This window comes from Brevibacillus sp. FSL L8-0520, assembly GCF_037963895.1.
GTDB lineage: Bacteria > Bacillota > Bacilli > Brevibacillales > Brevibacillaceae > Brevibacillus > Brevibacillus borstelensis.
This window is the reverse complement of the sequence record NZ_CP150171.1, coordinates 622,844-679,827: the sequence shown is the minus strand read 5'-3', so window position 1 is coordinate 679,827 and position 56,984 is coordinate 622,844. Positions and strand designations below refer to the sequence as shown.

Below are 56,984 nucleotides of genomic sequence, written 5' to 3'. Positions count from 1 at the left end.
GTGACGCCTTCCCCAAAAAAATAATCGTCCAGCCCGAGCGAGTCCACGTTCTCTCCCACCCGGTAGACGTCCATATGATACAGCGGCAAACGCCCTTCATATTCCTTGATAATCGTAAAGGTGGGGCTGTTGACTGTTCCTTTCACCTCAAGGCCGCGAGCCAGTCCCTGGGTGAAGGTCGTCTTGCCCGCCCCCAAATCCCCCTCCAGGGCGAGAAAGTCGCCGGGGAGCAAGCGGACACCCAATTTTTCCGCAAAGCGCAAGGTCTCTTCTACGCCTGACGCATTCCATTCGTACTTCATCCTGTCACCCTTTCCTGGCATCGGCCTTGCCAAAATGGTTAAATCCCGCTTTCGCAACCGGCTCCCAGCGCGAATTGCGGTTCATCACTACCGATGGTCCGCCCGCTTCCACCCGCCCGATCACGGTAAACGGGATCCCCTGCTGCGCAAACAGCGCTCCGATCCTTTCTTCTTCCACCGCTTCAATCGTTCCTGCAAGCTGATAGTCTTCTCCTCCGTACAATGCCCAATGGAGAGGATCTTTTCCCTTGTGAGACGCATACATGCGGGTTGTTTCCGCTACCGGGATCAACTCCGCTTCGATCCGCAGACAAACACCGCTGGCTTCGGAAATCTCCCACAATTCAGAAGCAAGTCCGTCACTGACGTCGTTTAGCGCTCCTGGATTCGCAGAGGCTGCCAAAATGCGTCCTGCGGCAACCTGGGCCACCGGTCTCTGGTGAAAAGCAACCAACGGCTGCCACATCTCCTCTACAGCTTCTCCCGTTTTTGCCGTTTGCAACAACAGATCCAGGCCGGCTGCCGACCCGCCTACATGCCCTGTCACAAATACAAGCTGACCAGGCTTCGCTGCTGACCGGAGCAACGCCCGTCCCTTTTCCACCTCACCCATCACCGTAACAGACAGTGAAAGAGCGGCGGGGCTGGACACCGTATCGCCGCCAATCACACGTACGCCGTAGGCCTCGCACGCAGCGTAAATGCCGTCGTAAATCTGCTGACACTCTTTTGCTGTCCAATTTGGCGAGACGGCAATGCTGATCAACGCGTATTTGGGAATGCCCCCCATGGCGGCCACGTCGCTGATGTTGCTAATGACGGCTTTGTAGCCGATGTCGCTCGGGTTCATCGTCTCTTTGAGGAAATGGACAGTCTCTACCATGGCGTCGCAGCAGGCTACCACTTCCCTGTCTGCTGGCAGCGAAAACACCGCCGCGTCATCTCCGATCCCTACGCTAAGCCCGTCGCCTGTTTGGCCGGCGGAGCGGCTCGTCCACCGCCTGATGAGGGAAAACTCGTCGTACGTCACTACTACCGCTCCTTTAGTTTACAGTGCCTTCATTATACCGCCCTGCTTTCAAAGCACGCAAGGAAACGGGCGCACAGCCCGGACAGGCTTTTCCGTGCTGCCGCTGCTCTCCGGCTGCCATCAGCCCTGCTGCTTTGCCGCTGTTTCCAGCTCATACAGCCGCAGCTTTCCTGAACAACGGCCGCAGCGGTAACGGGCCGGATTGATTTTTCGCTTTCGTTTGTACCGCATCTGGCAGGCTTCACACACAAGCTCATAGCGATACGGAAGCCGGGTTCTTCCGCCGCCGACCTCCTGGCAGTAGCGACTTCCCCCCACTTGCTTGAGCAGCTCCTGAAAGTCGCGATCTTTATGCTGGTACCCTTTCTTTTCCAGGTGAAGATGATAGTGGCACAGCTCATGCTTTACGATCCCGATCAGCTCTTCCTCTCCGTGCTGCTCCAGATGGCGAGGGTTGATCTCGATGTCGTGGGAACGAAGCAGGTAACGTCCCCCTGTCGTCCGCAGCCTGCTGTTGAACCTGGCCTGGTGACGGAACGGCCTGGCAAAATACTGTGCAGAGACCGCTTCGACCAGTGCTTGCAACTCCTGATCTGTCATTGTTTTTCCTCCCCAGCTGAAGCTTGTACCTCGACGATAGCAGTTTTGGTTGAAAAGTGCCAGAGCAATACAGTACACTTATTTGATGAGATCATGAGATTGGTGGGGAAACTGATGCGCTATTTAATCTTGCAGGAACAAACTGGGCTGCGCTTTGTCGCCATGCCGGAATCCCATATGTATCAACTGGTCGCTCTTCTGAAACGGCTTCAAAAGGAGATCGACAAGCTGACCATTGCAGAGCGTCCGCAGCTTCCGACGGTCATCGCGGAATGCGCCGAGCTAGAGCTTCTCTCCGATGCGTTTCAAACAGAAGATGGTCTGGCGTACGTCAGCCGGCTGGAGAGCCATTTCTCCTCTTTGCAGGAAACGGTTTATCCGCTGATCTCGTTGTTGACGGAGATTCGCGCTTTGCAGGCACAGCTTGAATTCCTGCTGGAAGATGAGTAATCTCTTTTCGGAGGCTTTGCGAAGCCTCTAGTACCCAAAGGCCGAAAGTCTCGCTTTCTTACGTGCTTTCACAGTTCTGCTTTGTTGCTATATACGAACAACTGCAAATTACTCGTTTACGAGTCGTGCAAAGAAAAAAGGTACCTCCTGTGTGTTTGCCGCATACATTGCCAATATAGGAATGACACCAGGAGGTACCCTTCATGCCACAATGGATGCGCAGGCAATTGCAGCGTGCCTTCTTCGGGAAGGACGTCCGGCAAATTCGATTGCTCAACAGCTGTTGGTTTTTATACTGGGAAAAACACGGCGGCCGCCCTCAATAGGGTGGCCGCCTTTTATATGCTTACAACAGCTTGTTCTATAAATCCTGTGGCGGGATTAAAGTCAATCCGACCCGTTGCCGTTTTTCATCGATATCGACTACCCATACATCCACAATGTCTCCGACGGTCACCACGTCCAACGGGTGTTTGACAAACCCTTTCCGCAAGCGGGAAATGTGGGCCAGGCCGTCATTTTTCAAACCGATATCGATAAACGCCCCGAAATCGACCACGTTTCTTACCGTTCCCTGCAGCTTCATCCCCGGGCTGAGGTCAGAGAGCTGAAGCACGTCGCTGCGCAAAAGCGGCTTGGGCAGCTCGTCGCGCGGGTCACGGCCCGGGCGCAGCAGACTGTCGACGATATCTCGCAGCGTCGGTTCCCCGATTTCCAGCTGCCGGGCAACCGTCGGCACATCGAGTCCCTGCAGCCGTTCTCGGCAGGCTTCGCTGCCAATCTCTTCGGCAGACAGCCCGATCAGGTCCAGCAGCTTGTGTGTAGCCGGGTATGATTCCGGGTGAATCGGCGTTTTGTCCAGCGGATTTTCCCCGTCCATAATCCGCAAGAAGCCTACGCATTGCTCGTAGGTTTTCGCTCCCAGTCTGGGAACTTCCTTGAGTCCGGCCCGGCTCGTAAATTTTCCGGTCTCTTCCCGCTTTTTGACGATGTTCGCCGCCACCTGCTTGCTGATGCCGGACACGTATTGCAGAAGCTGCGGCGACGCCGTATTGACGTCTACGCCTACGTGGTTGACCGCCGACTCGACGACGAATTGCAGGCTTTCCGCCAGGCGCGACTGGGAAACGTCGTGCTGGTACTGTCCGACGCCGACCGACTTGGGATCGATTTTGACCAGTTCGGCCAGCGGGTCCTGCAGTCTGCGGGCGATGGAAATCGCGCTTCGTTCCGCGACGTCCAGATCGGGGAACTCCTCCTTGGCAAGGGCAGAAGCGGAGTACACGGAGGCCCCTGCCTCATTGACGATGATATAGGACAGATCGCCCTTCACTTCCTTCAACACGCCGGCGATAAACTGTTCCGTCTCGCGAGACGCCGTTCCATTTCCAATCGTAATGATCTGTACCCCGTACCGATTGATCAGTTCCTTTACCTTGGCAGAAGCTTCGGCTACCTTGTTTAACGGAGGAGTCGGATAAATGACGCCTACCTCCAAAAGCTTGCCTGTCTCATCGACGACAGCCAGCTTGCAGCCTGTTCGATAGGCCGGGTCTACCCCAAGCACAACCTTGCCCTTCACAGGCGGCTGCAGGAGCAGATTGCGCAGGTTTTCCGCAAAAATGTGGATCGCCCGCTCTTCGGCGACTTCTGTCAGCTCGTTTCTTACCTCCCGCTCGACAGAAGGCTGGATCAAGCGCTTGTAGGCATCCTCCGCCGCTGTCTCCAGCCACGGCCGCGCTACCGTCTCCCGCGGAATCAGCTTCCTTTTCAGATAGAGCAGAATCTCATCGACAGGAGCCTCAACTGATACCTTCAGGATACCTTCGTTTTCTCCGCGGTTAATTGCCAACACGCGATGAGGCGCGGCCTTTTTCAACGGTTCACTGTATGCGTAATACATCTGGTAAATGTTCTTCTCGTCTGCTTCGGCCGCCTTCTGCTCCGATATGATCGTCCCCTTTTGAAAGGTACGCTCACGGGTCCACTGGCGAATCTGGGGATCATCCGACACCTGCTCGGCGATGATGTCCATCGCTCCTTGCAGCGCCTGCTCCGCCGACTCCACCCCTTTTTCCGCGTTTATGTACGCTTCCGCTTCCGCCGCCGGATCTCCTGATTTCGGAAGGGTCAAAAGGTAGGCAGCCAATGGCTCCAACCCCTTCTCTTTGGCCATCGTCGCCCGCGTTCTGCGCTTTTGGCGATATGGCCGGTACAGGTCTTCCACTTCCTGCAGCTTTGCCGCCCGTTCGATCGAAGCCTTCAGCTCTTCGGTCAGCTTGCCCTGCTCCTCGATCAGCCGGATTACCTCTTCTTTTCGCACTGACAGGTTGCGCAAGTAGCGAACGCGCTCCTCAATCGCCCGTATCTGGGTCTCATCCAATTGTCCGGTCATTTCCTTGCGGTAACGGGCAATAAAGGGCACTGTATTTCCTTCGTCCAAAAGGGCGATGGTCCGCTCTACCTGATGCCTTTTGATTTCCGTCTCCTGAGCGATCGTCTGGATCATCAACGTTAGGTCCATATTCTACCTCCTGCGCTCATCTACGTGGTTATTGTACCACAACACCTGTCTCGCCACCGGCAAAAATCAGCCTGGAACCAAGCGAGAATCCCTGCTCTCTCCAGATCCTGGGAGGATACGTGCCCCTTTTACATACACCGGATATTCAGTGCAGCAGAATGCAAAAAATCGCGGCATGCGAAGCTGACAAAAAAAAAAAACGGAGGATGCACGCACCCCCGCTTGTCATTTACGTTGTATATTCCTGCTGATCGGTCCGAAGAACTTCCCGAAGCTTGCCCAGCGCTCTCCGCTGCAGCCTGGAGACGTGCATCTGGGACATCCCGAGCAGTTCTCCCGCCTGCTTTTGACTCAAATTTTGATAAAAAGTAAGATGTATGATTTCTTTTTCCCGATGGTCGAGTGCATGAAGCGCCCGGTCGAGCAGCATGTGCTGATCGATGCGATCATAGCCGCTGTCTTCCGAACCGATCAAATCAAACAGGGTAATGGTATTGCCGTCGCTATCCGCCTCCAGTTCGCTGTCCATGGAAAGGGAATGATAGCTCCGTCCCATCTCCAGCGTTTCCAGAACCTCTTCTTCGCTGACGCCCAAATACGCCGAAATATCTGCAATCTGCGGGGAGCGCTGGAGCTTGATGGTCAATTCGTCCACCACCCGCTTGATTTTCGGGCTCAGCTCTTTTACCCTGCGGGGAACATGGACACTCCAGGTCTTGTCCCGTATGAATCGTTTCATTTCTCCGACAATAGTCGGAACAGCAAAGCTCTCAAAGGAGCGGCCAAATGCGGGATCAAACCGCCTGAGAGAAGCTAAAAGTCCGATCATCCCTACCTGGACGAGATCTTCATAGGGGATCTGTCCCCGAACAAACTTTTTGGCAAGGGACTCTACCAAAGACGTATAGGCTTCGACCAATTCTCCTTGGAGGACACTGTCTCCCGTCTCTCGATATTCATTGACCAGCCTGACCAACTCATCTCGACTATGCTTAGGCTTTCGAGATTGCCCGGTCATCGCAAGACACCTCATCCCGCTGCAAGTACTTGGTCATTGTCACTGCCACTCCGTCATTGCTGCTCACTTGCACTTCGTCCATCACGGAGTGAATCAGATACAGTCCCAAGCCACCTTCCTTCACTTCGTCAATATCTACATCAGGACGGATCGGTGCCGGCGCTTCCTGTCTATCCTCCAACGGGAGGCCCTTTCCTTTATCCCTTACTTCCACCACAAGCCGATCAGCAAGGAGCCAGCATGAAAGGCGCAGTTGGTCATTTCCTTGCGGGCAATCGTAGGCGTGTTCGACTACATTGGTGCACGCTTCCGCCACCGCGAGCTTGATGTCTTCGATATCTTCATACGGGAATCCCATCCGGTTGGCAATCCCCGAAACAGTTAGGCGGGCAATGCTGACATACTCCGCTCGAGCTGGCAGCGTCAATGTAATCACATCTGCCTCCGGTCTCTGACCCATTATTCGCTCTCTCCTTTGTGAGGCACCATTCTTTCATACAAGCCGGTTATACGAAAAAGCCGTTCCACACGAGGCGACAGATTCTGCACAGCAAGCTCACAGCCTGTCTGCTTGCAGGCCTTCATTGCAGCAACAAAGGTACCGATTCCCGTGCTGTCGATATACTCTACCGCACTCAGATCAACAGCAACCCGCTTTACCTCTGGCCGATTTACCAAACAGAGCAGCAAGTCCCTCAGCTTCGATACGGTATACGCATCGATTTCCCCTTCCAGGTACAGCAAATGTTGGCCGTCCTGGCTGTTCTCTCTGATCATAAGCTCCATTCTGTTTCTCCTCCCTTGCTTGCCTTACGTTCTCCGAAGCACAATCATGGTGTAATCATCCGGCAGTTCAAATTGAGAGAGAAGCAACAGTCTGCGGTACAGATGGTTAGCCATCTCCTGTGCAGACGCACTCGTTTCCTCCTCCAGGAGAGAGACGAGTTCTTCTCTTTGTATGTAATATCGGCCAATCTTTCGTTCCGTTACACCATCTGTCAGAAGGATCAGAAAATCTCCGGGCTCCAAATAAATCTCACGTTCTTCGTATTCGCTGCCCGCCGCAATGCCTAAAGCCGTCCCGCAACCCTCCAGATCGAAAAATCGGTTCTCCCGAGCCCGATACAAAAATCCGGGCTCCTGGCCCGCTGTAGCGTAGCGAAACACGTGCTGAGCCGTGTTATAGCGGCCAAATTGCATGGTTACAAACATGCATGGGTCGATATTTCGTTCAACAACGCTGTTTAAATGTCTCAGCATGTTGCCCGGAGCAAGCTTCATCTCTCCCAGGCTGTCCATCGCGTACCTGAGCATCGACATACACATCGCAGCGGGGATGCCTTTTCCGGTGATATCCGCAATGGCAACAGTGAACTCACTTTTGCTTTCACAGAGGAAATGATAAAAATCTCCGCTCATTTCCTTGGCCGGAATACTGATCATGCCAATGTCTACATTCGGATATTGCGGAAGCGTTTCTGGCAGCAGCGTCTGCTGCATTGCGGTCGCGATGGCGATTTCAGCCTGCAGCTGTTGATGGCGGCTTCGCCAGCTGTCAAAGGAGCGGTAGGCATTGCCGTACTCGATCATGATTTCGGTGAGAATTTGAAAGGAATCTTGTATAAACTCCGGTACATCTCCCAAATGCTCCAGAACGTTTGCGTGCATATCGGTTACTTCCTCAGGAGAAATATTCCGTGAGAGCAGCCACTTTCCCAGTTGTTGAGCCAGGTATAGCTGGTCTTCTCGCTTTCCTTTCAGATAATCGCGCACGATCCGCGTGTATATGTCCTCATTTTCCTGACTCATGAACAGGCGTCATCTCCCCTCGTTCCCTTACCGCCATTTAATGACGACAACCTGTGTCCCCTCTCCCGGACTGCTCTCCAAAGAAAACTCGTCCATCATACGTTTCACGCCTGGCAATCCTGCTCCGAGCGCCCCGGAAGTGGAGTACCCGTCCTCCAGCGCTTTTCGCACGTCTTCTATGCCAGGTCCAGAGTCAGATGCGATGATCCTAAGTCCGACACGTTCGCCCTCCTCGAGAGGCTCTATCAATACGTTTCCGTGACCGGCATAAAGGAAAATGTTCCGTGCCAGCTCGGAAATCGTAGTGGCAATCCGCGATTGCATGATCGTCCCAAACCCCAGGCTTTTCGACAAGTTTCGACCTATTTGTCTAGCTGTGACTATATCTGCCTCTGAATATATCGTTATGTTATATGAATGAAGCCCTGTCACAACAAGAAACTCCTTCCATCGACGAGCTTTTCAGCAGTCGGTTAAACATGCAAAACGTGTCACTTTTTGTCTTTTTTCTTGTACACCATTCGATGCCAGGGCGCAAAATCCCTGCAATCACAGCAAAAAAACCACTGGCTATCCAAGTGGTTTTTCTTTCCTGCTCGTAATATTACCATTCCTTATTTAAAAGTCAATGATTCCCAGGCTAATTTGCAGCGATTCATTGACTCGATCCATCATCTCGTCGTCCAGATGAGTGATCTTATCGGTCAGTCTTTGCTTGTCAATGGTTCTAATCTGTTCTAACAAGATGACGGAGTCACGATCAAATCCATACATTTTTGCGTCAATCTCTACATGCGTCGGCAGTTTTGCTTTTTGAATCTGCGCTGTGATGGCAGCGACGATGACCGTCGGACTAAATCGATTGCCAATATCGTTTTGGATGACTAATACGGGTCGCACGCCTCCCTGCTCGGAGCCGACGACCGGTGACAGGTCAGCGAAAAATACATCGCCCCGTTTGACAATCACATGTCACACCCCGCTAACTAAGCGGACAAGAGTATGGTCAGCCTCTTCTTCAGCGCCGAATGCCTCCGATGCCATTTTCAAGTTGATTTTCGCCATTTCCATGTACCCTTTTTGCATGGTTTCGCGAATGACGCGCTTTTTGCGCTCCTTCAGATACAGGTGCATCGCTTGGCGAATAAACTCGCTGCGATTGGATTTTTCTTTTTGAATTACGCCGTCCACTTCCTGAAGCAAGTGTTGTGGCAGGCTGATCATGATGCGTTTCGTGTTTGACTTGGACAAGACAAATCCACCTCCAACCATGACCGTAACATCCGCAGTGCTTGTTACCACTTACCAGTATGGGTCACTACCATTATGTCGAACCATTTGCAAAAATATACCTGTCCGGTCGCTTCGGGAATAACCCGATTTTGCGCTTTACTAGTATTCGTGCTTTGCTCCGAAATTCCTGCCTGCTTTTTGCTGCTAGTTATTGACACTTTGTGCTGGCGCATGTGTCATCGTCAACGGATGAAACACCTCCGACACTTTCCCGTCTTTGCGATAAACACGCGGAAGCCGGTAATTCAGCATGCACGGAATCTCATAATTGATGGTCCCCACGAGCTCAGCTACTTCGTCCAATGAAATTTCTTCCGTTCCCAGGCGACCGTAGAGCACTACTTCGTCGCCTACCTTCGCGGAAGCGCCATTCAGCCTGACCATGATCTGGTCCATGCACACCCTGCCGACAATGGGAGAACGTCTGCCCTCGTGCAGAACAAAGCCGCGATTGGACAACGACCTGGAGAAGCCGTCTGCATAGCCGATCGGGAGCGTGGCGATTGTTTCACCTGGCTTGGCGGTGTACGTAGCTCCATAGCTTACCGTCATTGCTTCCGCTGCCGTTTTCACATGGGAAATGCGAGTTTTCAGGGACAACGCCGGCACCAGCTTCACCTGTTCCCGCTGCTTCAAAAACGGAGAAGGATATAACCCGTATAAACCTATGCCCAAACGGATCGTATCATACCCCCATTCAGGAAAGACAATCGCGGCGGCCGTATTGCAGCAGTGCACGCGCGGAAGCGTTTTTCCCGCCTCGCGAAGGGCGGCCAGCAGCTCCTGAAATTGCCGGTGCTGACGTCTGACATGTGTTGTATCTTCTTCATCCGCACAGGCGAAGTGGGTAAATATTCCTGTCCAATCAAGGAACGGACTTTGCTCCAAGGCTCTCACGACGTGAAGAAGCTCCTCGGCTGTACGCACTCCGAGTCTTCCCATGCCGGTATCCGTTTTGATATGGATGCCGATCGGCTTTGCACCGGCTTGCTCGATCCGCTCGTTCGCCTGTATGATCCAGTCGGCATGGTAAGCGGTCAGTTCAATTCCGAGCCGGCTGGCAGTTTCGACAGAGTCGACCGGGGTATAGCCGAGAACAAGGACAGGGGCAGTAATTCCCGCCTCGCGCAACACGACTGCCTCGTCCAGCATGGCTACCGCCAGTGAATCGGCGCCGCTCCGCAATGCCTCCTGGCCTACGTGCACGGCCCCGTGCCCGTATCCATCCGCTTTGACTACGGCCATAATCCCCGTTGTTTCAGGAATATGCCGACGAAAGCTTGCTACATTGGCCGAAATGGCGTCCAGATCTACCTCTACCCACGTGTCGCGACAAAACGGTTTCATTTGCTATCTCCTCTTTTTGCCCTTTTGGTATAGATACAAGCGTTCATTCAAGTGATTGAGAAACTGCCTGGAAACCATCAGCGACTGGCGCTTTCCGCCCACTCTGTACAGATGGCGCCCTTCAAAAATCGGTTCCACCTCGGAAAGCGGATAACTGGTTTCCTGTCCGCTCATCCGAATGATCAGGTGAGTCTTTGTCAGTGTATACGAGGGACGCAGCGTGAATTTGTACAGGAACGGGGCCAAGCCAACCACCGCAATCGCGATGGCAAAAGCAAAGATCTTGAATGCGTCCGTTCTGGAGTCAAAGAACTGCGACAACAAAAGCATTCCGATGACAAAGGCTAGCGTTTCCATAATCCGCATCTTCATGCTTTTCCGCAAAAGAAGGTCTTTATACCCCGATTCCTCTTGATACAAAATGTCGTTCGACTGTTTCTTCATGAATACCGCTTCACCTCATAGCATAGTTACTCTGACTTTATCTCTTTTGGACAGAAGGTGTCAATTCGTTAAGCACAAATGTATGGTTTTTTTCATATAATACGGACACTTTGCGATTTGGAAAGGGGCCCAATAACGTCAGGCGAAGAGGCCCCTGTCCCTTCCCCTGCCCCGCTGAAAATCCATAGAACTAGGCTGTGATCACAATCGGATACAGGGACTTTCCTAGGAAAACACTACCGTAAGAATTTAAACAAAAACACGCCTGATCCTGCATAGGACCGGGCGTGTTTGTTGCAACATCTTTGATTTGCGAGAAAGGAAAACGGAATCTCAGTGTGATGCGGACATTTCTCTTGCGCTCAAAGCTGAAACTGCGGCGGCTTGGATTCGTCCTTATTTTCCGCCCAAACCGTATGTGGATTGAGCTACCTGAACCATTTCAACCTCCGGCAGGTCTCCCGTCAGCGTAAACTCGACGCCGTCCAGCTCCCAGGTCAGATAACGCTGATTATCTGCCGTTTGGGTCAGCACCCCGATCGTAAATCCGAGGTCGACAGGCATTCCCTGTTCATATGAAACGGTGGCCTCGGTCGGACGGGACTCGATCAGCTTGTAGTTATACGCTCCGTTGTACTGCAGGACGATCGTCTTTTGACCATTCCGGGTAACCGGCTCAATGTCTCCCTGTTTCACACCTTCAGGCATGTACGTTGGAACGATGACCCCGAACTGGCTGTTCGGCTGCTGGCTTGGCTGAGATGCCTGTGCCATCGTCGGGATGACAGACATCGAGCTGGCTGTCATGTTGCGATCTTTGTCAAAGGCATCTTGATCAAATGTCGGATTAAACACAAATTCCGTGAAGTTGATCTTGACCAGCGTATCCAGATTGGAATCCATGATCTCTGCGCGTTTTGGTTTCAAGTCTTCTGTCAGCCAAATTTTTTGTTTCGTGAGCGAGCGGTTTCCACTGTAATTCGCTTTTACTTCAAACACGTAGTCTTTGTTGTCCATGTTCATTTTACGCTCGGTATCGTCGATAATGCTGCGGGCGAGCGTTTCGTAGAGATACAGCGGCCCATTGTTTTCCGGCCATCCGCTTTGGAAACGGAAGCTTTTTTTCAAATGGGGCGTAAGCACAAACACACCTTCGTTATTTCGCAGGATGATCTGTGTGATTCCCCGCTGCTTGGAGGTGAGGGCTACCCGGTAGTTGGTCGGCTTCTCGTACCAGACCTCCACATCGTACTCCATGGGAGTCGAGCTGGTTTGCATGGTCAAAACTGCTTGTGATTTGTAGCCCCCCATTTTGTCCAGCGTACTGCCTAGATCATCGACAATGTCCTCCGGTGTCTTTTGACCGAAGCAGCCGCCGAGCAGCAGAGAAAAGACCAACAAGAGCGCCAATGGAAGTGCTGCCCGTTTCATTCAAAGAACTCCTCCTTGTCTGCATTTTTCGACGAAGAAGGGCTCCCCTGTCTATTTCCTGGGAAATCTGTCATTCTTTCATCCGATCAGCGCATATCTTGTCATCCTCTGATGGGCCGCAGGTGTTAGTCTATCGCTGATTTTCAGCAAACTTCCCATTCTGGCTAGAGCAGGTAGTCCCTCCTAATCTACGCGATATAAATCTATGTCCCATCTCGTCCCAATATGCAGACAAGTTGCAGTTGTCCTCTATTCTTTCGATTCGATGACCACCTGCGCTACTGCGTACTCTTTGCTGTGGGAAATGCTTACATGGATTCGCAGCTTGGAGGGGTCATGTCCGATCCGGTTGCATGCCGCCTCGGTAATCGTCAGTTCCGGTTTTCCTGTCGTCCCTGGGGCGATCTGAAGGTCATGCAGACCTACAGCCCCACCGATGCCGGTCCCGAGCGCCTTGGCTCCTGCTTCTTTGGCTGCAAAGCGCCCTGCTACGTACTCAGCCAGCCTTCCCTCTGGTTTCCCCTCTAGCAGCTTCCTTTCCGCTTCCGAAAAAATCCGGTGAAGCAGCTGCGGCTGGCGCTTTAAAATCGCTTGAATGCGATGAATTTCAACGATGTCAATGCCGATGCCAACTATCATACCAATCATTTCTCCCCGACTTATTTTGCTGCCAACATAACACTTACGATCCATTATTGGCAAGCACACAAATAAAACACCCCCCGCAATCGCTGCGGGGGGAGAGGCGCTCTTAAAGGGTTTGTTATTCAGTCGGTTGTTGCTGCGCTTGTTGAGCCGCATTCGCAGCGGATTGCTGGTTTTGGCGGCGTACTTCCGACACGTTGGTTTCGCTCGCAAACTCAGTTGCGTTCGTAGCGGTTTGGTTGCGCATCGCTTGGTTCATACCTGCTTGCTTGTTTTGTTTCGGCATGGTCTTTTCACCTCCTCGACGTCACTGAATATAATGTGTGCTGAGCAATGCCCCCGTATCCCCGCCTGTTTTTTCCTCACCTCGACAACAGGGGGTTAAATCCCAGCCGCTAATCAAGCCGCGTTTGGTTATGCTATAACGAGAAGCAGGAAGAGCTGCCGCCTGCCGCGAATATGTACGTTCAATGTAAAAGCATGAGAGGAGCAAATGGACTATGGCTCAAACCGTTATTATTTATACACAAAAAACCTGCGGCCCTTGCCAGGAAGAAAAAATGTGGCTGTCGCAACAAAACGTTGCCTTTGAGGATCGCGACATACGTGAAAATGACGCTTATTTTCAGGAAGCGATTGGACTTGGGGCCAGCATGACACCGGTTACTCTGATCGAAAAAGATAGCGGCGACCGTATTGTCATCCACGGATTTGACAAGGAACAACTAAAAAAAGCGTTGGATCTTTCCTGATCCAACGCTTTTTTCCTATACGTCAACCTAGCGAATGCGCTGCTGTAGCCTTTTTGTCCTTTACGATTGGCGACATATCCGGCAAATGCTGCAAAATCTGCCGAATGGCGGGTGAACACTCCGTGTTAAGGGAATAAAACACCCAAGGTCCCTTGCGTTTTTCTTTAACCAAACCGTGTGTCTTCAGTTTGGCCAAGTGTTGAGAGACAGATGGTTGGGACGTTTGCAGAATCTCCACGAGATCTCGTACACAAAAGGATTGTACCTGCAAGAGAGCCATGATCGTCAAGCGTGTTTTGTCGCCGAGCAGTTTGTAAATCTCAGACAAATACAACACCTGCATCAAATCTGTGTCCATAAAAACCCACCCTTTGCCTTGCGTTTCTGATTACAAGTATACTACACGGACATAAGGCAGGGAAGATATGATGTCGACAGATCGGTGAACGCTTGTCTTTTTCCCGGTCAATTCGCTCCGGCCGTGATCGGAGCAAGCACTTGAAATCAGCGCCATTCGTGGATGTATCCGACTGTTTACCGCAGTGAAAAAGAAAAGCGCTCTCTTGGAAGCGGTTTTTGCAGTTTTTTCCATTGCCCGACGTCCATTTTTTCATCCAAATATCCGCAACGTCAAATACAGACCGGTCAATGTGATGAACAGCGTAGGGACAGTCAGGACGATGCCCGTCCGAAAATATTGCCCCCACGTAATCCTGACACCTTTGTTGTTCAATACGTGCAGCCACAAGAGCGTCGCGAGCGAGCCGATCGGCGTAATTTTTGGCCCCAGATCGCAGCCGATGACATTGGCGTAAATCAGCGCTTCCCGGACGATTCCTTCGGCCCCTGACCCTTGAATCGCCAGAGCGTCGAACATGACTGTCGGCAGATTGTTCATGAGCGAAGAAAGTGCTGCAGCGACAAATCCCATGCCCAATGTGGCGGCGTACAGTCCGTGGGCCGCAAACAGTTCCAGCCATCCTCTGACGACTTCAGTCAGCTGCGCATTGTGCAGCCCCCATACGACCACATACATGCCAATGGAGAAGATGACCACTACCCACGGAGCCCCTTTCAAGATACGTTCTGTCTCGATGGCGGGACTTCTCCTCGCCGTCAGGTAAAAGACAAGGGCGGCACCGGTTATGATCAGCGATACGGGAATATCCAGCCACTCGCTCGCGAAGAAACCGGTCAGAAGCACAGCCAAAATCAGCCAGGACAGCCGAAACATCCTCACGTCCCTGATCGCTTCTCGCGGCTCCCTTAGCACACTGGTTTCATAGCGACGCGGGATGCTTTTACGGAAATAAAGAAACAGAACAAGCAAGCTGCCGGCGACAGAAAACAGATTGGGCAGCAGCATCCTGGCGGCGTATTCGGCAAAGCCGATCCCGAAGTAGTCGGCGGAGACGATATTGACCAGATTGCTTACCACAAAAGGAAGAGAGCTGGTATCGGCAATAAAGCCGCTCGCCATGACAAAAGCAAGCACCATTTGCGGCTGCAGCTTCAACGCTCTCACCTGCGCCAGCACAATCGGGGTCAAAATCAGCGCAGTCCCGTCATTGGTAAACAGCGCCGAGACAAGCGTGCCGAGCAAAATCACATACATAAACATCAGACGGCCATTTCCTTTGGCCAGCCTCGCCATGTGCAGGGCTGACCACTCGAAAAAGCCGATTTCGTCCAAAATCAGGGAAATAACGATGATGCCAACAAGGGAAATCGTGGCGTTCCAGACAATTCCCGTCACCTCGCCGACATCCGCCATCGTGACGATGCCTGTCGCCAATGCGAGCAGTGCACCTCCCACTGCCGGGTAACCGATCGACAATCCTCGGGGCTGCCAGACCACGAGGATGAGTGTCACAGCAAAAATGAGTAATGAAAGCCAGACCACGGTTGTGTTTCTCCTCTCTGTTCTGCACATGCTAAAGTCGTGTATTCATTACATGGCGAAAAGCTCTCCTCTTTTTGGCGAAGACAGCTGGCAGAAGCAGCCGCCAAAGACCTTCCCTGTCAGGACACACCAAAAAGAGCGGACTTTTGTGTCCGCTCTCTTACGATACTACAGATTCTCTTTAACCGAAACGTCCTGTAATGTAATCCTCGGTTCTCTTGTCACACGGATTTTGAAAAATGACCGGTGTGGAATCGAATTCAACCAGCTCTCCATTCAGGAAAAAGGCTGTCTTGTCGGAGATGCGGGCTGCCTGCTGCATGTTGTGCGTAACGATGACGATGGTGTAGGTCGTTTTCAGCTCATCGAGCAGTTCCTCGATCTTTGCCGTAGAAATCGGGTCCAAGGCCGATGTCGGTTCATCCATGAGCAAAATTTGCGGATTCACGGCCAGAGCGCGAGCAATGCAGAGGCGTTGCTGCTGGCCCCCGGACAAGCCATAGGCCGGTTTCTTCAAAACATCCTTTACTTCCCCCCACAGGGCTGCTGCTTTCAAGCTGCTCTCCACGATCTCGTCAAGCTTGTTGCGGTCTGTAATGCCGTGCAATCTGGGGCCGAAGGTAATATTTTCGTAAATGCTTTTTGGGAACGGATTGGGCTGCTGAAAAACCATGCCGATATTTTTGCGCAAAATCTCTACGTCCACCCTGGACTCGTAGATGTCCTCGCCGACGACCTTCACACTGCCGTCGATTCGCACGCCCTGAATCATGTCATTCATCCGGTTCAACGTCCGCAGGAACGTCGATTTACCGCAGCCGGAAGGTCCGATAAAAGCAGTGATGCTGTTCGCTTCAATCTCCATATTGATATTGTGCAGGGCTTGGTGTTGTCCATAATACAGGTTCAGATCGCGTACCTCGATGATACTCACGGTTGCCAGACCCCTCTCTTTGTAAAAGTTCCTCTATTAATAGCGCTTCTGATATTTATTGCGAAGGTAAACCGCGGTCGCATTCAGTGTAAACAGCACGATCAACAGCACGATAATACCGGCGGCGGCAATCGCCCTAAACTCATCCTGCGGCTTGGATGTCCAGCTGTAGATCTGGATCGGCAGGACCGTAAACTGGTCGAGCGGAGAGCTCGGTACAAAAGCGATAAACGTAACCGCTCCGACTACGATCAAAGGCGCCGTCTCTCCGATCGCACGAGACAGGGCCAGAATAAAGCCGGTCAAAATGCTCGGAAATGCAGCGGGAATCACGACGCCCCGAATGGTCTGCCATTTGGACGCCCCCAGCGCATAAGAAGCATTTCGCAAATGCTGCGGCACGCTCCTGATCGCTTCCTGGGAAGCGACGACGATGATCGGCAAGACCAGGAGAGCCATCGTCAGCGCACCGGACAGAATCGTGCGGCCAAACAGAAAGCCTTCCACGAACAAACCGAGACCCAAAATCCCGAAGACAATCGACGGTACGCCGGCCAAATTGTTGATATTGACCTGAATCAGGTTGGTGAACCAGCCCTTTTTCGCGTACTCTTCCAAATACAGCGCCGTTCCAATCCCCAAAATAAAGGCGACTGGCGCGGTTATGCCAATAATCCACAAGCTGCCGAACAGCGCGGACAAGATACCCGCCTTTTCCGGAAAACGGGAGGCAAAGCTGGAGATAAACTGCCAGTCCAGCCAGCCAAGACCATCTGAAAGGATGCGATATAGCAATATGCCCAGGGCAGCTACACCTAGCAGCGTAGCGAGCAAAAACACTACGCGGGAGGCCCTGTCATAGATTTTTCGACGAGTCAGATTTCCTGCCGACATCAATACTCCTCCTTGTAGCGGCGCGTAATCCACTGCGCAATGATGTTAATGCCAAGAGTAAGAAGGAACAGAGTCATGCCAACAGCAAAAATGGTGCTGTACTCAATCGAGCCATGCTCGATGTCTCCGCCGCTGACCTGAACGATAAAGGATGTCATCGTCTGGATGCTTTCCAGCGGATTGAGCGTCAGCTTGGGCGTAGCTCCGGCCGCAATCGTCACGATCATCGTCTCTCCGATCGCGCGGGAGCAAGCAAGTACAAATGATGAAATAATCCCCGACAGGCCTGCAGGCACGACGACTTTGGTCGCTACCTCCAGCTTGGTCGCTCCCAGCGCGTAGGCGGCATCCCGAAGCGAACGGGGAACGGCCACCATCGCGTCCTCACTCAAGGAAGCAACCATGGGGAGAATCATGATACCGACCACGATACTGGCGGAAAGGGCGTTGAACACCCCGGTATCGGGAAAAATGCTGCGGATGAGCGGCGTGACAAACGTCAAGGCAAAGTAGCCGTAAACGATTGTCGGAACACCCGCGAGAACCTCCAAAATCGGTTTAATCGTTCGACGCACTTTTTCATGCGCATATTCGCTTAAATAAATCGCTGTCATCAGCCCAAACGGCAGGGCAACGAGACAAGCCCCCAGCGTAATCAGCAAAGACCCGGACAAGAGGGGCAAAATGCCAAAGTGCTGCGGTATAAACAACGGCGTCCACTTGGTGTCCGTTAAAAAGGAAAAGAGCGACACTTCTTTGAAAAAGCTGATCGTTTCAAACAAAAGCACCATGACGATGCCGACTGTAGTCAAAACGGATACGAAGGCACACGCGATCAAAAACGTGCGGATGCCGAATTCTCTATTTTTCTTCTCGTTTTTGACGACAATCTGGCTTTTTTTCGAGCGTACTTCCTGATTTAATGTTAGTATTTCTTGTCTACCCAACGTGAACATCCCCTTTCCTCTCGCGGACAGAGGGAAAAGTGGCGTTATCTCGATCATAACGCCACATTCCTCGTGCACCCGCTGTCAGGATTACTGGATCTTGGCAAGCGATTCTTTGTATTTGTCATCGGTCAGCGGTACGTAGAATACCGATTTGACCAGTTCAGGAGCGTTTTCCAGATAGAACTTCACAAACTCTTTTACTTCCGGTTTTTCCAGGGACTTTTTGTTTGCATAGATAAAGATCGGGCGAGCCAAAGGCTTGTAGGTACCGTCTTTGATCGTGTCAAAAGTAGGCGTTACCGCATTGCCATCGCCGTTGTCGATCGGAACCAGCTTCAGCTTGTCTGCATTTTCTTCGAAGTACGCATAACCGAAGTAGCCCAAGCTGTTTTTGTCGCCGGCAATACCTTGTACCAGCACGTTGTCATCTTCACTGGCGGTGTAGTCAGGACGGCTCTTTTTAGCCTCGCCTACAATCGCTTCTGTGAAGTATTCGAATGTTCCGGAATCCGTTCCCGGCCCGTACAGCTTGATTTCTTCAGCTGGCCATTCCGGACGAACGTCTTTCCATGTTTTCACCTTGCTGTCCGGCTCCCAAATCTTTTTCAGTTCATCGACTGTCAGCTTGTCAACAAAGCCGTTTTCCTTGCTGACGACGACGGAGATACCGTCATAGGCAACCGGGATTTCAACGAAATCAATTCCTTTTTCCTTCGCTGCTGCCGCTTCTTTTTCTTTAATGGGACGGGAGGCATTGCTGATGTCCGTTTCGCCGGCTGCAAACTTCTTGAAGCCGCCGCCTGTACCCGATACCCCGACCGTTACCTGTACGCCAGGGTTTGCTATTTGGAACTCCTCCGCAGCCGCTTCCGTGATCGGGAATACGGTGGAAGAACCATCTACTTTAACAGTTCCCGACAGATTGCTGGCTGTTTTGTTATCAGCTGCAGGAGTCGTTGCCTCCGTGCCGCCGGTAGAACCTGTAGCGCCATTGGAGCTTGGAGCAGATGTTGCGCTGTTGCTGCCGCATCCGGCGAGAATGGAACCTGCGAGAGATAGTGCCAGCATCAAACTACCGAGTTTTTTCACGATGAAAATCCTCCTTAAAATCGGTTTGTTTTCCTCTTTCCACTTACAGATGATACAGGCGGAATGTTGTTCTATTGTTTTGGCTTTGTAAAGCTTTCTTAAAGATTGGCCATTTCGTTGAGTAATCGCTTGATAAAGTGGGCAGACTATTACTACTTTTTTCAAGGAGTGAAACATACGATGGATAAACTGGCATTGATTCTCGTTATTATCGGTGCTCTCAACTGGGGATTGATCGGCTTGTTCCAGTTTGACCTCGTCGCTACCCTGTTTGGCGGAGAGAATTCGCTTGTCAGCCGAATCGTATATACTCTGGTTGGGCTTGCTGGCATCTACTCGATCAAGTTTTTGGTAGGCGACCGGGAACGGGCTTGACAGAGTGAAGCTTTCCGGAACAATAAAAAAGGCACATCCTGACCATCCAGGACGTGCCTTTTTTACGATTTATCGGTTTATTGTCTGGTTAACGGCTCATCGATGCTTACATGACCCATCAGCGATTCAGTCGGTTTTCCATCGACCAGGATGACGATTTTCTGTACCTCGTCAAACTGGAAGAGCGTATCCTTCAACGCATCAATCGCCATTCCTTCCCCGCTGGAGCCAAGGTTGTAGACGTTTTTGCCGTCTGCATCAATCGTCAGCGTGCCTTTGTCGAATGTGACAGAGTGGTAGTGAAAGTCCTTCCACAACGGCGCGTGAGCTTCATCCTTTGGCTTTTCCAAAAGGGCTATCGCCTGCTTGTACTTGTCCAGATCATCTGTGTAAGCAATCTCCTGCTCTTCTTTCTTCAATTCCATCAGATTGTCATCGGTGTAATAAAGAGCGATCGTTTGCTTCGTTTTCTGCTGCTCTGTTTCCGGCTGAGCAGCGGAGCCGGGCGTCTCCGTTTGTTCCGCGGGCGGCTGCGCTTGCGGCGCCTTTCCCTGACCACATCCTGTGACCAGAAGGATCGCTGCAGCTGCTGTCACCCAAAACGTCATGCGTCTTTTCATCGGAAACCTCCCTTTCTCATCCATGCCCTTCGCAATTTCTTAGTGGTAGGACTGATAGTATTCACGGATGGCTGCCGCGAGTGCTTCCGCCACCTTTTGCTGGAACGCCGGGGACGTCAATTTGGCATTCTCCCCCGGATTTGAGAGGAACCCTGTCTCCGTCAAAACGGCAGGCATCGTCGTATGCTTGATGACATAGAAGCCTGTCTGTTTCACCCCGCGATTCGGGAACTGTGTCGCCCCTTGCAGGTGACGGTGAACGACCTCGGCCAGATTCTTGCTGTTGGCGTTATAGTAAAAGGTTTCCGTCCCGCCGGTGGTCGGCTTCGTAAATGAATTGGCGTGGACCGACAGGAACAGATCGGCGTGCCGCTCATTGGCAAAAACAACGCGCTCGTCAAGTGTCAAATACACATCTGTAGAGCGTGTTGCTTCTACCTGAAACTCCGGATACTGCTTCAAAAGCTGTACCAGCTTGTTGGCGACAGCCAGCGTGAAGTCTTTTTCGATATTTCCGTTCACGCCCTTGGCGCCTTGATCCTTGCCTCCGTGACCGGCATCCACTACGATGAGGAATCCCGTCTTTTTCGGAACAGGCGAAAGCTTTACTTCAATGCCGTCTTCCGTATACTCCAGATTATACTTGCTCTTCTGGTTGAGCTCAATGACGACACGCACAGTTTGCGGCGATGCGCTGTACTGACTGTAGCGCACGTCTTGCACCAGAGTGTCCTTTTTGCTTTTTTCTTCGTCTTCGTGCTCAGCAGCTGCGGATTGGTCATCTGCTTCGTCCGACTCCCGTGAAGCGTCCGTGTGGCGATTTTCTTTGTCGTCGTCATCCTGATCGCTGCCTTTCTTTTTCTCGTCAGCGTCAGCATCCTGATCTTCATCGTCCACACTTGTTTCCCCGCCCTCGTAGTCGTCAGAGTTGCTGCTTTTCTTCAGCTTGTCCAACAAATCCTGATCCAACTCTGTCTGGGGCAGGTCCAGGACAATCCGATGCGGTCCTTGCAGGACGAACGCATTGGCCGTCACAGGAAGGCTTGTTTCAATGCGCACAACCTCATCATCATGGGTAACTCCCGTGAAGTAAGCGAGCCGTTCAATCTCCACCCGGTTTTTCCCCTGATCCCAGGTGAAACGTCCACCCAGCTCAGCCTCCAGCTCTTCCAATGGCAGAGCCAATTCGCCGTCGATGGTGAGTCCGCGGTCCGGATGCTTCCATACCTGTCCCTTTTTCCCTACCTGTTCGGCTGCGGCTTGGGCAGATATGTACAGCTTGTCCCCGTACTGGAAGCCTTTGAGAGACAGTGTTGGCTTATTGCCATTGTAGCGCATTTCCGGCGTTTCATTGGCAATGACCGTACGCGAAGCGTTGTCCCACCCTACCGTCACTCCAAGCGATTCCCCGACGAATCGCAGCGGCAGCAGCATTCGCTGATTCCGCATGACAGGAGGAGTATCCAGCTGCACTTTTTTTCCGTTCACCAGTGCATTTTTGGATCCGACCGTAAGCTGCAATGTTTGCGGGCCTCTTGTTATCACGGCCGTTCGCGTGGCCTGATTCCAGTCCACCTTGGCTCCGAGACCTTCCGCTATGACTCTGACTGGCACCAGAGTACGGCCTTTTTCAATGATCGGCGGTACATCCGGCTGTACGGCTTGTCCCCCAATCATCAGATGAACCGATGGGGCCGCAGAGCTTCCTGCAGCTGACGCCCACCCGGGGATGATGAGCAGGAACAACAATACAAACAGCGGTAACAAACGTGTTTTCATCCTGACCTCCTTCATGTTGTGTTTTCCTCTGGCAAAAGAAGCCGAGCGAATGAATTGCCCCGTATAGTTAGACGCAGCACCACCTGCAAAGTTTGTAGTCTTTTGGTACTAAATTCGGTCGAATACTGAAAAAAAGTGCCGAAATTCGGCACTTCAGGTTGCAGACAAACTCCCTCGCTGAACGAACAGCAGAGGGAGTTTGTTTAATAATTTGATGAAAATACCGAAGGTGTTTTGATCGTTCACCTTTTGGCGACCTGATTTCCATAGCCAGGTCGCCATTTTTTTCAAGTTCATGGCAGCGAAAACAAGCATCGCCTGCATCGTGACCTTCTCCAGTCCTCGTAAGGTCGTCCAACGCATGCCATGCTTTTCCTTCATATCAGCGAATACACGTTCAATCGTTTCTTTCCGTTTGCTATAGATTTGTTTGTTTTCCTCGGTATGCCGGAGGTGGTCTACCTCTTCGAGGTAATCAGCCCAGATGTGGCGACTCACTCTCTTTGTGTAGTCTTTACTTTCCGTGCATTGTTTCAAGAACGGACAACTTCGGCAAACTTGAGAATTTGATCGATAGATACGGTACCCATCCTTGTTTGTTGTCTCATATGTTAAGATTTGCTCGTTCGGGCAGATGTAGCAGTCGAAATATTCATCATACACATATTCGTGCTTTTTAAAAAAACCTTCTTTGGTGCGTGGTCTTGTGTAGGGCATAACGGGGCGAATCTGGTCATCAAGGAGTGTTTTACTGATGTAAGGCGTCTTGTATCCCGAGTCCACTGCCACAGCTTGAGGCTGTGCAAACGTCTTTCGCACTTGATTCAAAACATCCTCAAAAACCTGACTGTCATGCACATTGCCTGGCGTTACCTTGGCACCAAGCACAAATCCATTTCGATCACATGCTGTATGAAAACTATAAGCAAATACACGTTCCTTTTCCCCTTTTACAAACAATCCGCAATCCGGGTCAGTTGTGCTGACTTTCACCTCCTTCTTCGAAGTTTCTGTCTTTTTTTCAAGGGGCTTCTTTCCATGTGCAATACGATCCTGATTGATTTCTTCGTCCAGCAGCTCTTGATATTTCTTCGCTTGTTCTTCAACGATTTCTTTCACGTATTTATGCTTATTCGCACTGGCTTTTACATGCGTAGCATCAATGAAAAGCACATCAGGCTTCACGAATCCATGATGAACCGCCTCCTCCAATATTCGAAGGAAGATCGACTCGAAGAGTTGAGTATCCCGAAAACGGCGAACATAGTTCTTGCCTAGGGTCGTGAAATGGGGAATGGGCTGACTGAAATCATAGCCAATAAACCACCGATAGGCAACATTGGTTTCGATCTCTTTAATCGTTTGTCGCATGGAACGAATTCCAAAAATATATTGGATGAAAGCAATTTTAACTAAGACTACAGGGTCAACACTGGGTCTGCCATTGTCATGACAGTAGAGGCTTTCCACCAAGTCATAGATGAACGAAAAGTCGATTGCATTTTCAATTTTTCTTACGAGATGATCTTCTGGCACCAACTCATCTAGCGAGAATGCAGATATCTGATAACGCCCTTCGGCCTCTTGCTTATTAAGCATAATGCCACCTCTAAAAAATAACTTTTGAAAACGTAACATGTTCTATATTCAACAAAAAAGCCTGCAGACCCTGTTCCTTACGGAACTTTGTCTACAGGCTGAAGTGCCGAAATTCGGCACTTAAATACACAAATAGTCTTCGCATGATGTTTCCAAGTAATAAATGTCAGCTTTTTTAACAGGGGGATTTGACCTTGTCAATAAAACGATTCGATTTGTTTCCACATTTCCTATCCGATTTGTAATGGTATTGAGTCATCTGATGTTTGAGGAATAACAGTATCCACTCGATAGCCTTTGTTTCTGTAAGCAGAGTGAGCATTCATTTGTTCCTCTAACCTATTGTATACCTCCAAATCACTATATTCTTGGTTATTGTCCACGAAAATCTTTACTGTCTCGCCATTATTCAAATAACGTGTCATACCATAAAAGAGGCGCTCAGGTATCTTTACGTAAAATAACTTTCGCAGTTCTGTAATGGTCAGAGCCATTGGGCTACCAATACGTTTTGCATCTTCATTATTTACAATAAAAATGTTTATATGGATATCATAGTTTATGACACAGTTCATCGATTTAAAGTATTTTCCAAAGTCCTTATCGTTTGTATACTCTGCAAAATGCATTTCTCTGGTAGTTCCAAGTTGTGTTTTTATTCGTTCGATCTGCTCAACAACCTCATTCATTGTCGCTTCATTAGTCCCAAATGCCCCGTAATAAGAGTAAGCACCATTAGGTTGATCGAGCTTGTTAGATTCGTCAAAATAAATATAGTATCCCATTTCTTCTCCCCCCTACTGATACATTTCATCTATTTGGAAATGTCAACTTGACGTTATTCCTCAAGGATATTATAATTGATTTAAGCTTAAAATACGGATGAGTGTTCACTTTCTCCGCCACCATTACGCAGGGCTGGTGTCACTCAAAAAGAAAGCCTTTCCCCGCCACCATTGTGCAGGGCTGGGCTTTTTTCGTTTACCCTTGTAATCTTTTTTAGCGGTCAGCTTGTTTATTCTTGACGATGCATCTCAATCGCCTCTTTTCATCTAAAAAACTACGCGCTTCAAACTTTTGTCCTTTTTTCACAAAAAAACACTCTTTAAAGTATTCATCGTTTTTTAACAGCAGAGCGTTTTCCGATGGCTACTTTTAAAAGAGTGCAAACTAAGTATTTTCGTGGTCCCGAGTGATGTTTTGGACGAATACGTGATTCGTTCGTTATAGTCCAAAATACTGTTTCAACAGCTCTTTGAATCTCGCATCGTCAATCTTCTCCTTCGTCACGACTCCATCCCGCCATTGTGTAAATGAGGTATTGGTTAAGGTTATATTTCCTTGATCTGTAATCTTTGTGATCAACGGAGATTTGTTAAACGGGGAATCCTCGTGCTCGGCGATGATCCTTTGAATCTCATTCCATTCCGATACGTCGGTGACAGGATGCTTGGAATCGAAAGCGTATCCGATCCTCCAGTCGGCATCCTTATGCTTCAATTTCATCTCAAGAACGTAGTCTCCGTGTTCGCTATCTACTTGTCTGATCCGAAACTCTCCATTGTCGGAGGCTACAGTCTCTCCGGTCAAAGGAACCGGTGTTAACGGCAAATTCGCTCCAAAGCCCGTATCCACCAGATACGTCTGTTCCTCGTGAACGACCAGGATGGTTACATGCGTTCTTCCAATCGTCTGGTACTCTCGCGTCTCGTTTTTGTAAACAACTCCGCGGGCCAGGACTGCATCAAAGCCATTTTCAAGCAAAAAGAAGTACAGAATCGAATTGAGCTCGTAACAAAGGCCGCCTTCTTTTTTTACGAGCATTTTGTTTACCAGGCTTTCTCTCGTAATCTCGCTCGTTTTATTTCCAATGATGCAAAAGTTTTCAAAGGGGATGTTTTTTGCCGTTTTTTCGAGAACGGTGTCCAAGTGTTCAAATATAATCTGTTCGTCCTCCGGAATGCCGATTCTTTTGCGAAACAAAGCATTTAGCCCACTCATTGTGTATTCCTCCAAATAGTAGTTGTTCCTTGATTATTTTTCGACCTGGTTGTCCCGCAAATATTTGAAGCCAAAAACGTGTTTTTCTTCTATTCATATTCCCGAAACGGGAACAGATCCCTTTTCGGAAAGAGACGAACAAATCCTCCCCATCGTCAATTCGACTGCTGAACGGCAAAAGCAGTCATCGATTAGACGAAACAAGGCTGCCGAAAGATTCCGGCAGCCTGATGCGACGAGTCATCTACCTATTCGAGCTCTCTTTCCTCGAAATCATACTCAACCTTTTTCGGAGCGACCCGGGCGTTTTCCAGGGCAGGCGTATCTGGGCGGGCAATCTGGTAAACGGCTGCTCCCACGATTTCCGCTACCTCCTGGAGCTTGTCCTTGCTGATCTTGTCAATGCTGTCCTCTGGCGTATGATACCATGGCTCAACCGGAGCGTGGATGAAGAGCGCTGCCGGGATGCCTACCTCAGCAAACGGAACGTGGTCGCTGCGGCCTTCCCGTCCATAGTTAACGGTTTCCGACAGGCGTGATCCGGCCGCTGCACCCAGGTCGGTGACGATGTTTTTCTCGCCATCCACTGTGTACATGATCAGCTTGCCTGCATCGCGGCTGCCGACCATGTCCATCTGGAACATGCCGACCGTGCTTTCGATCTCTTCTTCTGACAGAGACTCCACGTAGGCGTAAGACCCGAGCAGCCCATTCTCCTCCGCTCCAAACGTAACAAAACGGAGTTCCGTATCGATCGGCATGTTGGCCATCACTCTGGCGAGCTCCAGTGTAGTCGCCGTACCGGAGGCATCGTCATTGGCTCCAGGGGCACCCTCAACAGAATCGTGATGGGCTCCCACCACAATGATCTGACCCGTGCTTTTCTTCTTGTCCGGCTTTTTCGTGGCGATTACATTGTAGGAGGTGCTGTCCTCGATCCTTGCTCCCTCTACCTCGACAGCAGCGGTCAAGGACTCGCCCGCTTCCAATTTTGCAAGCAGCTCCTCCCCCTGTGCCTTGGTCAGGGCCAACACAGGAACGAAGTCGTCGTTTGGACCTCCAAGCGTGCCGTTGATCACCCCTGAGCTGTTGTTAAACAGGAGTACGGCCTCAGCTCCTGCCCGAGCGGCATTCAACACCTTGTCACCGAAGCTGATTTCGCCGCGCTGGATGAGAGCGATTTTCCCGGTCAAGTCCACGCCTTCCAGATCGCTCTCGCGGCCCAAGCCTGCATACACCAATTCCCCGGAGGCTTGTCCGCTCACTCCGTATGTAAAGTTGCCCAATTCCCATTCGGTATCTTCATAGCCGCTGACAGACAAGGATACCCGGTCCGGCTCCTTGTAGCTGGAAAACTCAAATGGCTGCAGTTCGGTATCATACCCATAAGATTTGAACTGTTTCTCGATGTATTTGGCAGCATCATGCTCCGCTTTTGTCCCGGCTACCCGGGGCTGCTTGGAAAGGTAGTCGATTGTCTCATAAATGTTGTCAACCTTGATTCGCTTTACAATTTTGTTGTCAAAAGCGCCATCAGACGGATGCGGTGCCGCATAAACAGGGAGACTGCATGCCAAACTTGCCAGTAAAGCAATCGGAATGACCTTGTGTTTCAGCATAATTCTCCTCCTTGTGGTAATGAATTCACGAACTATGTCCATTATCTTGGCTATTGCGCAAAATGTGTAGACTGAATCGTCAGACAATTTCACGCAACATCCGACATAAAAATAGCCGCTTTTTGCAAAAAAAAGAGACGTTCTTAGTTCGAACGTCTCTTTCGCTATCCCCAAATTCTTCTTTCCCTGCGACTTACGGGTGTGACAGTCCTGCCTTTTAAACCGCCGTTTGTCAGAAATTGTTGAATCATGGCGATTACAGCCGGGTTGGACAACACCTTCACCGATTCGGCCACCTTGGGATTCTTCAGCTGGGGAATAACATTTCCCAATTGGGGCAAGAGCGGCAGCAGGTCTTCCAAAGGCAGTGCGGGCTTTGGCTTTGGCGGTTCCAGTTCAACGGGAATGGAACGCCTCCTGCCAAACAGTCCCCCTCTTCGCCTCTGTGAGGGCTGCCTCACTTTCAAACGGTCCAGCGTAGCTTTCATTTCCTGGATTTCCTGGCGTACCTGATGCATCTCGCGCATCACTTGCTCGTTGCTTGTCGTATGAGCTTCAGCGATTCGATGGATCGCTTCTGCCATTTTCGCTTGTGAAAAGCTGTTCTTTGGTTTTTGCTTTGCCTTTGTTTTTGCAGCGATCGTACCCACCTCCCCCTTCCTTTTGCACCGTCGTTATTTCTTGAATTTCTTCTTTAAGGCACCGAGATCGTTGGGATTGACGCCTTTTTGCGCCAGCTTGTTCATCAGGCTGCCGACGTTCTCCGTTTTGGCCATTTTCCGGAACTGGGACACGTAGCTGTTCAGCTCCTGGTCGGAAAATTTCTTGCCCGACTTTTTGCCGAGTTCACGGATGACCTCCTTCAGACCTGCGTCTGTCTTGAGCTTATCTTTTGGAATCGATTTGACAATGCCGAGCAGTTTTCCAATATCCACGCGCTTTTCCCTCCCAAAGTGGTGGTACTCCTTTTTACTCTATGTTTGCGGAGGGCTGGGGGTTTGGTCATTTGTCCATGGTTGCAAAAAAAAGAAGAGAGCACGCCTGTGCCCTCTTTTTATTTGGAAATCTTTTATTCGACATCTGCCCATTTCCAGTCGACGTCGCCGAGACCGGAAATAACTACGCCTTTGACGTTGTCCTTTTGTACCCAGGATTGGGTATAGAAGTAGATCGGCATGATCGGCATTTCGTCCATCAGGATTTTTTCAGCTTCGCCGAGAACCTTCAAACGTTCCTCGTGATTTTGGATGGTTGCGGATTTGTTCAGCAGTTCCTTGTACTGCGCATTTTCCCAACGAGTATCGTTGTTGCCGCCGTCTTTTTCCTTGTACAGCTCCAGGAAGTTGATCGGATCGTTGAAGTCACCCAGCCAGCCCATGCGGCCTACCTGGTAGTTTCCTTGATGCAAGTCTTCGATATATACTTTCCACTCTTTGTTTTCCAGTTTGACATCTACGCCGAGATTCTTTTTCCATTGGTCCTGGATTGCCTCTGCAATCTTCTTGTGACCTTCGGACGTATTGTAGGACAGGGTGATCGGTGGCAGCTTGCTCATGCCGAGCTCTTTCAGACCTTCTTCGAGCAGCTTTTTCGCTGTCTCTACATCGTTGTCTTTGAAGTAGCCGTCTTTGTTGACAGCCATCGACATTGGCAGAGCGCCCATCGCCGGAAGCTGACCGGTTTGCAGGATGTTATCGATCAGTGATTGACGGTCGATCGCGTAAGCAAACGCTTTACGGATTTTTACGTTGTTAAACGGCGGCTTTTCCGTGTTGAACTTGTACCAGTACGTACCCGCGATCGGCTGGGTTTTCATTTTGCCAGACTCTTTCAATGCAGGAATCGCATCGGTAGGCAGAGCGCTGGTCGGAGAACCTGCCCAGTCAATTTCACCGTTGTCAAACATGGACAACTCGGTATTCTCGTCCTCTACCATCGCAAACTCGATTTTGTCCAGTTTTACGCTGTCTTTATCCCAGTAGTTTTCGTTTTTCACGAGAACCAGCTTGTTCTTGTGCTCCCAGGATTCCATTTTGTACGGACCGTTACCCACGTGGGTTTTTGCTTCTCCAGCCCATTTTGCATCCGCTTCGACTACTTTCTGGTTAACCGGGAAGTAGGTCGGGAATGCCGTCAGCTCCAGGAAGAACGGAGTCGGGTTCTCCAGCTTTACTTCCAGTGTTTTTTCGTCGAGCGCTTTTACGCCTACTTCATCGGCGCCAACTTTTCCTTTGTTGAACGCTTCCCCGTTTTTCACATAGTAGAGCTGGTATGCGTAGTTGGAAGCAGTCTTCGGATCGAGCGCTCGTTTCCACGCGTATTCAAAATCCTTTGCGGTCAATGGATCGCCATTGCTCCACTTGGAATCGCGAAGTTTAAATGTATAGGTCAAGCCATCCTCAGATATTTCAATCTTTTCTGCCACTGATTCATGAGGTTGTCCGTCTGCACCAACACGAGTCAGACCGTCAAAGGTCGCACGGATGATCGCTGCGGAAGTCGTATCCTCAGAGAGGCCAGGGTCAGCCGTAGGCGGTTCGGAATGAAGGTTCAATTTCAGAACTTTCGGACCGGTTTTTTCCGGAGCAGCCGCTTGCGGGTTTTCTGCTGGCTTTTGTCCGTCAGCCGGTTGAGCGGTATTTCCGCCGCCGCAGCCTGCAAGTGCAGCGCCAAGCACGAGAATGGAACTCATTGCTACAAAAATATTCTTTTTCATGCCACTTGTCCCCCTTGTCTAAATCTTTAATCAATATACATCCTTTTATATTATTTTTAAATAAGTTTTAGATTGATTTAATAAAATTTTATTTGTTTATAAAGAAATTTATAAATTAATAAAAAATGTTTATTGATCAAAAATGAACGATCCGAAGCAGCAACGGTATCGGCTGGGAATATTTCCGTGAAAACAGCCAATGAATTGGCAAATCTATTGAGAAAAAGCTGAAGATACAGAAAAAAGCAGACCGCTTTCGCTGCGATTTGCACGCAACAAAAGAGTCTGCTTTTTAGCAGCAATTGCTGTGTTGTCGTAACCCCTCTACTTTAACAGCGCGTTGCCGATAAAGGCGTGAATTTCTTTTTTATCATTGCCGGCTACCTTGCGAATTTCCAACTCCAAGGTTTTGACGCCCGCTACATTTACATTGATTAACTGGCTCTGTCCAGCCTTCATTCTTTCGCTGTCGAAAAGAACTTTTCCGTCTCCCTTGATCCTCCAGATGATCAAATCCGTTTTATTCGGCGAATTGTCATCTGCTGCTACAACACCGGACAGCGCTTTGTATTTTCCATTCAGCTCGATTTTAAACACTTGTCTGGTCGTGTTGGGCAGCTTGTCATTTGCGATCTTATCGACATTCGTATAACCCAATCCGTGATCGTAAACCGTTCCCCCTGCTGAAAAAGAGCCCTTATCCCAGTTGTCGACATAGGATTTTGTGTTAATCAGTCCATACGGCATGGAATACTTCAGTGAGGACAATCTCGTCTCGCTTCCGACTGATGCCGCGGGGCCGCCGATCGTCACCGTACTTGCATTTGCATCCCATGAGACATTTTTGCCTGCGGCTGTACCTACAAATGCGACCGGCGCATAAGGTACTCCCTTATATAAAAACGCGTCGTTGGTCTCACGCAGCTTGCCGTCTACCATGAACTTGATCGGCTTGAAATCGACCGGAATAGATTGCGTAGCTGCATAGGTCAGGCTGGAAAAGAAGATGGACCCCAACAGAAATCCTGACAAAAATCCCAATTTCGACTTTTTCTTCACGATTACTTTCTCCCCCTATATCTTGCCAAATCTACCCAGATCATAACACTACTTGCTGTATTTGGCGGTGAGTCAAAGGATGGATTTTTTCGACATTTTTTCAATGCTTTCCCGAGACTATCCTCCTAAAACGACAAATTGCCGCTTTGGACAATAAAAAAGAAGGACGCTCGGCCCTTCTTTTTTGATCTCAGACCAGACAGATCCAGTCGGAGCGATTATTCGATTGTTGCCCACTTGTAGTCGACAAAGCCGAGACCGTCGAGTACGACACCTTTTACCTTGTCGTTTTTCACGTAGGAGTGTGTGTAGTAGTAAATCGGTGCTGCCGGCATTTCGTCCATGAAGATTTTCTCGGCATCTGCAAGGATTTGCTTGCGTTTCGCTTCGTCCTTCTCCAGTGCGGATTGGTTCAGCAGCTCTTGGAACTTCGGATTTTCCCATTTCGTATCGTTGTTTCCGCCGTTTTTGAACTTGAACAGCTCCAGGAAGTTGATCGGGTCGTTGAAGTCTCCGCTCCAGCTGGAACGTCCGATCATGAACTTTCCTTGGTGCAGGTCGTCCAGGTATACTTTCCACTCTTTGTTTTCCAGTTTGACATCGATGCCAAACGCTTTTTTCCACTGGTCTTGAACAGCTTCCGCGATCTTTTTGTGACCTTCGGAGGTGTTGTAAGAGAGCGTGATAGTCGGCAGCTTGGTCAGGCCTTCTTCTTTCATGCCTTCTTCCAGCAGCTTTTTCGCAGTTTCGATGTCGTTGTCCTTGAAGTAAGGCTCAGACGCTACAGCCATTGTCGGCGGCACGAGACCCATAGCCGGTTGTTGGTTTGCCTGAGTCACGTTGTCAACGATGGATTGACGATCGATCGCATAGGCAAACGCTTTACGGATTTTTGCATTGTTAAATGGCGCTTGCTCCGTATTGAATTTGTACAAATAGGTACCGGCGATGGCATGCACTTGCATCTTGCCGGATTCTTTCAGCGCAGGGATCGCGTCTGTCGGAAGCGCGCTCAGCGGTGCGCCGGCCCAGTCGAGATCGCCGTTGTCAAACATGGACAGCTCGGTATTTTCGTCCTCAACCATGGAGAAGTCGATCTTGTCCAGCTTTACTGCATCTTTATCCCAGTAGTTTTCGTTTTTCACGAGAACCAGCTTGCTCTTGTGCTCCCACGTTTCCATTTTGAACGGACCGTTGCCCACGTGAGTCTTCGCTTCGGTCGCCCATTTCGGATCTGCCTCGGCTACTTTCTTGTTAACCGGGTAGTATGTGTAGAAAGCGGTCAGCTCGAGGAAGAACGGAGTCGGGTTCTCCAGCTTCACTTCCAGCGTTTTGTCATCGAGCGCTTTTACGCCGACATCTTCCGCTTTTGCTTTATTGGTGTTAAATGCTTGAGCATTTTTGATGTAGTACAGTTGGTAGGCGTAGTTGGCTGCTACGGAAGGCTCCAGCGCGTGCTTCCAAGCGTATTCGAAGTCGTGCGCGGTAACCGGGTCGCCATTGCTCCACTTGGAGTCGCGCAGGTGGAATGTATAGGTAAGTCCATCTTCGGAAATGTCGATTTTTTCTGCTACGGATTCATGCGGCTTTCCGTCTTCGCCGATACGGGTCAGACCGTCGAAGGTAGCGCGCAGCAGTGCACCAGAGGTAGAATCTTCAGCCAATGCAGGATCTGCTGTAGGCGGCTCAGAGTGGAGGTTCAAGCGCAGAACCTTTGGACCTGTGCTCTCTTCTTTCGTTGTTGTATTTCCTTGGGCATTGTCAGCTGCCTTGTCGCCGCCGCCGCAACCGGCCAGCGCCGCACTCAGTACGAGAATAGAACTCATTGCTGCAAATACACTTTTCTTCATACGATTTGTTACCCCCTTATAACCTATAACTCACCTCATTTAATATACCGTACTTTTAGTAATATTGAAGCGATTTTAACTAAGTTTAATTTTACTTTATTTAAACATTTATTTACGTAAAAGAAAATAAAAACCGTCCCATTTTTGGAACGGTTCTGACATTTCACTTCGCGATTTCAGCCCATTTCAGGTCGATAAAACCAAGCGGATCAACCTGGACGCCTTTTACCTTGTCGTTTTGCACCCAGACATCCACATCCGTGAACATCGGTATGACCGGCATCTCATCCATAATAATTTGTTCAGCCTCAGCAAACATTTGCTTCCGCTTCTCCGGGTCCAGCTCCGCTGCAGCCTGCCTGATCAGCTGTTTGTATCTGGCATTCTCCCACCCGGTGTCGTTGTTCCCGCCGTCTTTGTCGCGATACATTTCCATGTAGTTGATCGGGTCATTGAAGTCGGCGCTCCAGCCAATTCGCCCGATTTCAAAATTGAGCTCGTGCAAGTCCTGCTGGTGGACCTTAAACTCCTTGTTTTGCAGCCTGACCTCGATCCCCAGCCCTTTCTTCCATTGATCCTGAAGGGCCTCGGCGATTTTCTTGTGACGATCGGTCGTATTGTAGGAAAGTGTCAGAACAGGAAGCTTGCTTAGCCCCAGTTCTTGCAGTCCTTCTGCCAACAGCTTTTTGGCCGTTTCTACATCATTGTCCTTGAAGTACCCATCCGGCTTCAAGATCATGGTCTGTGGCAGTATTCCCATCGTCGGCACCTGTCCTACCTGGGTGACGTTATCCACGATATCCTGCCGATTGATCGCATAGGCGAGCGCTTTGCGGATTTTGGCGTTATTGAGCGGCGGCTTGGTCGTATTCAGTTTGTACCAGTACATCGATGCCTGCGGATGGATCACCAGTTTGCCCGATTCTTTCAACGAGGGAATCGCATCGGTCGGGAGTCCGCCGAGTGGCTGCCCTGCCCAGTCGAGCTCGCCCTTTTCAAACATTGCCAGCTCCGTGTTGTCATCCTCGATCATGGCAAATTCGATGCGGTCCAGCTTCACCGCTTCTTTGTCCCAGTAGTTTTCGTTCTTTTCGAGCACCATTTTGCTCTTGTGCTCCCAGGCTGTCATTTTAAAAGGGCCGTTTCCAACGTGCGTGGCTGCTTCCAGCGCCCAATCCGGATTTGCCTCCACCACCTTTTGATTGACTGGATAATAGGTGTAAAAGGCTGTCAGCTCCAGGAAAAAAGGAGTCGGATTTTCCAGCGTGACCTGCAGTGTCTTGTCGTCCAAAGCTTTTGCGCCCAGCTCATCCGGCGAAGCCTGCCCTGCATTTATCTTTTGCGCATTTTTGATGTAGTAGAGCTGATAGGCGTACTCGGAAGCCAGCTTCGGATCGAGCGCCCGCTTCCAGGCGAAAGCAAAGTCGCTTGCCTTGACTGGATCGCCGTTGCTCCAGAGGGCATCGCGCAGCGTAAAGGTGTACGTCAGGCCATCCTCCGAGATTTTCACCTCTTCGGCCATGGAGTTCATCGGCTTGGCATTTTGATCCAGACGAGTCAACCCGTCAAATGTCGCCCGTACCACGGTACCCGATGTCGTATCCTTTGCCAGCCCCGGATCGGCTGTCGACGGTTCGCTGTGCAGGTTCGCACGAAAAACGCTAGGTTCAGTTGATGGAGCAGGTGTATTCTGGTTGGTCTGACCTGCAGATGGCTGCGGCTGCCCGGTGTCAGCGGATTCTCCCCCTCCGCCAGTACAGCCTGCGAGCACTGTCGTCAATACCAGGACCATGCCGGTCAAAAGAGCGCCTATCCTTTTTTTCATGATGGACTTCCCCCTAATCGTTATCTTTTGCTTAAACGATACGCAAGCGATAGTAAATTCGAGACCGGTATCGCGTTTATTTAATGAATTTTTAGAATATTTTATATAAAATGGAAGTGCAAAGGATGTTACTCTGCCGTTTGGAGGATGAATTACATGCTGGAGAAAGAAGAACTGATCTCCCATTTTGAAGGCGTGCGGAAGCGAACTTTGAAGTATCTGGGACAGTTGCCTGAAGGGGTAATCGACTGGCGTCCCGACGAGGGCAAGTTTTCGATCGGCGATATCATTCGGCATCTGGGCTCAGCCGAGCTCATGTTTTTCCATGCAATCACGCAAAATGAATGGAAGTACGATGGGCATGGGCCTGAGAAAGGCAAAACGTTAGCGGAAGCAATTCACTATTTGGAGCAGTGTCATGCTACTGTACTTGCCGGTCTTCGCCAGTTGGAGCCAGAGATGCTGAAGGGAAAAGTGAAAAATGTCCTCGGCTACGAAGTCAGTGCATGGAGAATGATCATGGCCATGACAGAACACGAGATTCATCACCGGGGCCAACTCTCTGCCTATATGCAAGCCAACCACATTGACCCTCCGCAAATTTTCGGCTTGAAGATTGAGCAAATCCCGAAGGACGAAAGCCGCCGGTACGGGGAAGCCGAGGAGGATGCCAGGCATCAATAGGGTGAGATCATATCTGGAAAGTCTGTGATGGGCGGACAAAATGGCAGCAAAATGGCAGACAGAATGGTGGGCGGAATGCTGGGCAGAAGGTGGGCAGAAGGTGGGCAGAATGGCAGTCTGGAACCCGCTTTCCCTGTTCTGGACTGCCATTCTTAGTTTTCTGACCGGGACGCTGATCTGGCAGTAAGGCCCTTTTTCTTTATTCGCTAATCTCTGCCCATTTCAGGTCGACAAATCCGAGACCGTCCACCTGCACGCCCTTCACCTTTTCTTTTTGCACCCAGACGTCTACGTCAGTGAACAGCGGAATGATCGGCATTTCATCCATAAAGATTTGCTCCGCTTCCGCAAACATTTGCTTGCGGGTCTCGGCGTCCTTCGCTGTAGCAGATTGGATCAACAGCTCCTTGTAGCGGCTATTTTCCCAGCCTGTATCGTTGTTTCCGGTATCCTTTTCGCGGAACATCTCCAGGTAGTTGATCGGATCGTTGAAGTCGGCATTCCAGCCGAGGCGGCCAATGTCGTAATTGAGCTCGTGCAGGTCTTGCAGATAGACCTTGAATTCCTTGTTCAACAGCTTCACATCGATGCCCAGCGCCTGTTTCCACTGATCCTGAACGGCCTCGGCGATTTTTTTATGGCGGTCAGACGTGTTGTAGGAAAGGGTGATCGGCGGGAGCTTTGTCACGCCCAGCTCCTTCATGCCTTCTTCCAGCAGTTTCTTCGCGGTTTCAACATCATTGTCTTTGAAATAGCCATCCGGCTTCAGAATCATCGATTGCGGCAACAGACCCATCGTCGGGACCTGGCCAACCTGTGTCACGTTGTCCACGATGGCCTGCCGATTCACTGCGAGCGCCAAGGCTTTGCGGATCTTCACGTTGTTAAGCGGAGGTTTCGTGGTGTTGATCTTGTACCAGTACATGGTCGCTTTCGGATGGACGACCAGTTGGCCCGATTCCTTCAGTGCCGGAATGGCGTCCGTCGGCAGTCCGTTGAACGGCTGACCCGCCCAATCCAGTTCATCGTTTTCGAACATGGAGAGCGCCGTATTGTCGTCTTCGATCATGAAGAACTCGATTTTATCCAGCTTGACGACGTCCTTCTCCCAGTAGTTTTCGTTTTTCTCCAGCACAATTTTGGCCTTGTGCTCCCAAGCGGTCATTTTGAACGGTCCGTTCCCCACATGCGTCGCCGCTTCCATGGCCCACTTCGGATTGGCTTCCACGACCTTTTTATTGACCGGATAGTAGGTATAAAAAGCGGTCAGCTCCAGGAAGTACGGAGTCGGATTCTCCAATGTGACCTGCAGCGTTTTGTCGTCCAAGGCTTTTACGCCCAATTCCTCAGGGCCAAGTTTGTTGGCGTGCACCTTTTCCGCATTTTTGATGTAGTAGAGCTGGTAGGCATACTCCGCTGCCAGCTTAGGGTCGAGCACGCGCTTCCAGGCGAATTCGAAGTCGTGTGCGGTGACAGGGTCGCCATTGCTCCATTTCGCATCTCGCAGGGTAAACGTATACGTCAGCCTGTCATCGGATATTTTTACATCCTCTGCGATCGAATTCATCGGCTTGGAGTCTTTGTCCAGGCGGGTCAAGCCGTCAAAGGTGGCGCGAACGATCGCCCCGGAGGTTGCATCCTTGGCCAGGCCCGGGTCCGCTGTGGACGGCTCGCTGGTCAAATTGGCCCGAAACACTTGCGGTCCTGATTTGGCCGCCGGTGCCGGTTCCTGGGAAGCATTCGGGGCCGACTTGTTCCCGGATGCTGACTGGCCGCCGCCTGCCGAACACCCGGCGAGAGCCGCGCCGACTACAAGCGACAACCCCAGTGCCAGTACTGAGATTTGCTTCTTCATCTGAAAATTCCCCCTTGTCTATCAATAGCAATGCAACCAAAATATACCTGCAAAATACCGTGTTGGGAATGGGTTTTGTTTAGATTTAATTAAATTTTACGAATATTTTATCTATTAGTAAAAAAATATAAAGATAGATATGAAAAAGAAAAAATACCGGTAATTCTGTATGCCAGATTCCCGGTATTCTTGTTTGCACGGAATAAAACGGGTTCATATACTTCGCATTGCGAACCTTTGCCACAGCACTTAAATGAACGTCGCCCTCCCGCTTCACGCCTCAGGTGAGGACCAGTGCATCGGATGGGAAAGGGACGGCGGCAGCTTTGTACTGGCATCACCCTTTGCCGCATTGATCTGAGGCTGCGTCAGAAAGATGCTTTCCGTCAGATCGGCTCCCCTGATGTCAGCGTCCCGAAAGTCAGCCCCGATCAGATCGGCTCCTCTCAGGTCAGCTCCTCTGAGATCGGCGGCAATCAGGTAGGCTCCTCTCAAATTGGCGGCTCTCAGATCGGCTCCTCTCAGTTTGGCTCCGATCAGATCGGCTCCCCGGCTGTACGTCTTGCGCTTGCCTGCGGATCCCCTCTGCGAGCGCAAAAAATCGGCTCGCACAAGTTCGCTGGTCCGCAAGAGCAGCTTGTTGACATCGGCACGGTGTGCTGCCACGTCCAGCTTCAAGATCGAGTCTGGATCGAGGTTCGTGAGGCGCTCTGTCTTGTCGAGAGCCTGGCTCAGCTCATCCCGGATGGGACGGGCTGGCCGAAGCGTCAGCGCCTCGGACAAATACCAGAGCAGCTCATGGAGCTGCCACATGATCGGAAACACTTCAAACATTTCCTTCGCGGACTTAGGGGACTTGCGCCAGTCGAGTCCTCCGTAAGTGACCTGGGAGACCTTTTGTCCCGCGCCAAAGCAGTCATAAACCGTGCAGCCTCGAAAGCCCATCTGTCTGAGGCTGTTGTGAACGCCGCAGCGGAAGTCCGCCTGCAGGTTTTGACAGGGCTGTCCGGCATGTTTGTCAATCGCAAAATCTGCCGAAGCAGCGAAGGGCAGCGCGACACAGCACAAGCCGAAGCAGTTCTCGCAGTCAGCTTGCAGACTGAGGCGACTACTGCCGTGGGGCGCTTTTGCATATTCGAGATCCTCGGACATTGCGTTGTCTCCTTCCGCTTCTTTGTATGTCCATGCTTGCATCGTCCTGCCTGAAGACAAGGCTGTGGTTATGATAGTACTGAACGATCCTCTCCGTCAATCCTGGTTCGGACAGGAGGAGAGCCAGGGGGATGAGCAGGTACGGTGTTCACGTTCCGTATTTTCCGCTTGTTTTCTCCTAAAAAAGGAAGGTGCCCCACGTCTAAATGACTGTGGGGCACCCTCTCGATATCTTGAGCAAGAAGCCTATCGTAGAGCTTGAAGCCTGGCATTAGAATGCAGGCACAATTGCTCCTTTATACGTATCTTCGATGAACTTTTTCACTTCTGGCGTATTCAGCTCTTTCGCCAGCTTCTGGATCGCTTCGGAATCCTTGTTGTCCGGACGAGCTACCAGGTAGTTTGCATATGGAGAATCCTTGTCTTCGATGAACAGGGCGTCTTTGGTCGGTACCAGCTTCGCTTCCAGCGCATAGTTGGTGTTGATCAGAGCCAGGTCTACTTCATCCAGGACGCGTGGCAGCATCGCAGCTTCTACCTCTTTGAACTGCAGATTTTTCTTGTTTTCTACGATGTCTTTTACAGTACCGCTGATGCCTGCGCCGTCTTTCAGCTTGATCAGGCCTTGCTTTTCGAGCAGAGCAAGTGCGCGGCCGTTGTTCGTTGCATCGTTTGGCAGAGCAACGGTTGCACCGTCAGCGAGTTCATCCACGCTTTTTACTTTTTTGGAATATGCGCCAAACGGCTCGATATGAACAGGTACTACTTCTACCAGGTTCATGTTTTGTCCTTTGTTGAAATCATCGAGGTACGGCTTGTGCTGGAAGAAATTGGCGTCCAGCTGCTTTTCATTTACCTGCACGTTAGGTTGAACGTAGTCGGTAAATTCTTTGACTTCCAGAATTACGCCCTGCTCTTTCAGCTTCGGCGCGACGAACTTCAAAATCTCAGCCTGCGGGACCGGCGTTGCGCCCACTTTCAGCGTTACTTCTTTTTGCTCGCCTTGGGAACCGCCGGCAGACGGCGCGGGAGCCGATTCATTTTGGCTGCCGCAAGCAGCCAGAGACAGTGCCAGTACAGTGGACAGTACAGATACGACCAATTTCTTCACAGATGATTTCCCCTTTCTATTTTGAACATTCTCTATGGACAAGATCCTACTTCCGGCTGAACTTGATGACGAGCCTGTCGCCCACCATCTGCAGGATCTGAACCAACACAAGCAAAATACATACCGTCACGACCATGACGTCTGTCTGGAAGCGCTGATACCCGTAGCGGATCGCCAGGTCTCCCAAGCCTCCGCCGCCGATGACCCCGGACATCGCCGTGTAGGACACGAGCGACACCGTGGTAATCGTAATCCCGGCGATCAGCCCCGAACGGGATTCCGGCAAGAGCACGCTGCGGATAATTTGCCAGTTGGATGCACCCATCGATTGCGCCGCTTCAATTACGCCGCGATCAACCTCGCGCAGGGAGGTCTCCACCAGTCTGGCGAAAAAGGGAGCCGCCCCGATCACCAACGGAGGAATCGAGCCCTTTACCCCGAGTGAGGTGCCGACGAGCATTTTGGTTACAGGAATCAGCAGGATCATCAGGATGATGAATGGCACCGAACGCAAAACGTTTACGACAAAGGATGAGATCGAATAAAACGCGCGATTCTCCAAAAGCTGGCCTCTGGATGTGAGAAACAGCAAAATGCCCAGCGGCAGCCCGATAACGACGGTAAACAAGGTGGAAAAGCCAAGCATCGTCAACGTATCCTGCGTTCCCTTCCAAATTTCCGCCCAGTCTATATTTTTAAGCGTGAATCCCATTTTAAATCACCTCCACTTCCAGGCCGCGCTGACGAAGCGTATCGACAGCTTTCCTGTTCTGCTGCGCATCCCCGCCCAACTCGATCACGAGCTGGCCATATGGGGTGTCTTTCATACGCGAAATGGTTCCTTGCAGGATACTGAACACCGTACCTGTTTCCTGCATCGTTTGGAACAGAATCGGCTGGTAGGTTTGTTCTCCGAGGAACGTGACCCGCAGGATCGTCCGTTCGCCTGACGCCTTTTCATGAGCAACGGCAGCCCGCAGCTCGCTGGAGTCTGCTACTTGCTCCACGAACTCCTGTGTCGTCGGATGCTGCGGCTTCAAGAACACATCCAGAACATTGCCCATTTCTACGATGTGCCCTCCGTCAATGACACCGACCCGGTCGCAAATGGAGCGGATGACGTGCATTTCGTGCGTAATGAGGACGATCGTCAAGCCCAGCTTCCGGTTGATGTCCAAAAGAAGCGCCAGAATGGAGTTGGTCGTCTGCGGGTCCAAAGCGGATGTCGCTTCGTCGCACAGCAGCACCTTGGGGTCGCTCGCCAGCGCCCGGGCAATGCCGACACGCTGCTTTTGTCCGCCTGACAATTGTGCTGGATACTTGTCGCGGTGCTGTTCCAGCCCTACCAACGCCAGCATTTCCTTCACCTTTTTGTCGATCTCCGCCTTGGGCCGCTTGGCCAGCTTGAGCGGAAACGCGACGTTCTCCCCGACTGTAGCCGACGAGAGCAGGTTGAAGTGTTGAAAAATCATTCCGATATGCCGCCGCTGTTCCTGGAGCTTGCCTTCATCCAGCTTGGTCAGATCAACCCCGTCTACAATGACGCTGCCTGCTGTCGGACGTTCCAACAGGTTGATGCAGCGAATCAGCGTACTTTTGCCGGCACCGGAATGTCCGATGATGCCGAAAATTTCCCCCTTCTCGATCGAGAGGTCAATTCCGCGCAGCGCAGGTGTTTTATGGCCTTTTACAATGTAGTCTTTTTTCAGATTCTGCAACCGAATCATCCGGTTCACCTCCCATTACAATCAACAGCCCCTTTTTCATCAGGCGAAAAAGGGGCTGCACCGCATTATACGATCGCATTCACCCTTCTCATCTGTCAAGATTCTACAATCTTGTAGGAATTGGCACCGCGCCACCCATCAGAATCGATGAGCCGGTTGCCGGGCTTCATAGGGCCTGTCCCTCCGCCGCTCTGGATAAGAAGAATTCTACGTATATTTAGTTTGAAGAACTTTATTTCTTTTTATGATACAAAACGGATTATATGCTATACCAAAATAGAAAGTCAATGGGCAATTAATCCAACACGCCGTTGCGGACAATTTCTACATCGATGTTGTAATCGAAGCGGGACTTCCTGTACATCTCATGCCACTGATCGTGAGACAGCTTCCGCGCCCCGCGGAATTTTGCCCGGTATAATTCCCCGAACCCAAAGGGGTCTACCTCCCATTTTTGCATTTTGGCGACGACCTTGGCCAAATCCTGCTTCATGTTTTCAGACAAGGCCTGCTCCATTTTTCTGAGTACCTCCGGTTGTTCTATTTTTAACGGTATTGACATTTCCAGAATGCGTGTCCGTACTTTCACATCGACCTTGTAGGTCAGTGGATTCGTACTGACAATATCGACGTGGGCCTTGCTGCTCAGCGTATCAAATACCATTTGGATGTCAGGGCCGGTTGTGTTCTTCTTTTTCGGCTTTACCCCCATCCTCTCCGGATCTACCGACGTTTCGTACGTTCCCGCTCGATAAGCATCATGAACTAGCTTGATGTGAAAGGCTTCCTTTGGAGGAATCCAGCCGACATATTTGTCCTTGTGAAACAGAGCCACGCCTTTGATCCTCACCTCATCCCCTTTCCTCTCAAGAAAAGGGACGTAAGGGTCGATTCCCTCGCTGAAGTAGGAGCGGTAAAACTCATGGAGAGTAGGAGACGGAATTTTGTCATCCTCTACGTTGTGCCGGATCAATTGGTAGAGGTAAATGCCAATATTGCCTTCCTCTTTGAATTTGTACGTCAGCAAATCGTAGGTTTGGCCCTCAATGACACTTAAATAAACCCGGCTTCCAATCGAGGGGTCGCGGTACAGAGTGTCCACAATGCTGCCTATCCCTTTTCTGGCCAGCTCCTCGCTGTACATCGCGACCCGAAGCTGCCCGCCCAGCACTTCTTTGTCTGACTGCAGGTTGGCCTTGTCGCGAATGCCCTTGCTCGTCAGACTGATGCCGGACATCACCTGCACTTTTTCTTCAGCCTCGGGATTGATGGAGGGCATCACCACCGTTCCGCGTATGTTCCCGTCCTTTAACAGGTCATATCCCGCCACCGTAATCATTCCAAGCTCATCAAAAATTTGCGTCCTGATACAGCCGCTGAGCAGAACAGAACATAGAAGGAGCACGGCTCCCGCTCTCAGGAGCCGCTTATTTCCGGATCTCGGCACGATGAATCCTCCCTCCTGTTCCACCGCCGTTTGATCAGAACTCCCAACAATAGGACATAAGGGTAAATCACAGCCATGTACAAGCTAACGTACGACATGCGATCGATGATGTAATTGGCTGCATGTCTCGAGACAAAAAATTGCATCGCAATAAAGATGACCGCGCCGATGATGTACAAAACCCGCTTCTGGTTCCAGCCAAACATTCTTTTGCACCCCCTGGAGGCGGACCACATATACAGCATGACGTTGGGCAGGATGATCAGCATCCACAGGGAGATGGCAAGGTACTCGAACCGCTCCAGAAACGGGAAATACACGACGGTCTTGATCTGCAGCGTTGGCCATATCGTTCGTATGAGCTGGCCTTCGCTGAAGAATATGAGCGAGATGATCATCAGGACGACGTAGATGAAATTGGTAATGAACGCTCCCCACTGGGCATGCCGATGCAAACGCGTTTTATCTCCGACGTAGGGGTAAATCGAATACAACACTTCATACCCGACGGAGGTAAAGGCCATGATCAGTGCCCCCTTTAGAAGCTGCTTGAAATCTGCCTCCATAACCGGCAAAAGATAGTGCCAGCGGGCGTATTCCAACGTGAAGTAGAGATCAAAAAAAAGCCAGATCGTGATAAACACCGAAATGATCGCGTAGCCGGTAATCACCCGAATACCACCGAGGACAGTGTACATCGCAAGAAATAACAATATCGAGCCAAGTATCCAGATCGGAATCCCTGGAAAAATCCATGATTGTACGACTTCTATGTACCCCCGCAGGATGACCATCGCCATTGCGATGAAGTAGAGGATGTACAGAAGGCTGAATAGGTTGCCGATGATTTTCCCGTACACATCCCGATGTATCCCGAATAAATCTGCGGACGGGTAGTGCCTCAGTGTCCGGCATATGATCCAAATCGTAAGATGCGACAGCAGTCCCGCGATGGCTACGGAAATCCATGCGTCATGGCCGGATTCGGCTGCGACCACCCGCTGATAGCCTAATATTCCTACCCCTATTTGCGTCGACATGACAACGAAGCCGGTCATGTAAGGAGCTATGGTCGTCGTTGGTTTGGGCTGAACATTGATCTTCATGGCTCCTCCCTACTCATCTTCATCAAAATTATGGATTTGGCGTGCTCGTTGCTTGTTGTAGCGATAAGGCTTGCCGTTTTGAAAAAACTCGAGACGTTTGGCAAGGAACGCAAAGGGAGCCCGGATGAAGCTGTTTTTCCAGTCGATGAGGCGAACCGGATAAAGCGGGGAGAGGTACGGTCTTCCCAAGCTCGTCAGCCGCAAGAGATGGCTGATGAGGAAGCTGACCGCCATCATGATTCCGATCAGACCAAGCAGCCCCGCCATCAAAATGATGGGAAAGCGAATCACGCGGATCGTAGAGCCGATCACGTAGCTGGGAGCGATAAAGGATGACAAGGCTCCGAGCGCAACAATGATAATCAAGATGTTGCTGGTAAAGCCCGCCTGCACGGATGCTTGCCCAATCACGATACCGCCAACGATGCCGATCGTCTGTCCTACTTTGGTAGGAAGCCTTGCCCCTGCTTCTCTCAAGAGTTCAATAATAATCTCCATCATCAAAGCTTCAAACAGAGGCGGAAAAGGGACTCTGGCCCGGGACTGTGCGAGTGACAAAGGAGATCAGCCGGAATCATTTCGTAGTGAAAAGTGAGTGCCGCCACGTAAAGCGGTGTAAATAGCAGGGAAGCGATCATCGCGGAGACACGGAGAACCCGGTTAAACGTGGCAATGCTCCAACGGAAGTAATAGTCATCCGGCGACTCAAAAAAGTGGATTAACGCAGTTGGCCCAAGCAGCACAAACGGACTTCCCTGCATCAATATGGCCACCTGACCCTTCCGCAAAGCGCTTGAGACGCGATCCGGCCGCTCCGTTTGCAGCAATGTGGGAAAAACGGTAATTTCATTGTCCGCTATGTACTGAGTCAAAATGTTGACTTCAACAAGTCCATCCACCTCCAAATCTTGTATCCGTTGACGGATGGTTTGAACATGCTCCGGATTCGCCGTTCCCTCCATGTACAGGATGGCGACTTCCTGCGGCACGCTTTTCCCAACCCATAGCTGCTCGTGAAATAGCTGAGGGGAGGCAAGGTATTTGCGAATGATCGACAGATTCATATCAAGATCTTCAACGAACGCTACTTGCGGGCCAAGTACGTTGGTCTCGATTTCCGGCCTTTGCAAATTGCGTGTTGCCACCCCGCTGGCAGGTATCGCCAATCCATAGGGAGCTCCGCTTACATGAATGTAAATGGCACCCTTGAGCAACTGGTTGATGACCTGCTCCTGCCGGGATTATCCGCTGAGAGGCCGGGACACCGAGCCGATTTTCCACCTCGCTGATCGTTGCGTTCTGGAGATCGAGCTGCCTCAGCTCCGGCAAAACCTTTGTGTAGACAACCTTGTTGTCAGCCATGCTGGACAGAAAATAAATCCGTACACGGCCTTCTTGTTCGTCAACATGCTCGACAATCAGGTCTGCTGTATGGGAAAACCAGTCACGGATGACATCGGAAGCCACCACTTCCCCTCCTAACACATGGGATACGGCTAGTTTTCCCCAATCTCTCCGATTGATGGCAAAAAAAAACGACACGCTTATCTTTGCGTGTCGCTGCTTGTTTGCTGCGGAATGGAAGACGTCTCTTTTTCTTCTTTGAGCGGAGGCTGCAGCGCTTCCTGAATAAACGCTTGCACCTTGTCCACGTCGGGAATCAATACCGAGCCGGCCCGATGAGATTCACGGAAAGTTCCCATCGGCGGCAGCTGATACTGCCCCGGCTGCTGCGTGTCCAGCGAAAGCCCCAATCCGGCCAGCTTCAACATATCCATAGAGCTGATGTTCGTCTGCACGTATGGAGTGATCTGTTTTAAAATGGAAGGAAGCTGAATCAGGGTCGTTCCGTTTTTCATCTGGCTGGCAAGAGCAGCCATCAGCTTGCGCTGCCGCTCTGTCCGGGTGTAGTCGGAAGTAGCGTCATGGCGGAAACGAACGTATTGCAGCGCTTTGGTTCCATCAAGCCGTTGCAGTCCTTTTTTCAGATCGATGTCATACATGCCTTTGTCTGTCGGGTCGCGGTAGCGCATGTTTTTTTCCACATCGATCTCCACACCGCCGACAGCATCGATCAGGTGCCTGAAGCCTTCAAAATCAGTAATGACATATCTGTCAACGGAAAGACCCGTCAGTTGGCTGACCGTTTTCATCGCCAATTCCGGTCCGCCCTCTACGATAGCAGCATTGATGCGTGAACTGCCGTGACCGGGTATCTCTACATACGTATCGCGCAAAATGGAAAACAAATCGTATCTTTTGGTCACCGGGTCAACGCTCACAAGCATCATGGAGTCTGAACGGGGAAGCCCATTGTTCTTCATGCCGCGCCGGTCTACCCCCATGAGGAGAATATTGACCCGGTCCTTTCCATCCCATACAGGCATCTCCGCTGCCTTGGTCGTCTCCCCCGGCTCCTGCCGATGTTCGATGACGTTGGGCGCTTGTATGTCTTCAGCAAACTGATAAAATGCGTATCCGTAATAACCTCCTGCCACAATGACGACGAGGAGAAGCATAAACAACAGTCGTTTTAATGTACGAATCAAGCATAACTCCACCTTTGTTTCTGTCTGAATGCGGTCAACTCCCACTTTGTCTAGTATACTCGAATCACGTCGAGATGGGGCAGCCTTTATTTGCCTGATGGCAGCTACTTTATAAACTTTTTAGTTTATAATATTTAATAATTCAGCTATACTACTTCCAAAACGTACCGCAAAGGGGGAAGCCCAGCATGATCTCACCAAGGGCATGGCTCCACCGCTATCCCCGGGAAGCCTGGCTGTTTCTTGCCGCCAGCTTTCTCAACTCTTCCGGCAGTGCCTTTATGTGGCCCTTGACGACCTTATATGTCCATACCCAGCTGCACCGTTCGATGACGGAGGCCGGTTTTGTGCTCATGCTGCAATCGCTGGCAGGCATCGTCGGTCAATTTACCGGAGGATCCTTGTTTCATCGGGTCGGAGCCAAGCGGCTGATCGTAGGCTCACTCCTGCTGCAGGCTTGCTGTATGCTCGGAATCCTGCTTTTGGGCAACTGGTATCTATACATCGGATTTATGATCGGTCTTGGCTTTTTGTTTAACGTGTCGAATCCCGCTATCCAGGCGTTTATCGGCTTTCGCTGGAAGGAGCAGCGGCGTGAACTGTTCAACATCGTGTATGTGGGCAACAACCTCGGCATGGCCGTAGGTACCGCGCTGGCTGGCGTGATTGCGGCCATTTCCTTTCACTTTACGTTTTTGTTCAACAGTGTGAGCACGTTTCTTTTTGCCGGCTTTTTCTTTTTCTTCATGCGGAACATGTCTCACGATGAACTGGTCGGCTCGATGAGCGAAAAAACGGAAAAACGGAGCCAAGGCTCGATGCGGCTGCTTCTGCGTTATCAAATATACCTGTTTATGGCGCTTGGTTCTGCCTTCATTTTCTTCTCCACGACCGTTTGGAACACGGGCGTCGCTCCCCACCTCACCTCGTCATGCATGCCGCTGGCTGCCTACAGCTGGCTGTGGACGATCAACGGCATCGTCATATTTGCCGGACAGCCCGTCACCTCCTGGTTGAAAAGGCTGGTAAAGCAAAATCTGTCCTCCCAGCTTGTCGCCAGTGCCATCGCTTACGGCGGGGGATTCGGGTTTATGCTGTTCTTTCATGACAATTATGCGGCTTTTATCATCGGTATGATTATTACGACCTTTGGAGAAATGCTGATCGCTCCTACTGTCCCGACTTTTATCAGCGAGAAAACCGGGGAATCGGCCCCGTTTTATCTCGGAGCCGTAGGGGCCATTACATCAGGAGGCCGCTTGCTTGGACCGCTTTTTTTCGGGCAGATGTACGACGCGGGCGGGATTGTTCCTGCGCTTACGCTGGCGACAGTAGTCTCGTCGGCTGCAGTCGTGCTGTGTCTGATCCATGCATCGTTCCATCGGGAGCGAAAGGGACGTGTGGAGGCTTCCGGCAAAACTGATTCATGAAAGCAAAAGAACGCGGCATCATAAACTGCCTCTCCATTTGTTTCGATATGTCTAACAAATGAGGAGTAGTTCAATGACAATCCCGCGTTCTTTTTTGTGTATTTATAGTCAAGCTTGCTTCTCTTCTACTCTTCCCACGCCAGCTTCGGCTGCCGGTACCACTCTCCGGACATCCATTCGCCTGCTTTCCAGCGCAGCACATCCGCACGGACCAGCGGCATGATCTGTTGAAAGAAGCTGACCCGTTCGATGTCCGTCATCGGAACAAAACGATTCGCTGCGGCTACATCGGCTTCCAGCTCGTTCATTTTGCTGACGCCCAAGACGGCAGTCGATACAGGCAAGCTCCACGTATAGCGCAGCGCCTGCTCGGTCCAGGGGGCCAACTGTCCCAGCGCCATTACTTTCATGCCGATCACAGCGACCCCTTTTTCCACCGCCAGCGGCACGAACTCATGGGCAAAGCTGTAGATGAAATGATCAAGTGCGGATAGAGCGACCAAAGCGCTGTCAAACGGAAAGCGGCGGATCGCTTCGGCGAGCAGCCGGGGGTCGGTATGTCCGCTGATGCTGAGCTTTCTGACCATTCCCTGTTCCCGCGCCTCGATCAGCGCTTCCAGCGCCCCGCCTTTGGCAAAAACGGCTTCCAGATCATGCGGCTGCATGACGTTATGCACCCGCCATTCATCCACGTAGTCTGTCCCGAGCCGCTTCAGACTGCCCTCCAAGTCTCGCAAAGCCAGATCCCTCGTACGGCCTCCGGTTTTTGTGGCGATCCACACCTTGTCCCGCAATCCGCGCAAGCCGAGCCCGACCCGCGATTCGGACTGTCCGTCGCTGTAGCTGGGTGCTGTATCAAAGTAATTGACTCCGAGCTCTACAGCGCGCCTGATGATCGCAATCGCCTGTTCCTCCGTGCAATCATGCTCGTCTACAATCCGCTGGGCGCCAAAGCCAAGCAAGGAAACCTGGTGGGAGTCTCGTCCAAACGAACGGGTAAGCATTGTTCTCATCCTTTCCAAGTGAAAAAGGGGCTACGATTTAACAAGACGCCCCCTTCGGAGCGTCTTGTTGACAGTCTGTTATGATGTGCTGCACGTTATCCGCAGTATTTGTCGTATGCGTCGGTCAGCAGCTTGGCGATGGTCGGCAAATCGTTGTTTTCGATCTGATGGCGCTCAATCATGGTCATGATTTTGCCGTCTTTCATCAAAGCAAAGGACGGAGAGGATGGCGGGTAGCCTTCGAAGTACTCGCGCGCTTTTGCCGTCGCTTCTTTATCTTGGCCCGCGAAGACCGTGTACAGATGGTCCGGCTTTTTCTCGTGGTTGATCGAATAAGCGACAGCCGGACGGGCAAGACCAGCCGCGCAGCCGCATACGGAGTTGACGACGACAAGAGCCGTCCCCTTCATTTCTGAAAAGGCTTTTTCAACTTCTTCCGCCGTTTTCAATTCGGTAAAACCTACACGTGTCAGCTCGTCACGCATCGGTTGAATGACTTGGCTCATATATGCCTCATAGGACATCATTTGGCATTCTCTCCTTTGTGGATCACGATTCACTTATCCCTATTATACCCTCTCTTGTGCCCAAGGAGAATGTCGGAAGTGCAAAAACACAAAAACACCTTGATCAGGTGTTTTTGTCCAGGCTTTGCTGTTCGTTTTTCATCCGGCTGAAGATCGTCGCCACGATTGGGCCGGAGATGTTGTGCCAAACGCTGAAGATCGCGCTCGGAACTGCAGCCAATGGGGAGAAATGGGCCGTGGCGATTGCTACGCCCAAGCCGGAGTTTTGCATGCCGACCTCGATGGAGATCGCTTTTTGTTTCGCTCTGTTCATGCCGAACAGTTTTCCAAACAAGTAGCCGAGCAAAAGTCCGAGACCATTGTGCAGCATGACGACGCCGAAAATAGCAAGACCGGTCGTCGCGATTTTTTGCTGGCTTCCGGCTACGACAGCTGCTACGATCGCAACGATGGCGATGGTGGAGACCAGCGGCAGTGCCTTTGCTCCCGCTTCCGCCGGTTTTTTGAACAACGTTTTGACGATAAATCCAAGAACGATCGGAATGATGACAATTTGCAGAATGGACCAGAGCAGGGCCAGCGCATCCACCGGTACCCATTGGCTTGCAAACAGCAGGATGAGCGCAGGCGTTACGATTGGCGCCAGCAGCGTGGTGACAGAAGTAACCGCTACAGACAACGGGACATCCCCTTTTGCCAGATACGTCATGACGTTGGAGGCAGTACCGCCCGGGCAGCAGCCGACGAGGATGACGCCGACAGCGATCTCAGGAGGAAGCTGCAATCCCTTCGCCAAGCCGAAAGCGAGCAGCGGCATGATCAGGAACTGTCCGAGTACGCCGACCGCTACGTCCTTGGGACGGCGGAACACTTCCCGGAAGTCGGACGGCGATACGGTTAACCCCATACCGAACATGATAATGCCGAGCAACGGCGTAATGTACTTTCCGATCCATTTGAATGCGTCGGGGGAAAAGAAGGCCAGGGCCGCAAACAACAGCACCCAGATGGCAAATGTTTTGCCGACGAAATTGCTTAACTTTTCTAACGATTCCACTTGTAGCACTCCTTAGTTTATGTATAATAAAAAAATTTATAGTTATTATAATTGACTGAATTTGAAATTGCCATAAGAAATGGCTCACAGGTATAAACCTTTTTTCAACAAAAGCGATACAACGGAACATTTCCGCTTCCTGATATCTCCAACAAAAAAACAAGCCGGAAAAAATACAACGGCTGTAGAGATGAAACAGGAGAAAAATGCGAAGGTCTTTGGGACGCCAACCCAGGCTCAACTCCAAAAGCGGAACACGCTTTTAGCGTCCAACCTCTGAGACGCTCCCAGATTTGCTGCTTTTGGACGCGTTCCGCTTTTGGAGTTGAGCCGGCCAGAGATGACCCGCACAAGGTGTCCCACCGAACCTGGAGCAGTTTTCTCCTGTTTCGTTTCCTCCACCAAAGCCTGTCCAAAGTTTTTTGGTTTCCACGCATGATACGACAATTTCTAGCGTATAGGCTTATACGGTTGTAAACCGAATGGTTCATGCCGCCGCAGGTTGAGAAAGCCATTGTCAGGTTGAGATGACAATGGCTTTTCTATCGAACCGTTTTTCTTGTACTTGAACATTTACACTTCCATGAGAATGGTCAGGATCATTGGGTTGCGGCCCGTTTTTTCGTAAATGAACGGCTTGATCACTTCGTTGATCTGGGATTTCAGCTCGGACCATTCCTTGATTTTCTTGTCCAGCGCTTCCTGCAGGCGCTGGCGGACGAGAACGGTCGCCTCCTGGATCAACGACTCGGATCCGCGCACGTAGACGAAGCCGCGGCTGACGATGTCGGGGCCGGTGAGAATCTTGAAGTTTTTCATATCCAGGCTGACTACGACGACCATCAAGCCATCCTCGGCCAAATGCTTGCGGTCCCTGAGCACGATGTTGCCCACGTCGCCCACTCCGCTGCCATCGATCAGGACGATGCCGGCCGGAACCTTGCTCAACCACGCCTTCTCGCGGGTGCAGTTCAGCACATCGCCGTTGTCCATGATAAAGATGTTGCTTTCCTCGATGCCGACCTGCTGGGCAAGCTTGGAATGAGTCTTCAGCATCCTGTACTCCCCGTGAATCGGGATGAAGTACTTCGGCCGGATAAAGTTGAGCATCAGCTTCAGCTCTTCGCTGCTTCCGTGGCCCGACGCGTGAATGTCAAAGGCCGAGTTGAGAACGACATTGGCTCCTGCCCGGTACAGCTTGTCTATCGTGCGGCTCACGTTGACCGTATTGCCGGGAATCGGCGACGCGGAAATGATCACCGTGTCCTCCGGGTAAATCGAAACACTGCGATGAGAGCCGGACGCGATCCGGGTTAGGGCTGCCATCGGCTCGCCCTGGCTGCCTGTACAAATAATCAGCACCTGGTTGTCCGCGTAGTTGTCGATGTGCTTGATGTCGATCAGCATGCCCTCCGGCATAGTGATGTAGCCCAGCTCTTGTCCGATCAAAAACACCTTTTCCATGCTGCGCCCGATTACCGCCACTTTGCGGTTGCACTCGGCGGCGGCATCGACCACTTGCTGCAGACGATGCACATTAGACGCGAACGTAGCCAAAATAATACGGCCCCGCGCCTTTCTCACCACGTCCAGAATGCCTTCGCCTACAGTGCGCTCGGACATTGTAAAGCCGTAGCGCTCACTGTTCGTGCTGTCGGAGAGCAGCGCCAGCACATTTCCCGAGCTGCCGATCTTGGCAATCTTCCCGTACTCGGTTGTTTTTCCGACAGGGGTCATGTCGAACTTGAAGTCACCCGTGTGAACGACCAAGCCCTCCGGCGTCTCCAGCACGATTCCGAGCGAATCCGGAATGCTGTGATTGGTTCTGAAGAATGTGGCCTTCATGTTTTGGAACGGAATCTCCGTTTCCTCCGAGATCGGGATCAATTGGACCTCGTTTTGCATGCGGTGCTCTTCCAGCTTTGCCTTGACCAAGCCCAGGGTAAGGCGTCCGCCGTAGATCGGCATCTTGATCTGCTTCAGAATGTACGGAATGGCGCCGATGTGATCCTCATGGCCGTGTGTCAACAAGAGCGCCTTGATTTTGTGCTGATTGCTGATCAGGTAAGAAACGTCCGGAATGACCAGGTCGATCCCAAACATCTCATTTTCGGGGAATTTCACCCCACAGTCGATGATCACGATCTCGTCTTCATACTCGACACAGTACATATTTTTTCCGATTTCGCCGAGACCGCCCATCGCGAAAATCTTAACTTCGCTCAACTTCTTTCCTCCTACCTCAACGTGCATGTTTTGTTGGAAACCCGAACCAATGCATGCCATATTTATTGTATCACAACCCAGCACGTTCTTTTCATTCAGTCTAGCCAAAATGCATCCGAAAGGAAAGTCGGTCCGTCTGGATTCTACGTTTGCATACACGCTTTAAGCATACCACCTGCACATCCTACATAAGTATTATAAGTAACCCAAGCAAGACATAAGCTTTGATCCAACAACGGGGCACTGGAATAAATTTACAAATGTCCGTTTTCATGATATCCTATTTAGGGTGCTTGCTTACTTTTTCCATGGATCAGCGAAAGATGCAAGTCCCACATATCCGGTCAAAAAAAGCGGGTGGTAGCGTGATGAAAAGGATTGCTGTGGCAGGAGCATGTACCCTGTTGGTAGCCGGGACACTCGGCTGGAATCACTCGACAACCAGTGCTGCAGAAGAAGAATTTACCGGAGAACTGCCGTTGGAACGATTTGCATATGACAAAAGCAAGGATTCTGACTCCCGGCCGATCAGCCCCAATTTCCTGAACTACAATGCCATTCCCGTGCGGATCATCATGGGCAATGACAAAACGGAAGCGTATGAAGACGCTGTTCGTTCAGTCGTTGCAAGCAAACAAAAGAACAGCGTAATTACCTCGCTCTACGTAAGCGACGATGAAGATGAGGGGTATGTGCTGGAGACGACGGAGGACGGCATTTCCTATGTGCATGTTCTGGAAAAGAACGGCGGAGACTGGGCGGTCGCCAGGGTGGAAAAGCTGGAGTGGAAGAAAAAGAAGCGCGGAGAATAGCGATAGTCGGTGAGCCTGTTTGCGTATGCGGATGGGCTCTTTTATTTTGGGGGGAAGGTGACTGACTATTGGAGACATGAATTTGAAAGGCCTGCTGGGTCGGGCTTTGGGGGCAGGAGAAGAAAAGAATACTAGAGCTGCTCCGCTCCTGAACAAAATCGTCTTTTCATAAATAACAATCCCTCCCCTGCAAGGGCACGGCTGCAAGCCACGCACTGCACGGGAGGGATTGTTCATGTCGGGACGATATTGATGCTCGCCCTTAGATTTTTATCAGTCAGCCAGTTGAATCATTTCGTTCAGGATTTGGTCCATGTCCATATCGGACGCCATTCCGTAAGCGCGGCGCATTTTTCCGTCCTGATCGAGGAGGAAGATGCGGGCGGTGTGGACGTAGGAGCCGTCCGGCTGTTTCAGGGTCGCCATCCCGAAGTCTTTTGTCACCTTGTCGATGTCGGCCTGCTCTCCTCTGAGGAATTGCCAGCCGCTGAAATCGACGTTGAATTGCTCGGCGTATTTTTTCAGCACGTCCGCCGTATCGCGCTCGGGGTCAAACGTAATGGTGACGAATTCCACCTTGTTCCCGAAGCTTCTCTTTTCCTTCAGCTGCTCCTGCAGCTTGGACATATTGAACGTGGTCGCAGGGCAAATATCCGGGCAGTGGGTAAACATGAATTCCACCAGCCGTACCTTGCCGTTGTGCTCCGACAGCGTGTACTTCGTGCCGTCGATGTTGTCCAGCGAAAAGTCATTCACTTGCTTCAATACAGGCAGCTGGTTCTTTTGCCAGTATTGGTAGCCAAACACGGCGGCGATCAGCAGGATCAGCACTGCAGCTACCAGCGTAAACCAGTGCCGCTGCAAAAAGGTCGCCTGCTCCCGTTTTCCTGCACTCACGACAATCCTCTCCCTATCAATTGTTGCTTACCTGTTCTCTATTGCTCTGTCTCTCCCGGCCAAGCCAGCATTCCGCCTACCATATTGGCCGCGTCAAACCCGAGATTGGTCAAGTACTCGGTCGCCATGTGGCTGCGTGCTCCGCTCCGGCAGACGAGCACAACGGGCACGTCCTTGTCCAGCTCGTCTACGCGGTGCGGCAAAAAGCCGAGCGGAATCAGCCTGGCCTCCTTGATATGGCCGGCATTCCATTCTTCTACTTCACGCACATCTACGACTTGCAGCTCTTCTTTCGCCGCCAGCTTCTCCATCAGCTCCTGCGGGGTCATTTCCTTTACGCCTTGATCGCTCATCTGCAAACAGCCTCCTGTATGCTCAGGTTTTCACCTTGCTTTCACTGTCTCCCATCATACCATATGCGGACGCTATTTTTGAATCGGACGACCCTGCACGTACTTGGCGTCAAAAAGGAACAGCTTGAGCAGCAGCAAAAGCGACGGAATCAGCAGGAAAAGACCGGCGATCAGTCCGATCACCAGAGCCTTGCCCATCGCGGGGCTGTTGATGCTGTCCGTGATCGTAATGTACGGGTAGAGCAGGTACGGCAAATGGGCCATTCCATAGCCAAAGAACGCGAAGGCAAACTGCAGCATCACGAGAATGAACGCCCAGCCGTAGCTGCGCTTTTGCAACTGCAGGGCAAGCGCACCGCAAAAGCAGGCAAAGGACAAAAGGAACAGCCAGCTGATGTCCATCATCTTGTCAAAATGCTCCGGGTTGTGCCGGTGAATGGAAAGGAACACCAGGAAGCTGGCGAAGATCGTCGGCAGGCTCCAGGCAATCGCAAAGGAACGAAGCAGCTTGACCGCGGCTGTGTCTTTTGCCCGGTCCGCATAAAAGGTCAGGAAGCTCGCGCTGATGTACAGCACGCTCACCAGCGCAAGGGCTACGACCGACCACGAATACGAGCTGGTCAAAAGCTTGCCCATATTCAGGACGATTTCTCCGCCAGCCATCTGCTCGATATAGCCCCCTTCGGAAATTGTCAGGACCGTGGACAGGGAAGCCGGGATAAACAGCCCGGTCACGCCGTAGACGAACAAGTAGGCCGTGCTGTTGCGCGCTCCGTAATGGGCAAAGGCGTAGAACGACCCCCGGAGCGACTGCAGGACGAGAAAGATGCTGCCCGGTACAAGCAAGGCTGTTCCGTAGTAATACGCCGTATCCGGGAAAAACCCGATGAGCCCGACCATGAAGAAAATCAAAAAGACGTTCGTGACTTCCCACACAGGCGACAAATACCGTTCAATGATCGCGTTGACGATATGATCCCGCCGCGTGACTTTGCAGAAAAACGAGAAGAACCCCGCTCCGAAGTCAATCGACGCAATAATGATATAGCCGTACAAAAAGATCCACAGCACCGTAATGGCCAATGTTTCCAGAGCCATGTCGCATACCCTCCCTTCCCGCTACTTCAGCTCGGCTTCAATCGGCTTGTTCTTGAACATCCGCTTCAACACAAGCGAGCAAACGATGGCCAAAAATGCGTACAGAAGACTGAACATCACCAGCATCTCACCGACGTTGTCCGCCGTCGTAGCCGCGTGCTGCGTTTTCATGTAGCCGACGAGAATCCACGGCTGCCGCCCGATCTCCGAAAAAATCCAGCCCAGCTCGATGGCGAGAATTGAAAGCGGCGCTCCCCAGAAAATCGCATGCAACAGCGGCCTCGGGACGTTCCCCTTTTTCCAGCGGCGAACAGCAAAATAGAGAAGCGGCACAACCAGCATGTACATCCCGATCGCCACCATGCCGTCAAAGAAGTAGTGGATAACCAGAGGCGGCCAAAGCTCGCGAGGAATTTGATCCAGCCCCATCACTTCGCCGTTTGGCGAACCGGTCGCGAGAATGCTGAGCGCATAGGGCAGCTTCACGGCTCCCTTCACTTCAAGCGTCTCCCGGTCCAGAACGCCGCCAAAGATCAGCTCGGCCTGCGGCTTCGTCTCAAAGTGCCATTCTGCTGCTGCCAGCTTGGCCGGCTGGTATTTGGCCAGGTACTTTCCGGCAAAATCGCCGTACAGGGCCGTCCCGAAGGAAAAAAGCAGCGCCAGGGCCACCGTGAAGTGAAGCGCTTTGCGGTAGTACTCGTGACGGTTGCCTTTGAGCAGCTTCCATGCAGCGATGGCGGCAAGGATAAAAGCAGAAGTTGCATACGAGGACAGAATCATGTGCCCCGCCTTTGTCGGCGTAGCCGGGTTGAACATGGCCGTGAGCGGCTGCACGTCGACGATAGCGCCATTTGCGAGCGTAAAGCCCTGCGGCGCATTCATAAACGCGTTCACCGTCATGATGAAGAAGGCAGAGGCCGTCGAGCCAATCACGACCGGGATCGAGAACAACCAGTGGATATACGGATTTTTAAAGCGGTCCCAGGTATACAAATAGATCCCCAGGAAAATCGCTTCAAAGAAAAAGGCAAACGTCTCCAAAAACAGCGGCAGCGCAATCGCCTCGCCGGCCACCTTCATGAAGCTTGGCC

At 51.2% G+C, this 56,984-nt stretch carries 59 protein-coding genes, 1 pseudogene and 1 riboswitch (2 of these 61 running past the window's edge); of the genes and pseudogenes, 9 read left to right on the top strand and 51 right to left on the bottom strand.

Annotation, left to right across the window (positions count from 1 at the left end; genetic code table 11):
- The 3 genes from tsaE to NSQ24_RS03710 form a co-directional block, all read right to left on the bottom strand.
- Positions 1-302, bottom strand: the 5' portion of a protein-coding gene (gene tsaE, locus NSQ24_RS03720) for a tRNA (adenosine(37)-N6)-threonylcarbamoyltransferase complex ATPase subunit type 1 TsaE (RefSeq protein WP_339167264.1). It extends 151 nt beyond the left edge of the window; only the first 302 of its 453 coding nucleotides appear in the window; it begins with the start codon at positions 300-302; its stop codon lies beyond the left edge, outside the window.
- Positions 303-306: 4 nt separating this feature from the next.
- Positions 307-1,332, bottom strand: a complete 1,026-nt coding sequence (gene thiL / locus NSQ24_RS03715; protein ID WP_122958044.1) for a thiamine-phosphate kinase — start codon at positions 1,330-1,332, stop codon at positions 307-309.
- 120 nt (positions 1,333-1,452) lie between these two features.
- Positions 1,453-1,932, bottom strand: coding sequence for a SprT family protein (locus tag NSQ24_RS03710; protein WP_024985088.1), 480 nt, complete (start codon positions 1,930-1,932; stop codon positions 1,453-1,455).
- 114 nt (positions 1,933-2,046) lie between these two features.
- Here NSQ24_RS03710 and NSQ24_RS03705 point away from each other — a divergent pair, with 114 nt between their 5' ends.
- Together NSQ24_RS03705 and cmpA are read left to right on the top strand one after the other, a co-directional pair.
- Entirely contained in the window at positions 2,047-2,382 is a 336-nt protein-coding gene (locus NSQ24_RS03705) for a hypothetical protein (RefSeq protein ID WP_003389776.1), read from the top strand.
- Between the two features lie 203 nt (positions 2,383-2,585).
- Positions 2,586-2,708 carry a cortex morphogenetic protein CmpA gene (cmpA, locus tag NSQ24_RS03700; RefSeq protein ID WP_122958045.1) on the top strand — a complete coding sequence of 41 codons (123 nt, stop codon included), beginning with the start codon at positions 2,586-2,588 and terminating at the stop codon, positions 2,706-2,708.
- Positions 2,709-2,743: 35 nt separating this feature from the next.
- Here cmpA and NSQ24_RS03695 read toward each other — a convergent pair whose 3' ends face one another.
- The 13 genes from NSQ24_RS03695 to NSQ24_RS03635 all read right to left on the bottom strand — a co-directional run bounded on the left by NSQ24_RS03695 (position 2,744) and on the right by NSQ24_RS03635 (position 13,179).
- The gene (locus NSQ24_RS03695) at positions 2,744-4,906 is read right to left on the bottom strand and encodes a Tex family protein (RefSeq protein ID WP_339167262.1); all 2,163 of its coding nucleotides are present in this window, start codon (positions 4,904-4,906) and stop codon (positions 2,744-2,746) included.
- 229 nt (positions 4,907-5,135) lie between these two features.
- Positions 5,136-5,924: an RNA polymerase sigma factor SigB gene (sigB, locus tag NSQ24_RS03690; RefSeq protein WP_003389779.1), complete on the bottom strand. Its 789-nt coding sequence runs from the start codon at positions 5,922-5,924 to the stop codon at positions 5,136-5,138.
- Positions 5,899-6,384: an anti-sigma B factor RsbW gene (gene rsbW, locus NSQ24_RS03685; protein WP_003389781.1), complete on the bottom strand. Its 486-nt coding sequence runs from the start codon at positions 6,382-6,384 to the stop codon at positions 5,899-5,901. Before rsbW ends, sigB begins: the two co-directional genes overlap by 26 nt.
- Positions 6,384-6,710 (bottom strand): STAS domain-containing protein, encoded by a 327-nt coding sequence (locus tag NSQ24_RS03680; RefSeq protein ID WP_003389782.1) that lies wholly within the window; start codon positions 6,708-6,710, stop codon positions 6,384-6,386. Before NSQ24_RS03680 ends, rsbW begins: the two co-directional genes overlap by 1 nt.
- Before the next feature lie 24 nt (positions 6,711-6,734).
- The gene (locus NSQ24_RS03675) at positions 6,735-7,733 is read right to left on the bottom strand and encodes a PP2C family protein-serine/threonine phosphatase (protein WP_003389783.1); all 999 of its coding nucleotides are present in this window, start codon (positions 7,731-7,733) and stop codon (positions 6,735-6,737) included.
- A gap of 27 nt (positions 7,734-7,760) precedes the next feature.
- On the bottom strand, positions 7,761-8,141 hold the full coding sequence (locus NSQ24_RS03670) for an anti-sigma regulatory factor (RefSeq protein ID WP_327926871.1): 381 nt from the start codon (positions 8,139-8,141) through the stop codon (positions 7,761-7,763).
- 210 nt (positions 8,142-8,351) lie between these two features.
- Positions 8,352-8,702 (bottom strand): type II toxin-antitoxin system PemK/MazF family toxin, encoded by a 351-nt coding sequence (locus NSQ24_RS03665; RefSeq protein ID WP_003389786.1) that lies wholly within the window; start codon positions 8,700-8,702, stop codon positions 8,352-8,354.
- 3 nt (positions 8,703-8,705) lie between these two features.
- Positions 8,706-9,005, bottom strand: a complete 300-nt coding sequence (locus tag NSQ24_RS03660; RefSeq protein WP_024985091.1) for a CopG family ribbon-helix-helix protein — start codon at positions 9,003-9,005, stop codon at positions 8,706-8,708.
- Between the two features lie 165 nt (positions 9,006-9,170).
- On the bottom strand, positions 9,171-10,373 hold the full coding sequence (alr, locus tag NSQ24_RS03655; protein WP_339167259.1) for an alanine racemase: 1,203 nt from the start codon (positions 10,371-10,373) through the stop codon (positions 9,171-9,173).
- Positions 10,374-10,376: 3 nt separating this feature from the next.
- Positions 10,377-10,817 (bottom strand): hypothetical protein, encoded by a 441-nt coding sequence (locus tag NSQ24_RS03650; RefSeq protein ID WP_003389791.1) that lies wholly within the window; start codon positions 10,815-10,817, stop codon positions 10,377-10,379.
- Between the two features lie 396 nt (positions 10,818-11,213).
- Positions 11,214-12,248, bottom strand: coding sequence for a DUF4367 domain-containing protein (locus NSQ24_RS03645; RefSeq protein WP_339167257.1), 1,035 nt, complete (start codon positions 12,246-12,248; stop codon positions 11,214-11,216).
- Between the two features lie 249 nt (positions 12,249-12,497).
- Positions 12,498-12,887, bottom strand: a complete 390-nt coding sequence (gene acpS, locus NSQ24_RS03640) for a holo-ACP synthase (RefSeq protein ID WP_003389793.1) — start codon at positions 12,885-12,887, stop codon at positions 12,498-12,500.
- 124 nt (positions 12,888-13,011) lie between these two features.
- Entirely contained in the window at positions 13,012-13,179 is a 168-nt protein-coding gene (locus NSQ24_RS03635; protein ID WP_003389794.1) for a gamma-type small acid-soluble spore protein, read from the bottom strand.
- Positions 13,180-13,393: 214 nt separating this feature from the next.
- On the opposite strand from NSQ24_RS03635, the gene NSQ24_RS03630 reads away from it, so the two are divergent.
- Entirely contained in the window at positions 13,394-13,645 is a 252-nt protein-coding gene (locus tag NSQ24_RS03630; RefSeq protein ID WP_024985093.1) for a glutaredoxin family protein, read from the top strand.
- Positions 13,646-13,667: 22 nt separating this feature from the next.
- Here the strand turns inward: NSQ24_RS03630 and NSQ24_RS03625 are convergent, their stop codons facing one another.
- From NSQ24_RS03625 to NSQ24_RS03600, 6 genes are all read right to left on the bottom strand, one after another.
- Positions 13,668-14,003: a metalloregulator ArsR/SmtB family transcription factor gene (locus NSQ24_RS03625; protein ID WP_003389796.1), complete on the bottom strand. Its 336-nt coding sequence runs from the start codon at positions 14,001-14,003 to the stop codon at positions 13,668-13,670.
- A gap of 252 nt (positions 14,004-14,255) precedes the next feature.
- A complete protein-coding gene (locus NSQ24_RS03620) occupies positions 14,256-15,548 on the bottom strand; it encodes an arsenic transporter (RefSeq protein ID WP_338462628.1) in 1,293 nt (430 codons plus the stop codon).
- Between the two features lie 181 nt (positions 15,549-15,729).
- Positions 15,730-16,482: a phosphate ABC transporter ATP-binding protein PstB gene (pstB, locus tag NSQ24_RS03615; RefSeq protein ID WP_024985095.1), complete on the bottom strand. Its 753-nt coding sequence runs from the start codon at positions 16,480-16,482 to the stop codon at positions 15,730-15,732.
- 36 nt (positions 16,483-16,518) lie between these two features.
- On the bottom strand, positions 16,519-17,376 hold the full coding sequence (gene pstA / locus NSQ24_RS03610) for a phosphate ABC transporter permease PstA (protein WP_003389799.1): 858 nt from the start codon (positions 17,374-17,376) through the stop codon (positions 16,519-16,521).
- The gene (gene pstC / locus NSQ24_RS03605) at positions 17,376-18,323 is read right to left on the bottom strand and encodes a phosphate ABC transporter permease subunit PstC (RefSeq protein ID WP_227277995.1); all 948 of its coding nucleotides are present in this window, start codon (positions 18,321-18,323) and stop codon (positions 17,376-17,378) included. Before pstC ends, pstA begins: the two co-directional genes overlap by 1 nt.
- Positions 18,324-18,413: 90 nt before the next feature.
- Positions 18,414-19,415 (bottom strand): PstS family phosphate ABC transporter substrate-binding protein, encoded by a 1,002-nt coding sequence (locus NSQ24_RS03600; RefSeq protein WP_172920114.1) that lies wholly within the window; start codon positions 19,413-19,415, stop codon positions 18,414-18,416.
- Positions 19,416-19,595: 180 nt separating this feature from the next.
- On the opposite strand from NSQ24_RS03600, the gene NSQ24_RS03595 reads away from it, so the two are divergent.
- A complete protein-coding gene (locus tag NSQ24_RS03595; RefSeq protein WP_003389804.1) occupies positions 19,596-19,790 on the top strand; it encodes a DUF378 domain-containing protein in 195 nt (64 codons plus the stop codon).
- Positions 19,791-19,867: 77 nt separating this feature from the next.
- On the opposite strand, the gene NSQ24_RS03590 is transcribed toward NSQ24_RS03595, so the two are convergent.
- The 12 genes from NSQ24_RS03590 to NSQ24_RS03535 form a co-directional block, all read right to left on the bottom strand.
- The gene (locus NSQ24_RS03590) at positions 19,868-20,410 is read right to left on the bottom strand and encodes a GerMN domain-containing protein (RefSeq protein WP_024985096.1); all 543 of its coding nucleotides are present in this window, start codon (positions 20,408-20,410) and stop codon (positions 19,868-19,870) included.
- A 39-nt stretch (positions 20,411-20,449) separates the two neighbouring features.
- Complete coding sequence (locus tag NSQ24_RS03585) at positions 20,450-22,189, bottom strand: N-acetylmuramoyl-L-alanine amidase (protein WP_039070421.1); 1,740 nt, start codon at positions 22,187-22,189, stop codon at positions 20,450-20,452.
- A 153-nt stretch (positions 22,190-22,342) separates the two neighbouring features.
- On the bottom strand, positions 22,343-23,788 hold the full coding sequence (locus NSQ24_RS03580; RefSeq protein ID WP_024985259.1) for an IS1182 family transposase: 1,446 nt from the start codon (positions 23,786-23,788) through the stop codon (positions 22,343-22,345).
- A 230-nt stretch (positions 23,789-24,018) separates the two neighbouring features.
- Positions 24,019-24,573: a DUF3800 domain-containing protein gene (locus tag NSQ24_RS03575; RefSeq protein WP_339167255.1), complete on the bottom strand. Its 555-nt coding sequence runs from the start codon at positions 24,571-24,573 to the stop codon at positions 24,019-24,021.
- A 439-nt stretch (positions 24,574-25,012) separates the two neighbouring features.
- Positions 25,013-25,789 carry an arylamine N-acetyltransferase gene (locus NSQ24_RS03570; protein WP_172920681.1) on the bottom strand — a complete coding sequence of 259 codons (777 nt, stop codon included), beginning with the start codon at positions 25,787-25,789 and terminating at the stop codon, positions 25,013-25,015.
- Between the two features lie 248 nt (positions 25,790-26,037).
- The gene (locus NSQ24_RS03565; protein ID WP_003389808.1) at positions 26,038-27,408 is read right to left on the bottom strand and encodes a M28 family peptidase; all 1,371 of its coding nucleotides are present in this window, start codon (positions 27,406-27,408) and stop codon (positions 26,038-26,040) included.
- Positions 27,409-27,572: 164 nt separating this feature from the next.
- Complete coding sequence (locus NSQ24_RS03560) at positions 27,573-28,058, bottom strand: hypothetical protein (RefSeq protein ID WP_327970542.1); 486 nt, start codon at positions 28,056-28,058, stop codon at positions 27,573-27,575.
- Between the two features lie 24 nt (positions 28,059-28,082).
- Entirely contained in the window at positions 28,083-28,343 is a 261-nt protein-coding gene (locus tag NSQ24_RS03555; protein WP_003389810.1) for a hypothetical protein, read from the bottom strand.
- Positions 28,344-28,477: 134 nt separating this feature from the next.
- A complete protein-coding gene (locus NSQ24_RS03550) occupies positions 28,478-30,124 on the bottom strand; it encodes a peptide ABC transporter substrate-binding protein (RefSeq protein WP_003389811.1) in 1,647 nt (548 codons plus the stop codon).
- 324 nt (positions 30,125-30,448) lie between these two features.
- A complete protein-coding gene (locus NSQ24_RS03545) occupies positions 30,449-31,183 on the bottom strand; it encodes an NPCBM/NEW2 domain-containing protein (RefSeq protein WP_003389812.1) in 735 nt (244 codons plus the stop codon).
- Positions 31,184-31,401: 218 nt separating this feature from the next.
- Positions 31,402-33,033, bottom strand: coding sequence for a peptide ABC transporter substrate-binding protein (locus NSQ24_RS03540; protein ID WP_003389813.1), 1,632 nt, complete (start codon positions 33,031-33,033; stop codon positions 31,402-31,404).
- A gap of 163 nt (positions 33,034-33,196) precedes the next feature.
- Positions 33,197-34,858: a peptide ABC transporter substrate-binding protein gene (locus NSQ24_RS03535; protein WP_251238192.1), complete on the bottom strand. Its 1,662-nt coding sequence runs from the start codon at positions 34,856-34,858 to the stop codon at positions 33,197-33,199.
- Between the two features lie 156 nt (positions 34,859-35,014).
- On the opposite strand from NSQ24_RS03535, the gene NSQ24_RS03530 reads away from it, so the two are divergent.
- Together NSQ24_RS03530 and NSQ24_RS03525 are read left to right on the top strand one after the other, a co-directional pair.
- Complete coding sequence (locus NSQ24_RS03530) at positions 35,015-35,542, top strand: DinB family protein (protein WP_024984015.1); 528 nt, start codon at positions 35,015-35,017, stop codon at positions 35,540-35,542.
- A gap of 40 nt (positions 35,543-35,582) precedes the next feature.
- Positions 35,583-35,729: a hypothetical protein gene (locus NSQ24_RS03525; protein WP_339167251.1), complete on the top strand. Its 147-nt coding sequence runs from the start codon at positions 35,583-35,585 to the stop codon at positions 35,727-35,729.
- Between the two features lie 12 nt (positions 35,730-35,741).
- Here NSQ24_RS03525 and NSQ24_RS03520 read toward each other — a convergent pair whose 3' ends face one another.
- From NSQ24_RS03520 to NSQ24_RS03485, 8 genes and pseudogenes are all read right to left on the bottom strand, one after another.
- Positions 35,742-37,397: a peptide ABC transporter substrate-binding protein gene (locus NSQ24_RS03520; RefSeq protein WP_122958051.1), complete on the bottom strand. Its 1,656-nt coding sequence runs from the start codon at positions 37,395-37,397 to the stop codon at positions 35,742-35,744.
- Positions 37,398-37,670: 273 nt separating this feature from the next.
- Positions 37,671-38,549, bottom strand: a complete 879-nt coding sequence (locus NSQ24_RS03515) for a pentapeptide repeat-containing protein (protein WP_003389819.1) — start codon at positions 38,547-38,549, stop codon at positions 37,671-37,673.
- Positions 38,550-38,820: 271 nt separating this feature from the next.
- A complete protein-coding gene (locus NSQ24_RS03510; protein WP_003389820.1) occupies positions 38,821-39,660 on the bottom strand; it encodes a MetQ/NlpA family ABC transporter substrate-binding protein in 840 nt (279 codons plus the stop codon).
- Between the two features lie 46 nt (positions 39,661-39,706).
- A complete protein-coding gene (locus NSQ24_RS03505; protein WP_003389821.1) occupies positions 39,707-40,372 on the bottom strand; it encodes a methionine ABC transporter permease in 666 nt (221 codons plus the stop codon).
- A 1-nt stretch (position 40,373) separates the two neighbouring features.
- On the bottom strand, positions 40,374-41,387 hold the full coding sequence (locus NSQ24_RS03500) for a methionine ABC transporter ATP-binding protein (RefSeq protein WP_003389822.1): 1,014 nt from the start codon (positions 41,385-41,387) through the stop codon (positions 40,374-40,376).
- 85 nt (positions 41,388-41,472) lie between these two features.
- Positions 41,473-41,589, bottom strand: a riboswitch (SAM riboswitch).
- A 93-nt stretch (positions 41,590-41,682) separates the two neighbouring features.
- A complete protein-coding gene (locus tag NSQ24_RS03495) occupies positions 41,683-42,834 on the bottom strand; it encodes a Ger(x)C family spore germination protein (RefSeq protein ID WP_003389823.1) in 1,152 nt (383 codons plus the stop codon).
- On the bottom strand, positions 42,804-43,940 hold the full coding sequence (locus tag NSQ24_RS03490) for a GerAB/ArcD/ProY family transporter (protein WP_003389824.1): 1,137 nt from the start codon (positions 43,938-43,940) through the stop codon (positions 42,804-42,806). The genes NSQ24_RS03495 and NSQ24_RS03490 overlap by 31 nt, the downstream gene beginning before the upstream one ends.
- Before the next feature lie 9 nt (positions 43,941-43,949).
- A pseudogene (locus tag NSQ24_RS03485) lies at positions 43,950-45,154 on the bottom strand (spore germination protein).
- On the opposite strand from NSQ24_RS03485, the gene NSQ24_RS03480 reads away from it, so the two are divergent.
- Positions 45,147-45,422, top strand: coding sequence for a hypothetical protein (locus NSQ24_RS03480; protein ID WP_227277989.1), 276 nt, complete (start codon positions 45,147-45,149; stop codon positions 45,420-45,422). The pseudogene NSQ24_RS03485 and the gene NSQ24_RS03480 overlap by 8 nt on opposite strands.
- Positions 45,423-45,484: 62 nt before the next feature.
- Here NSQ24_RS03480 and NSQ24_RS03475 read toward each other — a convergent pair whose 3' ends face one another.
- Complete coding sequence (locus tag NSQ24_RS03475; protein WP_024984012.1) at positions 45,485-46,486, bottom strand: LCP family protein; 1,002 nt, start codon at positions 46,484-46,486, stop codon at positions 45,485-45,487.
- Positions 46,487-46,677: 191 nt separating this feature from the next.
- On the opposite strand from NSQ24_RS03475, the gene NSQ24_RS03470 reads away from it, so the two are divergent.
- Entirely contained in the window at positions 46,678-47,919 is a 1,242-nt protein-coding gene (locus NSQ24_RS03470) for an MFS transporter (protein ID WP_339167249.1), read from the top strand.
- A 125-nt stretch (positions 47,920-48,044) separates the two neighbouring features.
- Here NSQ24_RS03470 and NSQ24_RS03465 read toward each other — a convergent pair whose 3' ends face one another.
- The 4 genes from NSQ24_RS03465 to NSQ24_RS03450 all read right to left on the bottom strand — a co-directional run bounded on the left by NSQ24_RS03465 (position 48,045) and on the right by NSQ24_RS03450 (position 52,760).
- Positions 48,045-48,923: an aldo/keto reductase gene (locus NSQ24_RS03465; protein ID WP_122958055.1), complete on the bottom strand. Its 879-nt coding sequence runs from the start codon at positions 48,921-48,923 to the stop codon at positions 48,045-48,047.
- A 95-nt stretch (positions 48,924-49,018) separates the two neighbouring features.
- On the bottom strand, positions 49,019-49,450 hold the full coding sequence (locus NSQ24_RS03460; RefSeq protein ID WP_003389830.1) for a BrxA/BrxB family bacilliredoxin: 432 nt from the start codon (positions 49,448-49,450) through the stop codon (positions 49,019-49,021).
- 103 nt (positions 49,451-49,553) lie between these two features.
- Entirely contained in the window at positions 49,554-50,507 is a 954-nt protein-coding gene (locus NSQ24_RS03455; RefSeq protein WP_024984011.1) for a bile acid:sodium symporter family protein, read from the bottom strand.
- A gap of 573 nt (positions 50,508-51,080) precedes the next feature.
- A complete protein-coding gene (locus NSQ24_RS03450; RefSeq protein WP_031932584.1) occupies positions 51,081-52,760 on the bottom strand; it encodes a ribonuclease J in 1,680 nt (559 codons plus the stop codon).
- A 341-nt stretch (positions 52,761-53,101) separates the two neighbouring features.
- Between NSQ24_RS03450 and NSQ24_RS03445 the strand changes: the two genes are divergently transcribed.
- A complete protein-coding gene (locus NSQ24_RS03445; RefSeq protein WP_003389833.1) occupies positions 53,102-53,545 on the top strand; it encodes a hypothetical protein in 444 nt (147 codons plus the stop codon).
- A 273-nt stretch (positions 53,546-53,818) separates the two neighbouring features.
- Here the strand turns inward: NSQ24_RS03445 and NSQ24_RS03440 are convergent, their stop codons facing one another.
- The 4 genes from NSQ24_RS03440 to NSQ24_RS03425 form a co-directional block, all read right to left on the bottom strand.
- Entirely contained in the window at positions 53,819-54,442 is a 624-nt protein-coding gene (locus NSQ24_RS03440; RefSeq protein WP_172920752.1) for an SCO family protein, read from the bottom strand.
- A gap of 38 nt (positions 54,443-54,480) precedes the next feature.
- A complete protein-coding gene (locus NSQ24_RS03435) occupies positions 54,481-54,795 on the bottom strand; it encodes a rhodanese-like domain-containing protein (protein ID WP_003389835.1) in 315 nt (104 codons plus the stop codon).
- A 72-nt stretch (positions 54,796-54,867) separates the two neighbouring features.
- Complete coding sequence (locus NSQ24_RS03430) at positions 54,868-55,893, bottom strand: cytochrome d ubiquinol oxidase subunit II (RefSeq protein ID WP_003389836.1); 1,026 nt, start codon at positions 55,891-55,893, stop codon at positions 54,868-54,870.
- Between the two features lie 21 nt (positions 55,894-55,914).
- Positions 55,915-56,984, bottom strand: the 3' portion of a protein-coding gene (locus tag NSQ24_RS03425) for a cytochrome ubiquinol oxidase subunit I (protein ID WP_003389838.1). It continues 244 nt past the right edge of the window; the window shows 1,070 of its 1,314 coding nt (coding positions 245-1,314); its start codon lies off the right edge, out of view; the stop codon is at positions 55,915-55,917.

Bases quoted from the DNA above. Each gene is read 5' to 3' on its own strand.
- NSQ24_RS03550 (WP_003389811.1), bottom strand. From the start codon at position 30,124: ATGAAAAAGAATATTTTTGTAGCAATGAGTTCCATTCTCGTGCTTGGC.
- NSQ24_RS03625 (WP_003389796.1), bottom strand. From the start codon at position 14,003: ATGGACACAGATTTGATGCAGGTGTTGTATTTGTCTGAGATTTACAAA.
- NSQ24_RS03660 (WP_024985091.1), bottom strand. From the start codon at position 9,005: ATGGTTGGAGGTGGATTTGTCTTGTCCAAGTCAAACACGAAACGCATC.
- NSQ24_RS03540 (WP_003389813.1), bottom strand. From the start codon at position 33,033: ATGAAGAAAAGTGTATTTGCAGCAATGAGTTCTATTCTCGTACTGAGT.
- NSQ24_RS03535 (WP_251238192.1), bottom strand. From the start codon at position 34,858: ATGAAAAAAAGGATAGGCGCTCTTTTGACCGGCATGGTCCTGGTATTG.
- NSQ24_RS03505 (WP_003389821.1), bottom strand. From the start codon at position 40,372: ATGGGATTCACGCTTAAAAATATAGACTGGGCGGAAATTTGGAAGGGA.
- sigB (WP_003389779.1), bottom strand. From the start codon at position 5,924: ATGACCGGGCAATCTCGAAAGCCTAAGCATAGTCGAGATGAGTTGGTC.
- pstA (WP_003389799.1), bottom strand. From the start codon at position 17,376: ATGTCGGCAGGAAATCTGACTCGTCGAAAAATCTATGACAGGGCCTCC.
- NSQ24_RS03435 (WP_003389835.1), bottom strand. From the start codon at position 54,795: ATGAGCGATCAAGGCGTAAAGGAAATGACCCCGCAGGAGCTGATGGAG.
- NSQ24_RS03575 (WP_339167255.1), bottom strand. From the start codon at position 24,573: ATGGGATACTATATTTATTTTGACGAATCTAACAAGCTCGATCAACCT.
- alr (WP_339167259.1), bottom strand. From the start codon at position 10,373: ATGAAACCGTTTTGTCGCGACACGTGGGTAGAGGTAGATCTGGACGCC.
- NSQ24_RS03460 (WP_003389830.1), bottom strand. From the start codon at position 49,450: ATGATGTCCTATGAGGCATATATGAGCCAAGTCATTCAACCGATGCGT.
- NSQ24_RS03515 (WP_003389819.1), bottom strand. From the start codon at position 38,549: ATGTCCGAGGATCTCGAATATGCAAAAGCGCCCCACGGCAGTAGTCGC.
- NSQ24_RS03580 (WP_024985259.1), bottom strand. From the start codon at position 23,788: ATGCTTAATAAGCAAGAGGCCGAAGGGCGTTATCAGATATCTGCATTC.
- NSQ24_RS03705 (WP_003389776.1), top strand. From the start codon at position 2,047: ATGCGCTATTTAATCTTGCAGGAACAAACTGGGCTGCGCTTTGTCGCC.
- NSQ24_RS03675 (WP_003389783.1), bottom strand. From the start codon at position 7,733: ATGAGTCAGGAAAATGAGGACATATACACGCGGATCGTGCGCGATTAT.
- NSQ24_RS03490 (WP_003389824.1), bottom strand. From the start codon at position 43,940: ATGAAGATCAATGTTCAGCCCAAACCAACGACGACCATAGCTCCTTAC.
- NSQ24_RS03635 (WP_003389794.1), bottom strand. From the start codon at position 13,179: ATGCCGAAACAAAACAAGCAAGCAGGTATGAACCAAGCGATGCGCAAC.
- NSQ24_RS03680 (WP_003389782.1), bottom strand. From the start codon at position 6,710: ATGGAGCTTATGATCAGAGAGAACAGCCAGGACGGCCAACATTTGCTG.
- cmpA (WP_122958045.1), top strand. From the start codon at position 2,586: ATGCCACAATGGATGCGCAGGCAATTGCAGCGTGCCTTCTTCGGGAAG.
- NSQ24_RS03630 (WP_024985093.1), top strand. From the start codon at position 13,394: ATGGCTCAAACCGTTATTATTTATACACAAAAAACCTGCGGCCCTTGC.
- NSQ24_RS03525 (WP_339167251.1), top strand. From the start codon at position 35,583: ATGGCAGCAAAATGGCAGACAGAATGGTGGGCGGAATGCTGGGCAGAA.
- NSQ24_RS03450 (WP_031932584.1), bottom strand. From the start codon at position 52,760: ATGCACGTTGAGGTAGGAGGAAAGAAGTTGAGCGAAGTTAAGATTTTC.
- NSQ24_RS03465 (WP_122958055.1), bottom strand. From the start codon at position 48,923: ATGCTTACCCGTTCGTTTGGACGAGACTCCCACCAGGTTTCCTTGCTT.
- NSQ24_RS03590 (WP_024985096.1), bottom strand. From the start codon at position 20,410: ATGAAAAGACGCATGACGTTTTGGGTGACAGCAGCTGCAGCGATCCTT.
- NSQ24_RS03470 (WP_339167249.1), top strand. From the start codon at position 46,678: ATGATCTCACCAAGGGCATGGCTCCACCGCTATCCCCGGGAAGCCTGG.
- NSQ24_RS03585 (WP_039070421.1), bottom strand. From the start codon at position 22,189: ATGAAAACACGTTTGTTACCGCTGTTTGTATTGTTGTTCCTGCTCATC.
- rsbW (WP_003389781.1), bottom strand. From the start codon at position 6,384: ATGGGTCAGAGACCGGAGGCAGATGTGATTACATTGACGCTGCCAGCT.
- NSQ24_RS03565 (WP_003389808.1), bottom strand. From the start codon at position 27,408: ATGCTGAAACACAAGGTCATTCCGATTGCTTTACTGGCAAGTTTGGCA.
- NSQ24_RS03695 (WP_339167262.1), bottom strand. From the start codon at position 4,906: ATGGACCTAACGTTGATGATCCAGACGATCGCTCAGGAGACGGAAATC.
- NSQ24_RS03645 (WP_339167257.1), bottom strand. From the start codon at position 12,248: ATGAAACGGGCAGCACTTCCATTGGCGCTCTTGTTGGTCTTTTCTCTG.
- NSQ24_RS03650 (WP_003389791.1), bottom strand. From the start codon at position 10,817: ATGAAGAAACAGTCGAACGACATTTTGTATCAAGAGGAATCGGGGTAT.
- NSQ24_RS03710 (WP_024985088.1), bottom strand. From the start codon at position 1,932: ATGACAGATCAGGAGTTGCAAGCACTGGTCGAAGCGGTCTCTGCACAG.
- NSQ24_RS03500 (WP_003389822.1), bottom strand. From the start codon at position 41,387: ATGATTCGGTTGCAGAATCTGAAAAAAGACTACATTGTAAAAGGCCAT.
- NSQ24_RS03430 (WP_003389836.1), bottom strand. From the start codon at position 55,893: ATGGCTCTGGAAACATTGGCCATTACGGTGCTGTGGATCTTTTTGTAC.
- acpS (WP_003389793.1), bottom strand. From the start codon at position 12,887: ATGATAGTTGGCATCGGCATTGACATCGTTGAAATTCATCGCATTCAA.
- NSQ24_RS03445 (WP_003389833.1), top strand. From the start codon at position 53,102: ATGAAAAGGATTGCTGTGGCAGGAGCATGTACCCTGTTGGTAGCCGGG.
- NSQ24_RS03530 (WP_024984015.1), top strand. From the start codon at position 35,015: ATGCTGGAGAAAGAAGAACTGATCTCCCATTTTGAAGGCGTGCGGAAG.
- NSQ24_RS03570 (WP_172920681.1), bottom strand. From the start codon at position 25,789: ATGAGTGGGCTAAATGCTTTGTTTCGCAAAAGAATCGGCATTCCGGAG.
- NSQ24_RS03595 (WP_003389804.1), top strand. From the start codon at position 19,596: ATGGATAAACTGGCATTGATTCTCGTTATTATCGGTGCTCTCAACTGG.
- NSQ24_RS03520 (WP_122958051.1), bottom strand. From the start codon at position 37,397: ATGAAGAAGCAAATCTCAGTACTGGCACTGGGGTTGTCGCTTGTAGTC.